Source organism: Acinetobacter sp. (genome assembly GCF_039596015.1).
In the GTDB taxonomy this organism is placed as follows: domain Bacteria; phylum Pseudomonadota; class Gammaproteobacteria; order Pseudomonadales; family Moraxellaceae; genus Acinetobacter.
Window position 1 is genome coordinate 1 of the sequence record NZ_JBCNKN010000014.1, and the last position, 57671, is coordinate 57671.

46 protein-coding genes, 4 tRNA genes, 2 pseudogenes and 1 riboswitch (1 of these 53 running past the window's edge) are annotated in these 57671 nt (G+C 40.9%); of the genes and pseudogenes, 18 read left to right on the forward strand and 34 right to left on the reverse strand.

Features of this window, described 5'->3' with window-relative positions:
• Nucleotides 1-1237: 1237 nt before the first annotated feature.
• From ABDV70_RS11550 to secA, 7 genes are all read right to left on the reverse strand, one after another.
• Nucleotides 1238-1314 (reverse strand) — tRNA-Pro (locus ABDV70_RS11550).
• A 4-nt stretch (nt 1315-1318) separates the two neighbouring features.
• Nucleotides 1319-1394, reverse strand: a tRNA-His gene (locus ABDV70_RS11555).
• A 35-nt stretch (nt 1395-1429) separates the two neighbouring features.
• Nucleotides 1430-1506, reverse strand: a tRNA-Arg gene (locus tag ABDV70_RS11560).
• 59 nt (nt 1507-1565) lie between these two features.
• Nucleotides 1566-1642: transfer RNA gene (locus tag ABDV70_RS11565), tRNA-Pro, on the reverse strand.
• A 255-nt stretch (nt 1643-1897) separates the two neighbouring features.
• Nucleotides 1898-3118, reverse strand: coding sequence for a bifunctional glutamate N-acetyltransferase/amino-acid acetyltransferase ArgJ (gene argJ / locus ABDV70_RS11570; protein WP_343597898.1), 1221 nt, complete (start codon nt 3116-3118; stop codon nt 1898-1900).
• Between the two features lie 333 nt (nt 3119-3451).
• Nucleotides 3452-3811, reverse strand: a complete 360-nt coding sequence (locus ABDV70_RS11575) for a hypothetical protein (protein WP_343597899.1) — start codon at nt 3809-3811, stop codon at nt 3452-3454.
• A 123-nt stretch (nt 3812-3934) separates the two neighbouring features.
• Nucleotides 3935-6667 (reverse strand): preprotein translocase subunit SecA, encoded by a 2733-nt coding sequence (gene secA, locus ABDV70_RS11580; RefSeq protein ID WP_343597901.1) that lies wholly within the window; start codon nt 6665-6667, stop codon nt 3935-3937.
• Between the two features lie 280 nt (nt 6668-6947).
• Between secA and ABDV70_RS11585 the strand changes: the two genes are divergently transcribed.
• Together ABDV70_RS11585 and ABDV70_RS11590 are read left to right on the forward strand one after the other, a co-directional pair.
• A complete protein-coding gene (locus ABDV70_RS11585) occupies nt 6948-7586 on the forward strand; it encodes a peroxiredoxin (protein WP_343597903.1) in 639 nt (212 codons plus the stop codon).
• Nucleotides 7587-7704: 118 nt separating this feature from the next.
• Complete coding sequence (locus ABDV70_RS11590) at nt 7705-8277, forward strand: dual specificity protein phosphatase family protein (protein ID WP_343597978.1); 573 nt, start codon at nt 7705-7707, stop codon at nt 8275-8277.
• A 9-nt stretch (nt 8278-8286) separates the two neighbouring features.
• On the opposite strand, the gene ABDV70_RS11595 is transcribed toward ABDV70_RS11590, so the two are convergent.
• The 6 genes from ABDV70_RS11595 to ABDV70_RS11620 form a co-directional block, all read right to left on the reverse strand.
• Entirely contained in the window at nt 8287-9360 is a 1074-nt protein-coding gene (locus ABDV70_RS11595) for an SPOR domain-containing protein (RefSeq protein ID WP_343597905.1), read from the reverse strand.
• Nucleotides 9360-10634, reverse strand: coding sequence for a bifunctional tetrahydrofolate synthase/dihydrofolate synthase (gene folC, locus ABDV70_RS11600; protein ID WP_343597907.1), 1275 nt, complete (start codon nt 10632-10634; stop codon nt 9360-9362). Before folC ends, ABDV70_RS11595 begins: the two co-directional genes overlap by 1 nt.
• Before the next feature lies 1 nt (nt 10635).
• A complete protein-coding gene (gene accD / locus ABDV70_RS11605) occupies nt 10636-11529 on the reverse strand; it encodes an acetyl-CoA carboxylase, carboxyltransferase subunit beta (protein ID WP_343597909.1) in 894 nt (297 codons plus the stop codon).
• Nucleotides 11530-11531: 2 nt separating this feature from the next.
• A complete protein-coding gene (gene trpA / locus ABDV70_RS11610; RefSeq protein WP_343597911.1) occupies nt 11532-12329 on the reverse strand; it encodes a tryptophan synthase subunit alpha in 798 nt (265 codons plus the stop codon).
• A gap of 464 nt (nt 12330-12793) precedes the next feature.
• On the reverse strand, nt 12794-14023 hold the full coding sequence (gene trpB, locus ABDV70_RS11615) for a tryptophan synthase subunit beta (protein WP_343597913.1): 1230 nt from the start codon (nt 14021-14023) through the stop codon (nt 12794-12796).
• On the reverse strand, nt 14007-14648 hold the full coding sequence (locus ABDV70_RS11620) for a phosphoribosylanthranilate isomerase (protein WP_343597915.1): 642 nt from the start codon (nt 14646-14648) through the stop codon (nt 14007-14009). Before ABDV70_RS11620 ends, trpB begins: the two co-directional genes overlap by 17 nt.
• 150 nt (nt 14649-14798) lie before the next feature.
• A riboswitch (cobalamin riboswitch) is annotated at nt 14799-14984 on the forward strand.
• A gap of 38 nt (nt 14985-15022) precedes the next feature.
• Here ABDV70_RS11620 and ABDV70_RS11625 point away from each other — a divergent pair.
• The 5 genes from ABDV70_RS11625 (at nt 15023) to ABDV70_RS11645 (ending at nt 20567) form a co-directional block, all read left to right on the forward strand.
• On the forward strand, nt 15023-16852 hold the full coding sequence (locus ABDV70_RS11625) for a TonB-dependent receptor (RefSeq protein ID WP_343597917.1): 1830 nt from the start codon (nt 15023-15025) through the stop codon (nt 16850-16852).
• 84 nt (nt 16853-16936) lie between these two features.
• Entirely contained in the window at nt 16937-17515 is a 579-nt protein-coding gene (locus ABDV70_RS11630; RefSeq protein WP_343597919.1) for a cob(I)yrinic acid a,c-diamide adenosyltransferase, read from the forward strand.
• 39 nt (nt 17516-17554) lie between these two features.
• Nucleotides 17555-18274, forward strand: a complete 720-nt coding sequence (locus ABDV70_RS11635; protein ID WP_343597921.1) for a glycerophosphodiester phosphodiesterase — start codon at nt 17555-17557, stop codon at nt 18272-18274.
• 172 nt (nt 18275-18446) lie between these two features.
• The gene (locus ABDV70_RS11640; RefSeq protein ID WP_343597923.1) at nt 18447-19607 is read left to right on the forward strand and encodes an acyl-CoA desaturase; all 1161 of its coding nucleotides are present in this window, start codon (nt 18447-18449) and stop codon (nt 19605-19607) included.
• A 339-nt stretch (nt 19608-19946) separates the two neighbouring features.
• A complete protein-coding gene (locus ABDV70_RS11645; RefSeq protein ID WP_343597925.1) occupies nt 19947-20567 on the forward strand; it encodes a LysE family translocator in 621 nt (206 codons plus the stop codon).
• 92 nt (nt 20568-20659) lie between these two features.
• Here ABDV70_RS11645 and ABDV70_RS11650 read toward each other — a convergent pair whose 3' ends face one another.
• From ABDV70_RS11650 to ABDV70_RS11670, 5 genes are all read right to left on the reverse strand, one after another.
• Nucleotides 20660-21064 (reverse strand): biopolymer transporter ExbD, encoded by a 405-nt coding sequence (locus ABDV70_RS11650; RefSeq protein WP_343597926.1) that lies wholly within the window; start codon nt 21062-21064, stop codon nt 20660-20662.
• A complete protein-coding gene (locus ABDV70_RS11655; RefSeq protein WP_343597928.1) occupies nt 21064-21687 on the reverse strand; it encodes a MotA/TolQ/ExbB proton channel family protein in 624 nt (207 codons plus the stop codon). Before ABDV70_RS11655 ends, ABDV70_RS11650 begins: the two co-directional genes overlap by 1 nt.
• 37 nt (nt 21688-21724) lie before the next feature.
• The gene (locus tag ABDV70_RS11660; RefSeq protein ID WP_343597930.1) at nt 21725-22504 is read right to left on the reverse strand and encodes a TonB family protein; all 780 of its coding nucleotides are present in this window, start codon (nt 22502-22504) and stop codon (nt 21725-21727) included.
• Nucleotides 22505-22868: 364 nt separating this feature from the next.
• A complete protein-coding gene (locus ABDV70_RS11665; RefSeq protein ID WP_343597932.1) occupies nt 22869-24134 on the reverse strand; it encodes a dicarboxylate/amino acid:cation symporter in 1266 nt (421 codons plus the stop codon).
• 76 nt (nt 24135-24210) lie between these two features.
• Nucleotides 24211-25086, reverse strand: a complete 876-nt coding sequence (locus ABDV70_RS11670; protein ID WP_343597933.1) for an acyl-CoA thioesterase II — start codon at nt 25084-25086, stop codon at nt 24211-24213.
• Between the two features lie 263 nt (nt 25087-25349).
• On the opposite strand from ABDV70_RS11670, the gene plsB reads away from it, so the two are divergent.
• Nucleotides 25350-27926, forward strand: a complete 2577-nt coding sequence (plsB, locus tag ABDV70_RS11675; RefSeq protein WP_343597935.1) for a glycerol-3-phosphate 1-O-acyltransferase PlsB — start codon at nt 25350-25352, stop codon at nt 27924-27926.
• A gap of 44 nt (nt 27927-27970) precedes the next feature.
• Here the strand turns inward: plsB and ABDV70_RS11680 are convergent, their stop codons facing one another.
• Nucleotides 27971-28786: an SDR family oxidoreductase gene (locus ABDV70_RS11680; RefSeq protein ID WP_343597937.1), complete on the reverse strand. Its 816-nt coding sequence runs from the start codon at nt 28784-28786 to the stop codon at nt 27971-27973.
• Nucleotides 28787-28810: 24 nt separating this feature from the next.
• On the opposite strand from ABDV70_RS11680, the gene recG reads away from it, so the two are divergent.
• Together recG and ABDV70_RS11690 are read left to right on the forward strand one after the other, a co-directional pair.
• A complete protein-coding gene (recG, locus tag ABDV70_RS11685; RefSeq protein WP_343597939.1) occupies nt 28811-30856 on the forward strand; it encodes an ATP-dependent DNA helicase RecG in 2046 nt (681 codons plus the stop codon).
• Nucleotides 30843-31481, forward strand: coding sequence for a phosphoribosyltransferase family protein (locus tag ABDV70_RS11690; RefSeq protein ID WP_343597941.1), 639 nt, complete (start codon nt 30843-30845; stop codon nt 31479-31481). The genes recG and ABDV70_RS11690 overlap by 14 nt, the downstream gene beginning before the upstream one ends.
• 28 nt (nt 31482-31509) lie before the next feature.
• Here ABDV70_RS11690 and ABDV70_RS11695 read toward each other — a convergent pair whose 3' ends face one another.
• The gene (locus ABDV70_RS11695; protein ID WP_343597943.1) at nt 31510-32091 is read right to left on the reverse strand and encodes a TIGR00730 family Rossman fold protein; all 582 of its coding nucleotides are present in this window, start codon (nt 32089-32091) and stop codon (nt 31510-31512) included.
• Between the two features lie 157 nt (nt 32092-32248).
• On the opposite strand from ABDV70_RS11695, the gene ABDV70_RS11700 reads away from it, so the two are divergent.
• On the forward strand, nt 32249-33262 hold the full coding sequence (locus ABDV70_RS11700; RefSeq protein WP_343597945.1) for a CorA family divalent cation transporter: 1014 nt from the start codon (nt 32249-32251) through the stop codon (nt 33260-33262).
• 76 nt (nt 33263-33338) lie between these two features.
• Here the strand turns inward: ABDV70_RS11700 and ABDV70_RS11705 are convergent, their stop codons facing one another.
• The 8 genes from ABDV70_RS11705 to dxs form a co-directional block, all read right to left on the reverse strand.
• Nucleotides 33339-33629 (reverse strand): STAS domain-containing protein, encoded by a 291-nt coding sequence (locus tag ABDV70_RS11705; protein WP_343597947.1) that lies wholly within the window; start codon nt 33627-33629, stop codon nt 33339-33341.
• A gap of 16 nt (nt 33630-33645) precedes the next feature.
• Nucleotides 33646-34275 carry an ABC transporter substrate-binding protein gene (locus ABDV70_RS11710; protein WP_343597948.1) on the reverse strand — a complete coding sequence of 210 codons (630 nt, stop codon included), beginning with the start codon at nt 34273-34275 and terminating at the stop codon, nt 33646-33648.
• A gap of 22 nt (nt 34276-34297) precedes the next feature.
• Nucleotides 34298-34972 (reverse strand): outer membrane lipid asymmetry maintenance protein MlaD, encoded by a 675-nt coding sequence (locus ABDV70_RS11715; protein WP_343597950.1) that lies wholly within the window; start codon nt 34970-34972, stop codon nt 34298-34300.
• Nucleotides 34972-35748 (reverse strand): lipid asymmetry maintenance ABC transporter permease subunit MlaE, encoded by a 777-nt coding sequence (gene mlaE, locus ABDV70_RS11720; protein ID WP_343597952.1) that lies wholly within the window; start codon nt 35746-35748, stop codon nt 34972-34974. Before mlaE ends, ABDV70_RS11715 begins: the two co-directional genes overlap by 1 nt.
• Nucleotides 35745-36566: an ABC transporter ATP-binding protein gene (locus ABDV70_RS11725; RefSeq protein WP_343597953.1), complete on the reverse strand. Its 822-nt coding sequence runs from the start codon at nt 36564-36566 to the stop codon at nt 35745-35747. The genes mlaE and ABDV70_RS11725 overlap by 4 nt, the downstream gene beginning before the upstream one ends.
• Nucleotides 36567-36993: 427 nt before the next feature.
• Nucleotides 36994-38862, reverse strand: a complete 1869-nt coding sequence (locus ABDV70_RS11730) for a DEAD/DEAH box helicase (protein ID WP_343597954.1) — start codon at nt 38860-38862, stop codon at nt 36994-36996.
• Between the two features lie 376 nt (nt 38863-39238).
• On the reverse strand, nt 39239-40069 hold the full coding sequence (locus ABDV70_RS11735; RefSeq protein WP_343597955.1) for an inositol monophosphatase family protein: 831 nt from the start codon (nt 40067-40069) through the stop codon (nt 39239-39241).
• A 153-nt stretch (nt 40070-40222) separates the two neighbouring features.
• Complete coding sequence (gene dxs, locus ABDV70_RS11740; RefSeq protein ID WP_343597956.1) at nt 40223-42142, reverse strand: 1-deoxy-D-xylulose-5-phosphate synthase; 1920 nt, start codon at nt 42140-42142, stop codon at nt 40223-40225.
• 299 nt (nt 42143-42441) lie between these two features.
• Between dxs and ribA the strand changes: the two genes are divergently transcribed.
• Complete coding sequence (gene ribA, locus ABDV70_RS11745; protein WP_343597957.1) at nt 42442-43044, forward strand: GTP cyclohydrolase II; 603 nt, start codon at nt 42442-42444, stop codon at nt 43042-43044.
• 76 nt (nt 43045-43120) lie between these two features.
• Here the strand turns inward: ribA and hemN are convergent, their stop codons facing one another.
• Nucleotides 43121-44485: an oxygen-independent coproporphyrinogen III oxidase gene (gene hemN / locus ABDV70_RS11750; protein ID WP_343597959.1), complete on the reverse strand. Its 1365-nt coding sequence runs from the start codon at nt 44483-44485 to the stop codon at nt 43121-43123.
• Between the two features lie 239 nt (nt 44486-44724).
• Here hemN and hemF point away from each other — a divergent pair, with 239 nt between their 5' ends.
• Nucleotides 44725-45663: an oxygen-dependent coproporphyrinogen oxidase gene (hemF, locus tag ABDV70_RS11755; RefSeq protein ID WP_343597961.1), complete on the forward strand. Its 939-nt coding sequence runs from the start codon at nt 44725-44727 to the stop codon at nt 45661-45663.
• Nucleotides 45664-45757: 94 nt separating this feature from the next.
• On the opposite strand, the gene ABDV70_RS11760 is transcribed toward hemF, so the two are convergent.
• Nucleotides 45758-47260 (reverse strand): OmpA family protein, encoded by a 1503-nt coding sequence (locus ABDV70_RS11760; RefSeq protein WP_343597963.1) that lies wholly within the window; start codon nt 47258-47260, stop codon nt 45758-45760.
• Between the two features lie 318 nt (nt 47261-47578).
• On the opposite strand from ABDV70_RS11760, the gene aroE reads away from it, so the two are divergent.
• A complete protein-coding gene (gene aroE, locus ABDV70_RS11765) occupies nt 47579-48385 on the forward strand; it encodes a shikimate dehydrogenase (RefSeq protein WP_343597965.1) in 807 nt (268 codons plus the stop codon).
• A 42-nt stretch (nt 48386-48427) separates the two neighbouring features.
• Here aroE and ABDV70_RS11770 read toward each other — a convergent pair whose 3' ends face one another.
• On the reverse strand, nt 48428-50626 hold the full coding sequence (locus ABDV70_RS11770) for a hypothetical protein (protein ID WP_343597967.1): 2199 nt from the start codon (nt 50624-50626) through the stop codon (nt 48428-48430).
• A 291-nt stretch (nt 50627-50917) separates the two neighbouring features.
• Here ABDV70_RS11770 and ABDV70_RS11775 point away from each other — a divergent pair, with 291 nt between their 5' ends.
• Together ABDV70_RS11775 and ABDV70_RS11780 are read left to right on the forward strand one after the other, a co-directional pair.
• The gene (locus tag ABDV70_RS11775) at nt 50918-52741 is read left to right on the forward strand and encodes an acyl-CoA dehydrogenase C-terminal domain-containing protein (protein ID WP_343597968.1); all 1824 of its coding nucleotides are present in this window, start codon (nt 50918-50920) and stop codon (nt 52739-52741) included.
• Nucleotides 52742-53112: 371 nt separating this feature from the next.
• The gene (locus ABDV70_RS11780; RefSeq protein ID WP_343597970.1) at nt 53113-53727 is read left to right on the forward strand and encodes a LysE family translocator; all 615 of its coding nucleotides are present in this window, start codon (nt 53113-53115) and stop codon (nt 53725-53727) included.
• Nucleotides 53728-53781: 54 nt separating this feature from the next.
• Here ABDV70_RS11780 and hemW read toward each other — a convergent pair whose 3' ends face one another.
• Nucleotides 53782-54936 (reverse strand): radical SAM family heme chaperone HemW, encoded by a 1155-nt coding sequence (gene hemW / locus ABDV70_RS11785; protein WP_343597972.1) that lies wholly within the window; start codon nt 54934-54936, stop codon nt 53782-53784.
• 129 nt (nt 54937-55065) lie between these two features.
• Here hemW and ABDV70_RS11790 point away from each other — a divergent pair.
• Nucleotides 55066-55510, forward strand: a pseudogene (locus ABDV70_RS11790) (DMT family transporter).
• Between the two features lie 20 nt (nt 55511-55530).
• Complete coding sequence (locus ABDV70_RS11795) at nt 55531-56886, forward strand: MATE family efflux transporter (protein WP_343597974.1); 1356 nt, start codon at nt 55531-55533, stop codon at nt 56884-56886.
• Here the strand turns inward: ABDV70_RS11795 and ABDV70_RS11800 are convergent.
• Both ABDV70_RS11800 and ABDV70_RS11805 read right to left on the reverse strand, forming a co-directional pair.
• Complete coding sequence (locus ABDV70_RS11800) at nt 56883-57317, reverse strand: NAD-binding protein (protein ID WP_343597980.1); 435 nt, start codon at nt 57315-57317, stop codon at nt 56883-56885. The genes ABDV70_RS11795 and ABDV70_RS11800 overlap by 4 nt on opposite strands.
• Nucleotides 57300-57671: pseudogene (locus ABDV70_RS11805) on the reverse strand (NAD(P)-binding domain-containing protein) (its annotated part continues 102 nt past the right edge of the window); the annotation flags it as partial. The pseudogene ABDV70_RS11805 and the gene ABDV70_RS11800, both read right to left, overlap by 18 nt.

The window sequence follows — 57671 nt, forward strand, 5'->3', positions numbered from 1 at the left end:
AATTCTTACCATTCAATCAATGAAATTTCTTTCGATAAATTGTCAGTAAAAATCCACACAAGTTGTTCTTATCAATTCTTTAATGATCTTCTCACCAGTTCGTCACCAGCAAGCTAGGTCGGCTATACTACTCTTAATCTCTTAAAAGTCAACAGGTAATTTCGATATTTTTTAAAACTCATCCAATCAATCTAAAAATTTAACTACCAAGCTAAATCCTTGTTAATCAACAAGTTTTTATCTGCATCACCGCCGATGGATGTGCATTCTACAGTATTCCCATTCCAATACAACCCCTTTTTTTAGTTTTATTATTTAAGAGAACGTTTTTTGAGCTATTTCGCTAGTTTTTTATGTGTTTTCCCTTCGTACATGCATATTCTGCTATGTTTTGGTTAATCCTTAAGCGCCTATCTTCGTTCGTTTCTTGCCATGATTATTTTTTTCATCAAATTAAAGCAGCTAAAAATTTATTCATAAAACAAAACTTATATAAGTATAGAAATTCCTTGGGGTTCAAAAATTATCAAAGTCTATCAACATCAATAGATTCCCCTATACAGATACCACCAAAGCGACAGCACTTTGATCATTTCTTTCAAGATTGCTATATCAGACAATAATTTCTGGGATTAGCCACACAAAAAACATATCCACCTAGATATCTCATTTCACAAAATATTCACTATGCCACTTCTTCATTTAGATTAAATATTTAACTTTCCTCAAATACAGCTTTCAACAAAGCAGATCACATGTCGGTAACAAGGTAATTTTTTAAAGTTGCTTTGCCTTGCTTCCAAATCAAAAAGAATGTTTTTTATTTTTTTTAATGGACATGGTTATGCCAGCTCAAGATAAAGTAGCTACCACAATACCGAATTGAGCAAAGCGAACTTTTAAGACCAAAGGTTTTAGTTTAGAAATCACTCATAGATAGATGTAAATTAAAAAAAGAGCAGCTATACCAAAAAGTTAAACACTACACAAAATATAAAGACTAAAGTTATGACTGTAGTGCAATAACTACTATTGATTGTGCTTGTCTTTTTTCTTCCCAAATCAACTTTTTCACTATTTGAATTAATTAGAATCTGTAACTTGCTCTAAAACAACTTATTCATGAAGCATGGCCACACAAACCTCTTTATTATTTTAACTATTTGATTTTTAATAAATATAGATAAATCTTATTTTTCAGACATAAAAAAACCGCAATTAAGCGGTTTTTTTAAATTGGTCGGAGCAGTAGGATTCGAACCTACGACCCCCTGGTCCCAAACCAGGTGCACTACCAGGCTGTGCTATGCTCCGTCTGTGGGGTGAATGATGGGGCTCGAACCCACGACAACCGGAATCACAATCCGGGGCTCTACCAACTGAGCTACATCCACCATAACGCAAGTTCTATATATCAGACAACCATGAATGGCGCGCCTGACAGGATTCGAACCTGTGACCATCCGCTTAGAAGGCGGATGCTCTATCCAACTGAGCTACAGGCGCATGACCGATGATAAAACTTATCACGCGATACTTCCGCCGAACTTAAAACTTAATTTAAGTGGTCGGAGCAGTAGGATTCGAACCTACGACCCCCTGGTCCCAAACCAGGTGCACTACCAGGCTGTGCTATGCTCCGATTATCTCAGCTTTTTCTGTATCGCACATCGTGCGGTACGGTGTGCATTCTAGGCGGGACGATTGGTTTGGTCAATACCCTATTTAAAAAAAAATCGCTTTTATTGCATTAAAAGACTATTTATTCAGCAGATTAGGATAACTTTTCATAAAAAAGCTATTTTTTATACATTTTTCTTTGTTATCAATATGATATTTTTGTGCAAATAAAATAGCCCATCAAGAATGACGGGCTATTTTGTATCCAGAATAAAGTTTAAGAACGATAGTCTGCATTGATTTTGACGTAGTCATAAGACAAATCACAAGTATAGACAGTGTCTTTTGCATCACCTCGACCTAAATTGACACGAATTGTCATTTCAGTTTGTTGCATCACTTGTGCTCCAGCTTCTTCTGTATAGTCCGCTGCCGCGCCACCATCTTTACAAATTTGGACTTCATCAAGCCATACTTGTACTTTTTCGACATCTAGGTTTTGAATTTTTGCATAACCAATGGCACATAAAATTCGTCCCCAGTTTGGATCTGAAGCGAAGATTGCCGTTTTAACCAATGGAGAATGCGCAATGCTGTATGCAACTTCGCAACATTCTTCTGTGTTTTGTCCGCCTTCAACGGTAACTGTAATAAATTTGGTTGCACCCTCACCGTCACGGACAATAAGTTGTGCCAGTCGTTTCATGATGCGACTTAGCACTTCAAGAACAGTGCTATAACGTGCATCTTGCTCCGAGCTGATTTCTACGCCCCCAGCCTGACCTGTTGCAGCAAATATGCAAGAATCGTTTGTCGAAGTGTCGCCATCAATGGTGATTCGGTTGAATGATTGATCTACCGATGTTTTTAATAGTTTTTGCACCAGATTTTTTGCAATTGGTGCATCGGTTGCCACAAAAGACAACATTGTTGCCATATTTGGGCGAATCATGCCTGCGCCTTTGCTAATTCCGGTCATGGTATAGATCACACCATCAAGTTCAAATTGCTCTGAAGCACCTTTAGGTGTGGTATCTGTGGTCATAATGCCTTTTGCAGCAGCATCCCAATGAGCTTCTGACAGGTCAGAAATCGCAGGTTCTAGTCCTGCTAGAATGCGAGGCATTGGTAATTGTTCGCCAATTACACCTGTAGAGAATGGTAAAATTTGCGTAGCAGTTACGCCTGCAATATCTGCCAATGCCTGACATGTTTGTTGTGCATTTTTCAAGCCCAACGCCCCTGTGCCTGCATTGGCATTTCCTGTATTAATCACAAGATAACGAGGATCTGTTTCTAGAAGATGTGCTTTTGAAACTTGAACGGGTGCAGCACAAAAAGCATTTTGGGTAAATACACCTGCAACTTTTGTGTTTTCAGCAAATTGAAAAATTACTAAATCTCGTCGATTTGGATAACGTACATGCGCTTCTGTAGAACCAATTTTGACACCTTTAACCACATGCATATGTGGCATTGACACGTCACCAACAGCCATCTTGAATGATCCACTTCAATGAATAATAAAGAAGCTTTAGCTTATTAGATATAAGGTAAAAAATCGAGTTAAGCTTTGATGTTTACAACTAGAATTTTTAAAAACTGACCAGAGTTTTGACTTTAACTAGCAATCGATAGAATAAAGTTACCTTAATCATATTCAAATATGCCCATACAAAAAGGCTTCATGCCGTTTTGAACCTCGATTAAGTCCAAATTGGTATGAAGCCTTAAGTATCTGCTGAATCTATTCACAATGATCTATAATGAATAGGTCCCTTCAAATTAGATGCTAGGTGTCTAATTTAAATGTGGTTTTAAAGCATTGCTTTTATTGTTGCGGTGCTGATGGCATTGCTAAAAGTGCCTGCTCTGCCATTTGTTGGCTTTCGCTTGATAATGCAGGATTCGTTGCAACGATACGCTGAACATTTGCAGTCGTTGCTGGTGCAATTGCAGCGGTTTGAATGGTGATTGGACGACCGTTGGTTTCACCCAAAGTATAACGAATGCCTGTGCGTGGGCTGATCACTGTTGTTGATCCACCTTTGACTACAGCCTCTGCTGAGGTTGTTCCTTTTGCAACCAATACATTTTTCACACTTGTTGTAAAAGGTTGTGCTTCATTTGCAAAAGCCAAAGCAGGTAGAAGCAATACAGACAATAATGTAGGTTTTATTATATTCATCATAATTTGACCATGACTCGTGTTGAATTATCAAATGCGGTTTAGTTTACTTGAATTTAATCTGCAAACCCATGTTCCATGAAATAAAAAAGCAGAACTCTTGTTCTGCTTTTGTAAAATGGGCGTTTAGATTTTTCCGTGACACTGTTTGTATTTTAAACCAGATCCGCATGGGCATGGCGCATTACGGCTTGCAGGTGGTTCAAATGCCAATTCTGAAGAATCTGATCCTAAATTATGATCTTCTGCCGCATTATTCCCTACAGAAATAGCACCTGTTAAGCCATCAACTTCATCATGTTCGAATGTCAATCGCATTGAGTCCGCTTGCTGTTGTTGATACTCTTCAAGTTGGGCTATTTCTTCTGGCGAAGGAATATGAACTAGAGATAAATCATTAACAACATCTGACTTCACAATGCCCAACATATTTACAAATAAGTTAAAGGCTTCTTTTTTGTATTCCTGCTCAGGGTTTTTCTGTGCATAACCACGTAAATGAATCCCTTGGCGTAAATAATCCATTGCCGCCAAATGATCTTTCCAGTGGCGATCTAGTGAATTCAGCAAGAAATGACGTTCAAGCATTGGAGCTGATTCTTCGCCCATTTGCTCACGGCGCGAACGGTAACGTGCTACCACTTCGTCAGTAATGCGTTCAACCAGACCTTCTTCATCTAAACGACGGTCTTCATCTAACCATTGTTGAATTGGCAATTGAATATTGAGTTCTTTTTCCAATGCCGCTTCGAGGCCTTCAATATCCCATTGATCATGAATAGATTCTGGTGGGATAAAATTAGCAATAAACCCTTTCATCACTGATTGATGCATTTCTTCGATGTAATCTTGCAATGTATTTTCTGCAAGAATTTCATCACGCTGTCTGTAGATAATTTTACGTTGTTCGTTATTTACGTCATCGTATTTAAGCAAGTTTTTACGAATATCGAAGTTACGTGCTTCAACTTTACGTTGTGCATTTTCAATTGAACGACTCACCATTTTATGTTCAATGGCTTCGTCTTCTTTCAATCCCATGGCACGCATCATACCGACTACACGATCACCCGCAAAAATACGCATCAAGTCATCTTCTAGAGACAAATAGAAACGTGATACCCCAGGGTCACCCTGACGACCAGCACGTCCACGTAACTGGTTGTCGATACGGCGTGATTCATGACGTTCTGAACCAATGATGTGCAAACCACCTGCATTGAGTACAGTTTCATGATCTCGTTGCCATTCTTCTTTTAGGCGAGCCTCATCTTCTGGTGTTGAATTTTCGATTTTTGCAAGTTTGGCTTTCCAGTTACCACCAAGCAAAATGTCCGTACCACGACCTGCCATGTTGGTTGCAATGGTCACAGAACCTGGACTGCCCGCTTGCGCAATAATGTCTGCTTCGCGTTCGTGTTGTTTGGCATTCAAGACTTCATGTTTGATGCCCGCAGCAGTCAATTTTTGAGATACAGCTTCACTGGCTTCAATGGTTGCAGTACCCACCAAAATTGGTGCTTGAGTTTCTTGAATCCGTTTAATTTCTGCCACAATCGCGTTGTATTTGCCATCGCGGTTTAAATAAATTAAATCGTTATGGTCTTGACGAACCATTGGACGGTGGGTTGGAATAAGAACCACATCCAGACTATAAATTTCTTTCATTTCCGCGGCTTCGGTATCTGCTGTCCCTGTCATACCTGACAGTTTTTTGTATAAACGGAAATAGTTTTGAAATGTTGTTGTTGCAAGTGTCTGGTTTTCAGGTTGAATTTCCAAACCTTCTTTTGCTTCGACCGCCTGATGCAAGCCTTCAGACCAACGACGCCCTGGCATGGTACGTCCAGTATGTTCATCGACAATTACGACTTCACCATTGTTAACGATATAATGTACATCACGTTGGAAAAGGAAATGCGCACGAATCGCAGCTGAAACGTGGTGAACCAGATTTAGATTGGTTGCTGAATATAAGCTTTCACCTTCTTCAAGCAAGCCCATTTTAATGAGTTCTTGCTCAACTGTTTCATAACCGATTTCAGTCATTTCAACAGAGCGTTGCTTTTCATCAATCCAGAAATGTCCGCCATCAACCACTTTTTCTTCTTTTTGCGGATGCAATTTTGGCGCAATCGTATTGATTGCTGCATAAAGCTGAGATGAGTCTTCACTTTGACCTGAAATAATCAACGGTGTGCGGGCTTCATCAATTAAGATAGAATCGACTTCATCAATGATGGCATAGCTTAAGCCGCGTTGTTTTTTCTCGGCTAATGAGAACACCATGTTGTCACGAAGGTAGTCAAAACCGAATTCGTTATTGGTACCATAGGTAATATCGGCACGATACGCTTGCGCTTTTTCTTCAGGCGCTTGCATAGAGTAAATTGTCCCTACGCTTAACCCCAAAAACTCAAATAATGGACGGTTTAATTCAGCATCACGTTGTGCCAAATAGTCGTTGACCGTAATGACATGCACCCCTTCTGAGCTTAAAGCATTGAGGTAACACGCCAGCGTTGCCATTAAGGTTTTACCTTCACCAGTACGCATTTCAGCAATTTTACCTTCGTGTAAGGTAATACCACCAATCAACTGTACGTCATAGTGACGCATCCCCATGACACGCTTACCTGCTTCACGACAAACGGCAAACGCTTCTGGTAATAAGTCGTCCAAACTTGTCCCAGACTGGTAACGATCTTTAAATTCTTGAGTTTTTGCAGATAAGTCTGCATCGCTAAGCGCGACTATCGTCGGTTCGAGCGCATTGATCTTTTCGACAATTTTACGCATCCGTTTAAGTTCACGCTCATTTTTTGTACCGAAGATACCTCCGATCAGACTTGCCAACATGAATAAACTCTCTAAATTTTGGTAATCAAAAATAAATTAATAATTTGTCTCTATTATGGAGTTAGTTTTTTGAAGTACAAGTTTTTTGCGTAAAAACCGCTACTTTTTTTATTCATCAAAGAAATATCCTTTTCCTTCACCCATATTTTGACCTGCCTGATTCCTGCTCCTTTAGCACTTTTATAGATATCAAAATGCAAAAACAATATTTTTAATGCTTAAAAAACAGGCGCAACATGATTTATCTCTAAAAACAAAAGACCCACCGAGGTAAATTATCATGTCTTTACGTCTAGGCGATATCGCTCCAAATTTTCAGCAGCAGTCAAGTACTGGTGAAATTGATTTTTATAACTTTTTAGGTGATCACTGGGGAATTTTATTTTCACATCCTGCTGACTATACCCCTGTGTGTACGACAGAATTAGGGTTTACAGCAAAACTCAAAGATGAATTTGAAAAACGCGATGTCAAAGCCATTGCCCTTTCTGTGGATGATGTGGAGTCTCATCAAGGTTGGATCAAAGATATTAATCATACGCAAAATACGACTGTTAACTTTCCAATTATTGCTGATCAGGATCGCAAGGTATCTGAGTTATATGGTTTTTTACACCCAAATGCGAGTGAAACAGCCACCGTTCGTTCTTTGGTGATTATTGATCCGAATAAAAAAGTACGTTTGATTATTACTTATCCTGCATCGACAGGGCGTAATTTTAATGAAGTTTTACGTGTCATCGATTCATTGCAACTCACGGATCATTACAAAGTTGCAACGCCAGCAAACTGGCAGCAAGGTGAAGATGTTGTAATTGTGCCATCTATCAAAGATGAACAAGAGTTAAAACAACGCTTTCCGAAAGGCTATAAGGCTGTTACGCCATATTTACGTTTTACACCACAACCCAATAAATAAAAGATATTTTCTGTTCAACCAACTGCATGTGTTTGAATAGTTTTTTGCATGTTTTTACGCATAAAAGCATGCTATAAATGGTCGTTATAGAGATATTCATGATTGACCAATGTTCAGTATCAAAAAAAGTCTTATCTTCGGTAGTGTGGGTTTGGTTTTAGGGCTTCAAGCTTGTACTTCACCCACCGCCACTATACGTCCCACAACATGGGCAAGCCCGATTAATGCTCACTATAATTTTTATCAGGTCAGCCCTTGGGTTTTTCGGAGTCAGCATCCAACGACTCAGTTGATTCCAATGCTTCAACAACATCAAATTGACCTGATCATTAACTTAAGAACAACCAATACCGATTTAGTTTTATTGAAAAACAATAACATCCATCTGCAAAATATCCCGATCCATACGTGGCGGATGCAGCGTGAAGATTTACTCAAAGTCATGCAAGCATTACAGCAGGCTCAGCAACAGCATCAGCGTGTTTTAATTCATTGTTATCACGGTTCTGACCGTACAGGTGCAGCTATTGCAATGTATCGAATTATATTTGAACATTGGTCCAGACAAGATGCGCTGGCTGAAATGAAATATGGCGGCTATGGGTTTCATCCCATCTGGAAGAATATTGAGCAGCTATTTACTCCAGAAAATATCCAGTGGATTCAGCAACAGCTCAATCCACCTCTTTAAGAGTAAAACTTAACGCTGGTCGAGTGGAACCCAATCAATGACCCAAGCAGATTTCATTCCTAAACTACTGTCCGCCTGAATTTTTTTACGTGAATTATCAGCAGTATCACGGTCTTTTGCAGGACCCACCATAATTCGAATTCCTTTTGATGTCGGGCTAGTCACCACTTTATAGCCTTTGGCTCGCAGCTTCGCCACAATGGAGTCGGCATTGGCTTGGTTACCTGCCAGAGCAACCTGAACCATCCATTTTTTATGCTCATCACCATCCATTAATTTTCGCGCTTTTTCGGCTTCAGCTTTTTTCTTTTCTGCTGCCTTTTTTGCTTCTTTTGCGTCTAACTCTTCTTGCTTTTTCTCTTCAGCTCTTTTCTTGGCTTTTAACTCAGCCTGTTCCTGCTTTTTGTCTTCTTCCGCTTGTCGTTTCGCTTCGGCACGTTTTTTTGCTTCTAAATCAGCTTTATGCTGTGCTTCTTCATCGGCTTTCTTTTTTGCAGCCAAATCTGCTTTACGTTGTGCGGCATCTTCATCCGCTTTTTTCTTTAGTGCTAAATCTGCCTTATGCTTTGCATCATCGGCTGATTTTTTCGTATCAGCATCATTTTGTGTTGTCGTAGACTTGGCCACTTTTGTCTTTGCAGCAGTTTCCGCATTTAATTTACTTTTTCCCCCACCTATCTCAGGTGGGATATTGTCAGAGCTGTCTTGTTCTTTAATTCGACGTTTATTAATTTCAGCATATTCTTCAGCGGCTTTACTCGCTGCATTTGCCTCAGCCTGTTGTTGCTGTGCCAAATATTGTTGTGTACGGGCTTCTTGCTCAGCTACTGCGCGTTCACGTGCACGTCGCTGTTCTTCAAGCAGACGTTTTTCTGTTTCAACATCTACAGTCAATGGTTGTAAGGATTGCATTTCCCCCGGCTTTGCAGCAGTTTTTGCAGGAGCCGTTGTTGGCTGCGCCACAGTAGCAACATCTTTATGTTGTAACTCCTGTGAGCCTTTAAAGAGTAATGCTGCCAATAAGACGCCACCACCTAATAAAACAACGCCACCCATCCAGCGTTGTTTGCTATTCATTGACATTATCCGATGTACTCCCAAACCGCTTCCAAAGTATGAAACGAACCACAAACCAAAATAAGCTGATGTGACTGCACTTGTTCAAGGGCAATCTGAAATGCTTCAGCAACATTCGTCAATTGTTGTGTATGTGTTCCTTGTAGTGCTTCTTGCAACTGCGTTAGTTTAGCAGCACGAGGAACGGTCATCTCAGCTATTTTCCATTCAGAAACAACAGGTTTCAATAACTGTACAACCGAATGAATATCTTTATCGGCCAACATGGAAAAAACTGCCACAACATCTGTGTACTGTTTATTGCATTGCATGAATTTCTGCAATTGCTTTAACAAAAATTCAACACCATGCGGATTATGTCCTGCATCAAAAACGACCGTTTTTCCTTGGATTTCCCGAACTTCAAAACGACCTGCAATTTTTGCTTTCGCAACACCCTCTCGGATATGCTGATCAGATACGTTTAAACCACTCAGAAGTACCGCTGCGACGGCGGTCGACAGGTTTTCCAAAGCCAAATTACCACGAGGAAGTTTGATGGTCATTGCAGGAGATGCAAAGCTCCAGCTACCATCTTCATGGTCTTGGTAGAAGTAATCACGGTTAACAACATAAAGCGGGGCTTGTTCTTGTTGTGCCTTGGTTTGAATCGCTTGGGGTAAATCTTGATTGCCAGCAAAGATAACAGGAATCTGTGGGCGGATAATCCCTGCCTTTTCAAAGGCAATTTTTTCGATGGTATCCCCTAACCAATCCACATGATCCAAACCAATATTGGTAATCACGGCAAGATCAGGGTCAATCACATTGACAACATCCAGACGCCCACCAAGTCCAACTTCAAGCACCCAAACATCGCATTGTTGTTGCTCAAAAATCTGGAAAGCCGCCAATGTAGTCGCCTCAAAGAAAGACAGGCTCAAACCGCATTCGCGTCGAGCCTGATCTACCTGAACAAAAGCATCAATCAAGGTTTGATCTTCTGCTTCTTTTCCAGAGACTTTGACTCGTTCGTTAAAATGGTAAATATGTGGGGATTGATACAAGCCAACTTTATAGCCTGCTTGCTGCAAAATAGCTGCGATTGTTGTTGTCGTTGAGCCTTTACCATTGGTTCCTGCAACAGTAATGACCTTCGCTTTTGGGCGAGTAACTTTTAATTTTTCAGCAACAGGAATGACACGTTCGAGTCCTAGGTCGATTCCTGTTACATGCACATGACCCCAATAGTTGAGCCATGTGAGTAGATCATCAGATTGTAAAGGGGTACTGATATTCAATTTAGATGTTCATCAATTTACTTACGATTCTGTATACAGTATCACGTAATGCATGACGATGAACAATTTGATCGACCACACCATGATCAAGCAAATATTCCGCACGTTGGAACGGTTCTTCAAGTTTTTCACGTACAGTTTGCTCAATTACACGTTTACCCGCGAAACCAATCATTGCTTTTGGTTCTGCAATGTGAACATCGCCAAGCATTGCCAATGACGCAGTTACACCACCATATACAGGGTGTGTTAAGACCACGATATACGGTAGGCCTGCCGCTTTGACTTTTTCAATTGCAGCCGCAGTACGAGCCATTTGCATAAGAGACAACATACCTTCTTGCATACGTGCACCGCCTGATGCAGCAAAACAGATGAATGCTTGTTTTTTTGCAATCGCACTTTCAGCAGCCTGAACAAAACGGTCACCAACGACAGTTCCCATTGAACCGCCCATGAAATCAAATTCAAAGGCACATGCAGTCATTGGTACATTTTTAAGCGTGCCTTGCATGACAACCAAAGCTTCAGATTCACCTGTTTTCTTTTGTGCTTCTTGCATACGTACTGGGTACGGTTTGCTGTCAACAAAATGAAGTGGATCTTTTGCTACAAATTCCTGACCTAATTCAGTCGTCACCTGATCAAAGAACCAAGTTAAACGGTCACGTGCTTTCATGCGCAAATGTTCGTCACATTGTGGACACACATGCGCATTAAATGCCATTGCTGTCAGTGTCGTTAATGAATGACATTCTGGACACTCAACCGTTGGCTCACTAAAAGAAGCTTTTAACGTTTCTTGCGCATCTGGCACATGAATTCCTGGAACAGGACGTTCAGTCCAAGGCGTCGATGGATTCAGAACTTTGCCTGCTTTAACTTCTTGATTCATACTTACTCATCGAGCGCAGCTCGAAGCTCCTTGATTTTATTAACCGTTTGATCTGCGGCTTGTTCTGGTGGCAATGTTGAAAAAGGCTTAACCAAAGCACTTCCAACAATCACAGCATCTGCGACAGCGCCCATGGCTTTCGCTGATTGTGCATCGCTAATTCCAAAACCCGCACCAACAGGAATAGAGGTTTGTGTTTTGATTTTTGCAATGCGGGCTGCTGCTTCAGCTGTATCTAAGGTCGCTGCACCAGTGACCCCTTTTAGTGAAACGTAGTAAATAAAACCACTTGCTTGCTGAATAACATGTTGAATACGTTCATCGGTTGAAGTTGGCGCCAAAAGGAAAATCTGATCTAAACCGTGACGTTTTAATACCTGATTAAATTCACCCGCTTCTTCAGGAGGTAAATCAACCAGTAAAATGCCATCGACACCGCTTTCAGCTGCTTGTGCAATGAATTTTTCATAGCCAATCACTTCAGCAGGGTTTAAATAGCCCATTAGAACCACAGGTGTTTCCTGATCTTTTTGACGAAAGGTTTTCACCATCGCCAATGCATCAAGTGTATTTGTACCACCTGCCAATGCACGTTCTGCTGCAAGTGCAATCACTGGGCCATCTGCCATTGGGTCAGAAAAAGGTAATCCCAGTTCAATTACATCTACCCCAGCCTCAACCATACGGTGTAATAATGGAACCGTAACTTCAGGATGAGGGTCACCCGCCATAACATAAGAAACCAAAGCTTTTCGCTGTTGAGATTGAAGCTGATTAAAACGTGTGGCTAGACGTGACATAGGGTTTACTTTCCTTGCATACAAAAAAATAAAGTTGTGCTGTGTGTTCGACACGACACCGCATTGTAACGCTATTTTTTATGCATTGCACAGCGCCAATATTCGCCCGATTGTATTCAACATTTTTGGAACAATCCGCAAGGTACATTAATCAATATTTAATAGTTTTTCTCAATGATCAAAGATACCTAATTTCGGGAAATTCCATAATTCAGATTTATGCCTATTTTATTGGCTTTTTTAACAAAAAAATTTATAAAAACATCAATATAGATTAAAAAATCTTGTCTTTTTTTAATAGCAAAAGCTATTGTCAGATATTCCAGTTTTCTATTTTTAGGATTTTTCTTCACACCGACATCCCAAAAAATACGATTGCATCCGATCTTGCATATTTTATCAGGCCCGATTTTATCCAAATAAAAAAGCCTCAAAACTGAGACTTTTTTATACTGAATTTAGACTTACATATCTACAATTGGAATACCATCCAAACGTGCAACCGTCATCAAATCTTTATCGCCACGACCCGAAACCGTTGCAATAATGATTTGATCTCTTGACATGGTCGGTGCAAGTTTTGTCACATATGCCATCGCATGTGAACTTTCTAACGCTGGAATAATACCCTCAATGTGAGTCAAATCACGGAAGCCTTGTAAAGCTTCTTCATCATTGATTGGGACATACTGCACACGGTTCATATCTTTCAAGAAACTATGTTCAGGGCCAACACCCGGGTAGTCCAAACCTGCCGAGATACTGTGCGTTTCAATAATTTGACCTTGTTCATCACTCATCAAATAGGTACGGTTACCGTGTAAAACACCGACATGACCTGCATTTAAAGGTGCTGAATGTTTTCCTGTTTCGATACCTAAACCTGCCGCTTCAACACCATACATTTTTACGTCTTGGTCATTGAGGAATGGATAGAATAGGCCCATTGCATTCGAACCACCACCCACGCATGCCACCAAAGCATCTGGTAAGCGACCTGCTTGCTCTAAAATTTGCTGACGCGCTTCACGACCAATAACCGACTGGAAATCACGTACCAATTGCGGATATGGATGCGGCCCTGCCACGGTACCAATCACGTAATAAGTACTATCGACATTGCTCACCCAGTCACGCATCGCTTCATTCAGCGCATCTTTTAGGGTTTTTGAACCACTTTCTACAGGCACTACAGTTGCACCGAGCAAACGCATACGATAAACATTCATCGCTTGACGCTTAACGTCTTCTGCGCCCATGTAAACCACGCATTCAAGCCCTAACCGTGCGGCAATCGTTGCTGTTGCAACACCATGCTGCCCTGCACCCGTTTCAGCAATAATACGTTTTTTACCTGACAGTTTTGCTAATAATGCCTGACCAATCGTGTTATTCACTTTATGTGAACCCGTATGGTTTAAGTCTTCACGTTTTAAATAAATTTGCGCACCGCCAAGGTGCTTCGACCATCGTTCAGCATGATAAAGTGGACTTGGACGGCCAACATAGTAGGCCAAATCACGGTCAAATTCTGCCAGAAATGCTGCATCATTTTTCATTCTGTTATACAGATTTTCTAAATCTTCTAGTGCAGCCATCAATGTTTCTGACACAAATCGTCCGCCATGAATACCAAAGTGACCTTTGGCATCTGGATATTGTGTGTAGTCAATCACTTCATTTTGCTGATCCACAATGGACTCCTTGCATAAATCTTTCGATAAGTTGTTGGTCTTTTATTCCTTTTGCTGACTCCACCCCTCCACTCACATCAACAGCAAATGGTTGTGTGGTCTGTATCGCTTCTTGAATATTTTCAGGAGTCAAACCGCCCGCCAATATCAAGGGGATATCTAATTTTGGAAATTTTGACCAATCAAACTGTACACCTGTACCACCCTTTAAATCAGGATGCCAAGCATCCAGTAAGATAGCACTTGCGCCTGCCTGTTGGTAGCGCTGAATTTCATTTATTAGATCAAGATCAGGTTTTACCTGAATCGCTTTATACCAACGCCGTTTGCTCTGTCTGGCAATTTCGATGCATTGCTCTGGTGTTTCATCGCCATGTAACTGTAAAACATCCAAAGGGACATCAGCTAAAAGATCTGTGATTTCCTGCGCAGTTGCATTAACAAATAACCCCACAACCTGAACATATGCAGGTATTTTTTTAATCAGTTGTTGTGCCTGCACAGAGGTTACAGCACGAGGGCTCGGTGGATAAAATACAAATCCAATCGCATCCGCACCTGCATCAACAGCGCTTTGTACGTCTTGACTGCGGGTAATCCCACAAATTTTAGCTCTGGTTCTCATCGAATTTTCTTTATCCAGACATTCATTTATTCGCTCTGCATTAAAGCGGAATTTGACTGTAAAAATCTAGTTTAAATTTGAATTTACAAGCGATTGCGTGCTAATTGATTGTTTCGGTCATGTAAACTCCGTATACTGCATAACAATTTATCAATATTTTATACATCAAGTTTAGGGAAGTTGGTGAAAGTCCAGCGCTGCCCCCGCAACGGTTATCAATACTTGCATATTTAGCACCATGCTAACGCCACTGTTCATTGAGAATGGGAAGGCGCTATATGCAAAAATTTATTTATATTGTAAGTCCGGAGACCTGCTTGTTGTTTACTTCTATCAAACATTTACGGGGAGTGAATGTATGGAGCAAACATCTCATGTCTATTTTTAAGCCAACTATTTTAGTTACGGCTATAGCTTCTGCTATGGGTTTAACAACCGTGGCACATGCTCAAGATTCGAATACAGATCAATCAAGCGTTCAACTTGATCCAATTGTGGTAACTGCCTCTAAAACAGAACAAAAAGCGAGTCAAGTTCCTGCACGTATTACTGTCATTACGAAGAATGATATTGAAAAAAATCCTGCATTAAATTTGTCTGATATCTTAAAACAAGATGCCGCTTTAAATATCGTGCAATCGGGCGGTATTGGTCAAACCTCTTCTATTTTTACCCGAGGCACAAATTCTAACCATACGTTGATACTCAAAGATGGCGCATCCTTGGCTGAAGGAATTAATGGTAAAAATAATTCTGAATTACTAGACTTATCTGATGTCAACCAAATTGAAGTATTAAAAGGCCCAGCTTCGGTACAGTATGGATCCGATGCAATTGGTGGTGTCATTCAATTACGCACAGAAAATCCGACAAAAAATGCTGCTTTTATTACTGGCCTCTATGGCGAAGACAATACCTACAAAACCATTGCTGGCGCAGACTTAGCTCAAAATGGCTTCTTTGCGCAAATCCGTGGACAACGCATGGAAAGTGACGGGACACCTGTATTAAACACCCAAGACAACAGTGATAAAGGTGGATATAACCAAAAAGGTTATAGTGCGAAAGTCGGTTATCAACAAAGTGATTTCAGTACGAGCCTTGCTATTAGTGAAAATAAAGGCGTAAATAATTATTTGGATTATAGTACTGGTACAAATACTGCAAAACGTGATTTTAAAAACCAGCTAATTAACTGGCTAGGCCAATATCAATTTAATGATGCATTGACTTTAAATACACGCTATTCAAATTATAAAGATCAGGCAACCTATGTCGAGACATATTCTTATGCTTATAAGAGTGAGCGTAATGAAGGTGATGTCAACTTAAACTGGAAATTTACCCCTCAACAAAATATGTTGATTGGTGCATCAACTCAAGATACGGATGTTACTTACGACTATTTATCTGGCAAAAAAAATCTAAGCTCTACAGACTATTATTTACAACACCAATATAATAATGCTGCTGTACATACACAAGCTGGAATTCGTTTAGAAGATAATGATCAATTTGGTACACATACTGTTGGTCAATTAGCAGGCCGTCTACAAATTACGCCATTAACCAGTATTTATGCCAATATTGGTACTGCATTTAAAGCACCAACCGCTTATCAACTATATGCAGACTATTATGGAAACCAAAACCTTAAGCCAGAAGAGAGTATTTCTTATGAATTAGGCTTAGATCAACAATTCAATTATGGTTTAAGTGCCAATGCTTCGGTTTATTATACAAAAGTAAAAAATCTAATTGGATCAAATTCTAATTATCAATATATCAATGTTGATAAAGCCAATATGACTGGTGGTGAGCTTGGTTTAAAATGGAAACAAGATCAACTATTTGCATCGACTGAATATGCATATGTTAAAACTGAAGATGAATCAACCAAACAAGAACTTATCCGTCGCCCTCGCCAAACTTTAACCGTTACAGCAGGTTATGATGACGGTGTTTATGGCGTGAATGCTTCTTTAGTTTCCCATTCTCATGCTAAAGCCAATACGACTGTAAAAGTACCAGGTTATGCAACAGTCGATTTAAATGCCTTCTGGAATGTAAATTCAAACATCAAACTCTTCACCAATATTCAGAATATTGGCGATATAAAATATAAAGCAGTTTACTCAAGTGCAGATACATGGTACATCAATGGTGGTCGCCTTGCATCTGTAGGTGTAACGCTTCGCTACTAATCACAGTTAATAAAAAAATAGCCGAAACAGCGCTTTTTTAGGATAATGGCCTCCAAAACATTATCCTTTTTTTATGGAATTTTTATGGGACATCGTTTAAGCAAAATTTATACACGTACAGGTGACACAGGAACAACAGGTTTAGGAGATGGTTCTCGTGTTGCAAAAGATGACTTACGTATTCAGGCACTTGGCGATATCGATGAATTAAATGCGATCATTGGCGTACTCCGCGCTCAAATTAAACAAAGTGAAACGCCTCATCAGCCAGAATGGGAAAAAAGTTTAAGCCTGATTCAACACTGGTTGTTTGATTTAGGTGGCGAAGTTTGCATTCCAAATTATAATTTACTCCAACCCGTATGTATTGAATTTCTTGAACAAGAAATTGACCGTATGAATGAACAGCTTCCTATGCTTAAAGAGTTTATTTTACCATCAGGCTCTTTATCTTGTAGTTATGCACATCAAGCTCGTGCTGTTTGTCGTCGCGCCGAACGGAGCTTGTTCTCTGTCCAGCAACGTGATCAAAATATTCAAGCCATTGCATTACAACTTTTAAACCGTTTATCGGATTGGCTATTTGTGGCCTCACGTACCTTGCAAAGACTCGAAGGTGGTAGCGAAGTCCTTTGGCAAAAAAATATTAATGACATCATTTAGACCTATACTTTTGACACAACATATCAAAAGGCTGACATCATGCAAATTATTGGACATCGCGGTGCAAGAGGTGAAGCACCCGAAAATACGCTAGGTGGATTTCAATATTTACGCCAGCTGGGTATTCGTGCTGTCGAGTTTGATGTCAGACAACTCAAAGATTTGTCTTTGGTGGTGATTCATGATGATAATTTTCAGCGCACCGCCAATATCAATAAAAACATTTATGAATGTAATAATGTATCTGAACTGACCCAGTTTGACCAACGTGCCCAATGGCCTGAGTGGCCACAACCCGAATATGCCCCCACCCTTGCTCAGGTTTTAGCGGAAATTGCCAATTTTGAGCATATCGAAGTCGAAATTAAGGCTGTAGCGCATCAAGATGCAGCCTATCAACTGATCGAAACACTCATCCCTCATTTAGCTGGTTTTGAATCTCAAGCCACCATCACCAGTTTTGACCATAAAATTTTAACAGCGTTACAACAACAAAATAGCTCGTTCAAACGAGGACTATTGGTCGAGTCACATCCTGACACGGCGGTTGAAACAGCCACCCGTCTAGGTTGTCAGCGTATTGGCTGGATGAATCAACTGGCAACAAAACAACGTATTCAAGATACTTATGCTGCACAATTAAACACGAGTGTCTGGACAGTCAATGATGTTCATCGTGCAAGAGAATTACGTGAACTAGGTGTACAAGGTTTGATTACAGATCTACCCAAAATAATGCTTCAAGAATTACAACAATAGCGTAATATGAAAGTAGAATATAAAAGCCTGTATTTTCTGTTTCGCTTTTAAAATACAAGTGTATAATATTAACTCAGGTCGATTTCGCATCAGCACGAAATATACCTCGAATATTACCTTTAATGTATGTTCTGAAGGTTATCCTATTTACATTTTAGGAGTGTCGCTACACATGACTCCCCTGCCCAAAGCCCCAATAAACTGGACTGCTGCCATTACTTTATTGGGTACGCCTGTTGCGGCCTTAATTGCTATACCGTTGTACGCCTATCATCATGATTTCACTTTAGGCGCATGGTTAAGCTTGTTTTTCTTATTAGCTGTCAGTAGCTTAAGTATTACTGCGGGTTATCATCGTTTATGGGCGCATCGTGCCTATGAAGCGTCGCTCCCGCTCAAAATCATCTTAATGCTTGGTGGTACCTTCGCTGTTCAAAACAGTATTTTGTATTGGGCATCAGGTCATCGTACACATCACCGCCATGTCGATGATGTAGAACAAGATCCATATTCTATTAATAATGGTTTTTGGTATGCACATTTGGGTTGGATGATTCGAGATTATCCCGCTGCCGCACCAAACTACAAAAATGCACCCGATTTACTCAATGACAAAGTCGTGATGTTCCAAGATAAATACTACGTGCCTCTCGTCATTGCAGTCCACGTGGTGATCTTAGGTGTTGTGGGTTGGGCCGTAGGTGACTTTTGGGGTGTGGTGCTGTTGGGCGGATTATTACGTCTGATTCTCAGCCATCATGTCACCTTCTTTATTAACTCGCTTTGTCATATGTTTGGTAAACGTCCGTATACCGATGAAAACACAGCACGTGATAACTTTTGGTTAGCCATTGCAACATGGGGCGAGGGTTATCATAACTATCACCATATCTTCCAATACGACTACCGTAATGGTGTGAAATGGTGGCAATATGACCCAACCAAGTGGTTGATCTGGAGCTGCTCTAAACTTGGATTAGCTAAAAATCTGCGTCGTATTCCAAGCTTCAATATTAAAAAAGCCGAATTAGCAATGAAATTTAAATATGCCGAACAAGATTTAGCAGTCTATGGACATGACATCAATGAAGATCTTTTGTCTTTAAAATTAAAGATTTCACAAGAATCGGAAGCGTTTGCTCACACTTTAAATGACTGGAGCAAGCTAAAAGAACAAGAAATTCAAACCAAAAAAGCAGCAATGACTGAAAAAATCCATCAAATGGATCACAAGCTAAAACTTGAGTTTCAGTTGATTGAACAGCGTTTACAGCATCACCGCGATCGTCTTGAAGTGATGATTAAAAACGTCAGAAAACTGCCTTCTCGCTAAAATATTTCTGTCTCGCAAAGCCCGTTCTTTTGAATGGGCTTTTTTATATTCTTGCATCAACAGCCCTCATAAAACTGTGATTTTAACACTCAAAAATAGGCCTTTTTATCTTGGCAGAGTTCAAATATAAAAATTATCTTCTCTCCATCTTCACAATCAGATAGACTACAAATCATTCAATTCAGCAGAGGTACTTTTCATAAAAAATAATATTCTAAGAACCTGAAGTTGAATGAAAAATTGCGAGATAGATTTATACATAAGGTCTATTGATTGACAGGCAATTTCGTTTCTTCTTGCTATAAATTTATTGAAAATGATGATATAGGATGGAACCACGTGAGTAGTTTTTTAGTCTTCGTTACAATTGCCTTTCTAACATTATTAAGCCCCGGCCCAGGCGTATTATTCACCATTACGAACTCCATCAATTATGGAATACGTACTGCCCTATTTGGTATTACCGGGCTAATTGTCGGCATGTTTATTATTGCTATGATTTCTGCCAGTGGTGTGGGTTTAATTATTACCAGTAATCCAACTATTTTCACCATTTTAAAATATATTGGTGCACTCTATTTAATGTTTCTTGGTTATAAAAATTTTATAAAGAAAATACCTTTACAAACACAGGTCACTAAAGACAATCAAATAAAATCCAAAATCAGTAAGGGATATTTATTTTATCAGGGACTTTTTGCGTCATTGCTCAACCCTAAAACCATTGTTTTCTTTATTGCCTTGTTTCCTCAATTTATTGATGTTCATCAAACAATTGTGCATCAGTTCTTAATTTTGTCGCTTACATTTTGCTTTATTGGTTTAATTATTCATCTAATTTACGCAAATTTTTCTGCTTTATTTAAAGATAGGCTACTGTCAGGTAAAAACTTTTCTCGGCTCAATCAAGCAAGTGGTTGTATTTTCTTTTTATTGGCCGCGTTGCTCATTGCACACTAACACCTAAAATCACCCAAAAGTAAATGCCGATAAAAAACCGATGATGTTAAATGACATCATCGGTTTTCAGTAAAGCAAATTGTATTTAAAGCTTAGTTTTCACTTACAAATGCAATATCGCTTAACCCTGCTTGACTTGCACGGGACATGACCTGAGCAACAGTGTCGTATTTAGACTCTTTATCTGCCCGAAGCTGAATGGTTGGTTTCTGAGCCGCTTTACCTTCTTCTTGGAAACGATGTGCCAACTCATCTAATGTCACAACCTGATCATTCCAAGCCACTTCACCTTTGGCATTAATACTGACCGTAATCGCTTTTGGTGGCGGAGTTGTAATTTCCGCTGTCGTTTTGGGTAAAGTCAGCGGAATTGATGGATTTGCAACAGTTGCTGTTACCAAGAAAATAATCATCAAAACCAGCATGATATCAATCAAGGGAATGAGGTTCATCTCATTCATGCCAGTGTCGTGATCTTCACCCAATTGAAAAGCCATTACGCCTGACCTCCCGCATAACTCTGTTCAGCTGCTTTGCCTTCTGTTTGAGCGGTTACAGTTTCTTGCTGCAACATCGTATCAATTAAAAGACTGTGCGCTTTGTCCTGCAAAGCATGTGACAAGGCACGGTTAGCACGTAAGCAGATGTTATATGCCAATACGGCTGGAATTGCGACTGAAAGACCTAGACCTGTCATGATCAAAGCCTCACCTACAGGTGTTGCAACCTGTGCCAAACCCGCTTGCCCACTGCGTCCAACGGCAACCAAGGCATGGAAAATTCCCCACACGGTACCGAATAAACCAACAAATGGTGCGATAGAAGCAATCGTTCCCAACACAGATACGCCTTTTTCTGCTGATGTTTTTTCTTCAGAAATTTGACGAAGTAAAGCTTGCTCTGCAACAGCTTTACGCTGCTCAAAAGACAACGGTTGTAATTTTGCCTTGAGCTGACTCAATGCACGTTCCAATTGAGCATATGCCTGCTGCTTCAACTGTCGAGTACCCATTAAGCGTAAAATGAAAATTGTCCATGTCGCAATCGACATTGCAATTAATACAAAATACAGGGTTTTACTAACGGCATCTGCATTTTGCCAATAGACTGAAAAGTTCATGTACTCGAACTCCTAATTGAGTTAACCGTTAAATCGATTAAGTAAGATCAAATGGTTGGTTTGCCCGAATCGGATACGCCACACCATTTTCTTTATAAGGTTTAAATTTTGCGCTACGTACAGCCTTCTTAATTTTTTCATCAAGGTCTGGAAGTCCGCTACTTTTTACAATTCGTACAGAGGTAATCACCCCTTTTTCATTTGCTTCAATGGCAACCACCACCGAACGTGCTTCACCCTTTAAGTCACTCTGGTCATAAGAAGGTCTTGGACTACGACTCCATTGAACCCCAGCCCCACCAATAGAAACACTTTTAGGTGATTTATCCTCTGGCGGTGTAACAGGTTGTTCTTTAGCAACGGGAGCTGGTTCTGGCTTTACCACAGGTGCAGGTGCTTTCACCACTGCTTTGGTTTCTGAAACGGTGGTACTCACCACTGGACTCGGTTTGGTCACTGGCGGTTGAATCGTCTGTTTATGTGTTTCAGCTTTTACTTGCTGCACCTTTTCCACTTTTTTCGGTGGCGGTGGCAATTGCTGTTTTACAATCTTAACTTCTTTAACTTCCTTCGGTTTCTCTTTTGGCTTTGGCTGCTCTTTTGGCTGAGGAGGAAGAATCTTTGCAGGCTGCTGGATTTTGACAAAACGTACTTTTAAGGGATCTTTATGAATCGGCTTAATTTCTTGAACCTTCATTTGACCCAATGCCCAAAGTACCCCCAGATGTCCAACAACCACTACAGCTAAAGCAGTGATTACTTTTTTCTTCATACCACTATCGGGCTGATTTTCGTTAAATACGGTAGAGTGACTCATAGCACCATATGACCTGTGGCACATGCTTTGTATTTTTTAAGATTAGATCATCCAAAATACAAATCATATTTATCGGATTGGACAATTAAGTTGCACTATAATAAATGAGAAGTGTTTTCATTTGCAACTTATTTTTCATTTTTACATTGCACACTGTTCAAGTTTAAGCATTGATCTTAATTGCTCGTCGGCCATGTTATAATATAACAATTTTGTTTCGCAATGATTTTCTAAGAATAATTTGTTACTTGGCAGGATATGTAGCCATTCCTTTTTAGGATGCACCGATATTGTAAAATGATGTGAATTACAGCGCTTACGCCATAATTCACCCGATCACATGTTCAAACGAGAAAGAATAACGCTACCCTTCTTGCTTACTGATTTGAAGTGGTGCATCGTCATCTGTACGGGTATAACGGTCTACGACCACGCTCACCATCATATCGCCCTGTACATTAACCACTGTGCGCACGGTGTCCAGAATACGGTCTATCGGCAGTAAAATTGCAATCGCCTCGGCAGGCAATCCAACCGATTGCAACACCATAATCATGGTCACCATGCCCGCACTTGGAATCCCTGGTGCACCCAATGATGCAATCATAGCTGTCAGGCAAACAATGATTTGCTGTCCGAGATGTAAATCTAGGCCCATCAAATTCGCCACAAAAAGTGCAGCAGCGGCTTCATACAATGCCGTACCATCCATGTTTAAATGTGAACCTAACGGAATCACAAAGCCTGAGATTTGTGGACGTACACCTAAATTTTCCTGCGTACATTTCAGGCTTAAAGGCATGGTAGCTGAGCTTGAACTGGTCGCAAAGGCAGTAATGAGTGCCAGACGTGTACCTTTAAAAAAGGTCAACGGCGACATTTTCCCAAAAATCCATAACAACAATGGCAAGACCACCAAACCATGAAAAATGGTGGTTCCCGTGACCACTGCGGCAAACTCTGCAACCCGGCTTAAAATAGATAAATCTTCTTTGGCAATGAGTTTTGCCAATAACGCAAAAATCCCAATTGGTGCGAGCTTCATCACCCAACTCACCAAAAGCATCACCAAATCAAAAAATTCTTGGCTCACTTTGCGAATGGATTGAAAGCGTTCTCCGCCATAGACTAGTGCCAAACCCATCAACATAGCAAAAATCACAACCGACAGGACGTTGCCATCACTAAATGCCTTAAATGGGTTAATCAGTGTATTTTGAACAAAGTTCATTAAAAAAGAAGATGCGTCCAACGACTGAACCGCAGGTTGATGTTGCTGCATGGCGCTCTGGAACATGGCGACATCTAAGCCCTTGCCAACTTCAAAAATATGCGCACACGCCAAACCTAAAAACAGCGATAGGCTCATGGTGGTAAAACTACACAGTAAGGTGATTTTCCACACTTTACCGAGCTGATGTCCTGACTCCAGACTGGCAACACCAATCACAATCGAAGAAAAAACCAAAGGCACCAATAGCATTTTTAAAAAGCCAATAAAAATGCCACTAATAATGGTGAGGATGTAAACGCTTTGATCAAAAAATGCTGCATCTGGATAAAAGCGAAGTAGTAATCCAAAGAAAATACCGATCAATGCGGCAATAAAGATTTGCGTGTTTAAGCTCATGCCAATCCATTTTGTCGTGTAATTATGTTTAATATGGCATGAGCTGAATGGAGAATCGAGTCTTTACTTAGAACTTTTATTGCGTTTCTATTTCACGTAAACGAATCAGTCCTTCTTGTACCGTACTACACACCAGTTCACCGTTTTGCCACATACGACCAAAATTAAGCCCTCGTGAGTTCGCGGTTACCGTTGCTTCCATGTCATAAAGCATCCAGTCATCTGCCCGTAATGCACGATGAAAATAGATAGCATGGTCGATACTGGCACACTGCAAACTTGGAGACAGATAATTCAGTCCGTGTGGACGTAGTGCTGTCGTCATCAACGTAAAGTCAGAATAAAAAGCCACGATGGCTTGGTGTAGTGCAATCTGATCTTGATCCGCAGGAATCCTTTCATGAGTACGGACATAATGCGCATATTGTGGTGGTTCTGGCTGTGGATGGAAGAAATTACTCACATCATAGATTGGACGTAATTCAACATGACGCTCTCGCATAAAACTTGCGCGTACATTTTCAGGTACAAATTTTAGTAATCCTTGTTTCAGTTCTTGCTCATTTTTCAGTTCTTCAGGTTTTGGATAATCAGGCATGTGTTGCTGATATTCCAACCCTTCCTCTGGCGGTGCAAATGAAATCATGGCAGTAAAAATGAGTCGCCCATGCTGAATCGCACGTACCTGACGGCTGACAAAACTTTTGCCTTCTCTTAAACGATCCACCTCATAAATAATCGGTGCATTAATATCACCACCAAATAAAAAGTAAGCGTGCATCGAATGTGCAGGTCGATCCGTTGTATAGGATGCAGCTCGGAGTGCTTGCCCCAAGACTTGTCCACCAAACACACGTTTTCCGACTAAATTTCGGCTTTGTCCACGATAAATATTGTCTTCAATTTTTTCTAGACTGAGTAGATCAATCAATTCTTGCGTTAGGTTTGTCATGTTCCTGCCTGTGTCGTTCGAGCACATCTTAAAGGTCTATCTGGGTTATTGTGCCATAGTCTTTCCAAGGGTAAAGCACATTTTCCATTCATCGATAATGTGAAATTCCCTAAGAAAAATACGTTTTTTCAACCAAATTTATGCGCAACCCCAAGGATTTTGGTTAAAATGGTCGGCTAAAGTAAATTTACCAGAATGGTCTTTTTGACCTTTCCATGTGGTTTTTCATCACGGCTTTACATCAAGTTGAAGTAGGAGTTCTTATGTCCAAGAATAGCTTTGGTCAAATCTATCGCAGACTATCAAGCAAAATTCTTGATCTTGTGGTCACCCCACACCTTCTTGGAGATGTTCCACCCACTTCAGCTGAAGCTACATCCGTTGAAGCTCAGGCAGAAAATAAACCAGCTCAGCTCACTGTATACGTTTTACAGAATTATTCTCGGAGTAATGCGCTTGTTGTCGACAGTGAAACACGACGGTTAAATTTACCTGCGGCTTTAGAGCCTTTAAATATCACAGGGCATCAGGAAAAATCATCTGTTTTCTTTTTACAAAAATCAGATTTTTCAGTCTTTAATGCCAATAGCCCGACATTACCTCCACGCTTGCTTCGCCTCATTGATTTGATTGAGCAAAATCCTGAACTGGACATTCAGCTCGTGCCTGTCACGATTTTGTGGGGACGTTCACCAGATAAAGAAGATTCTCTATTTAAATTATTATTTACTGACACTTGGGCGACACCAAGCACCTTAAAACAACTGATTAATATTGGTATGCATGGTCGTCAGTCATTTTTAGAATTTCATCCGCACCAATCTTTACGTGAATTGGTTCAGGTGGCACAAAAAGAACATCCAAATCTGTCACCTGCCACTTATATTGTCAATCATCTCAACCAATATTTAGACCGTCAGCGTGAAGCGATACTTGGCCCCGACTTGTCTGACCGTCGTAACGTAATGCAATCACTGATCAAATCGTCCGATGTTCAAGAAGCGATTCGCCGTGAAAGCATTCGTGGCAAAGTCAGCCTGTTTGAAGCAGAACGTCGTGCCATTGGTTACGTCAACGAAATTGTATCGGACTATTCATATTCGACAGTACGTTTTGCCGATATGGCACTGACCCGTTTATGGACACAACTTTACGATGGTGTTGAAGTACATAACTTTAATATTGTACGTGAACTGGCCAAAGACTATGAGGTGATTTACACCCCTTGTCACCGCAGCCACATCGACTATTTATTGTTGTCTTATGTGATTCACCGTCGTGGGTTAATGGTGCCATATATTGCCGCTGGCGATAATTTGAATCTGCCATTTGTCGGTCAGATTTTACGTGGCGGTGGTGCATTCTTTATCCGTCGTTCTTTCCGTGGCAATGGACTTTATACCTCGGTTTTCAAAGAATATTTGTACAGTATTTTGTCTCGAAACACACCTTTGGAATACTTCATCGAAGGCGGGCGTTCTCGTACAGGTCGTTTGCTGCCGCCAAAAACAGGCATGCTTGCCATGACGGTACACAGTCATTTGCGTAGTCGCAGCAATAAACCGATTGTGTTTATTCCAACTTATATTGGTTATGAACGCCTCATGGAAGGTTCGACGTATATTGGCGAAATGCAAGGCAAACCGAAAGAAACCGAATCTTTACTTGGCATTGCCAAAACTTTGCGCAAAATCGAACGGATTTTTGGTAAGGTGCATTTAAACTTTGGCGAGCCTGTATTTCTGGATGATGTTCTTAAAGCGCATAATGCAGAAAATATTCGTATTGTTAAAAATGACGATCCAATCCCAGCCCCAGTGTCTGATGCGGTAACCAGTTCAGCATATGAAATTTTGAAAAAAATTAATAATGCCGTGGTCATCAATCCAGTCTCACTGCTTGCATTAACCCTGCTTTCGACAGACAAACATACTTTAGACGAAGCAGTTTTCATCAAACAACTTGAAACCTATCGCAATATTGCGACACAAGTGCCTTACGACCAACGTACAGAAGTTACCCCTCTGTCTGGTAAGGAAATGATTCGTTACGGTCTAAAACTAAAACTGATTAAACGTGTCCAACATGCTTTAGGCGATATTATTGCCATTGAAGACAATCAAGCCGTTCTTTTAACCTATTTCCGTAACAACATTGTGCATGCCTTTGTGTTGCCATCCCTGATTGCATCATTGGTTGAACGCAATGGTAAAATTAACCGTGATGAACTATCAAATGTGATTTGCACACTTTACCCATTCCTCAAAGCAGAATTGTTTATGAAATGGGATGTGGCTGAACTTCAAGCACCAATCCAACAATATATGGATATGTTGATTGATGCTGAACTCATCACCCAAGATGCGCATGGTGTGTTACATAGTCCGACACCAAACTCAGAAGCACATCAACAACTGGTATTGATGGCGGCCCCTGTAAAACAAAGTCTGGAACGCTATTTCATGACTGTTGCACTGATTACACAACGTGGTTCAGGCAATATTTCTGCAAAACAAGTGGAAGATTTAAGTCATCTTTTAGGACAGCGCTTATCGGCTTTATATGAATTTAATTCGCCAGAGTTTTTTGATAAAGCCTTGTTCCAAGGCTTCTTAAAAGTGCTTACGCAACAAGAATATATTCAAACCAATGACCAAGGTTTCCTTGAATATAACGAAAAATTCAGCCAAGTGGCACAACATGCCAACCTGATTTTAGATGATGCAACCTTGCACATGCTCAAACAAATCACCCAGTTTAGTGATGAAGAATTACAGCAAGCTTTAGATGCCGTTGCCGCACAAAATGCCAAACGTCGTCTTAAACGTAAAAGCAAATAATAGGCCAAACAAGACCACGCCTCGGCGTGGTTTTGTTATCGTCATCAGCTAGATGCTGCCATTAACGACTGATACACGTCAAAACAGTTTCGGTACTGCAACTGAAAACCACTACAGCATAGCCGTGTCGCATATATGCGTTTCCCTGTTTGCTTGTTCACATCCGTAACACTTAAAGTTGGCTGGCCTGCTTGCTGCTGAAACCATTGTAAAATTTCATGCATCAGCACAGGTCTAGAATCACTCACAATATAACTGTGCTGTAATTGTTGTTCAGGAATTTGAGTCAAATACGCCAGAAAACCTGCCAAATCATCCAGATGGATACGATTTGTCCAATGTCTATGCGGATATGTGGTTGCCTGTGCCATTTTTTGCATACGGGCAACATGACTTCCGTAAATACCACTCGGACGAATCACAATCACCTGCTCAGGGTATGCCTGTTGCCACAATTGTTCCGTCTGCTGGAGTAATCGCCCAAGTGAGTCGCTTGGATTTGCTGGACTTTCATCATCTATTGCCTGCCCTTCATCTTCACCATAAACACGGGTCGATGACACCACCACAATACGTTGTACTGGATGATGTTTTAAAGCCTGAGCAATGGGTTGAACTGTTTTGACATAGGTTTCATGATATGCCTCAGCATTACTTTCATCAGGGCTGAGCAGTACATAAACCCAATCTAACGGCGGATAGGCTGTCAGATCTAAATGATGAACATCCTGAATGGCATGTTGTGCAAAAGTGTCTGTTTTTGCACTTCGACTCATGGTATAAATCTGGTGACCATCTGCAAATAGCTGTTTTGCAACACGTTGAGATGTTTTACCATAGCCGATAAATAAGATATTCATAACAACTTATCCTGCTGGAGGGACATGACTTCAATTCAGACCCTGCAAGGTATTGGTCAGGCTACTGCATCCTTGCTTGAAAAACTGCACATTTTCACAACCGAAGATTTATTGTTTCATCTTCCCCGTGATTATGAAGATCGTAGCACGATTATTCCCATGAACCAATTGAGTGTGGGACGCAGTTATCTGCTTGAAGGTGTGGTGCAATCTGTCGACTTCCCGCCAGGCAAACGAAAGTCTATGGCTGTGGGCTTACAAGATGATACGGCAAAAGTTACCTTACGTTTTTATCATATTTATAAAAATTTAACTGACCGCCTACAAATCGGCAATCGTGTTCGGGTATTTGGCGAAGTACGTGTGGGCGCACGTGGCCTAGAACTTTATCACCCTGAAATTCAGAGTGTTACCCCGCATACTGCACTCCCTAAAACCCAACTCACTGCCATTTATCCCAGTACCGAAGGTTTAACTCAACCCAAATTACGTGAATATATTAAGCAAGCACTACAACAGCACAGTGACCATCTACCTGAGTTGATTCCTGCACAATTTCACAATGGTTATGCCTTACAACAAGCACTGTTATATATCCATGAACCGCCAATTAGTGCCAATATGCAGCAACTCAGTCAAGCGGCTCATCCTGCACAACAACGTCTGATTTTTGAAGAATTAGTAGCACATCAAATCAGTTTATTGACACGTCGGGCTTATATTCGTCAAATTCAATCACCTGTGATTGCGACCAGCCAGACCTTGGCAAAACAACTTTTAGCACAGCTTCCATTTAGTCTGACTGCGGCACAAAAACGAGTCTCCAAAGAAATTGCCCATGATCTAAAACAAGATAAAGCCATGTTACGCTTGGTACAAGGCGATGTCGGTGCAGGAAAAACATTGGTTGCCGCCATTGCAGCCTGTCACGCACTAGAGTCAGGTTGGCAAGTTGCCCTGATGGCACCTACAGAAATTTTGGCCGAACAACATTTCTTAAATTTTAGTCGCTGGTTTGAACCTTTAGGTATTCAAGTCGCTTGGTTGTCGGGTAAACAAAAAGGCAAAGCACGGGCACAAGCAGAACAGGATATTGCATCAGGTTCAGCACAATTGGTTGTTGGAACACATGCCCTATTTCAAGACAATATCAGCTTTGCCAAACTTGGACTGGCAATTATTGATGAACAGCATCGCTTTGGGGTCGATCAACGCCTTGCGTTACGCAACAAAGGCGAAAAAGGCACCACGCCACATCAATTGGTGATGACAGCAACCCCAATTCCCCGAACACTGGCCATGAGTGCTTATGGTGACTTGGACACTTCTGTTATTGATGAACTCCCTCCCGGACGAACACCAATCCAGACGGTTACTATTCCCCTCGAACGGCGTGAACAGGTCTTACAAAGAATTGCCAATAACTGCCGCGAAGGAAAACAAGCCTATTGGGTGTGCACCTTGGTTGAACAGTCCGAAACCCTCGATGCACAGGCTGCCGAGGCAACGTATTTAGAAATAAAAGAACGCTTTCCTGACCTCAAAATTGGCCTGGTACATGGCAAAATGAAAGCCGATGAAAAACAATCCGTCATGCAGGCATTTAAACAAAATGAACTTCAATTACTGATTGCCACAACGGTCATTGAAGTCGGTGTCGATGTGCCAAACGCCAGCATTATGATCATTGAAAATGCCGAACGCTTAGGACTTTCACAACTGCACCAGTTACGTGGGCGGGTTGGACGTGGTGCGCTTGCCAGTTTTTGTGCCCTACTTTATAAAACACCCCTTTCTCAAAATGGTTACGAACGACTGGCCATTTTAAGAGAAAGTAACGATGGTTTTGTGATTGCTGAAAAAGACCTTGAACTTCGTGGCCCAGGAGAGCTACTTGGCACAAAACAGACAGGTGATATGGGGTTCCGTGTTGCCCAACTCGAACGGGATAATCACCTTTTGGCACAAGCGCATCATGTTGCCGAGCAAATTTTAAAACAATACCCTGAACTGGTTGAACCCTTGCTGAAACGCTGGTTACCCGAAGCCCCTCGTTATGCGTATATTTAAATTATTCCAACACATACAGCAGGTCTTGCACATTCAACTGCCCTGTAAACTGTGCAAAAGTGACCATGCTCCTCTTGGTCATACGATCTGCAAAGACTGCTGGCAAAACCTGCCGTGGTTAAAACAAGTGGTTGAATATCCAAATTTAAATGTACAAGTTGCCTGTTCATATCAATACCCGCTCAATCGGATGATTCAGCAATTTAAATACGAACAACAGCTCCATTATCTACCACTCTTTACCCAACTCTTGCTCAGCTTAAAGTTACCCAAAGTTCAAGCAATCGTCGCCATGCCTATTTCTGAACAACGCTTGGCAGAGCGTGGCTATAATCAGGCATTTATTTTGGCAAAACAACTTTCCAAACAATTGAACGTCCCGATTTGGCAACCCGTTTCAAGAAAAAAGGAACATGCTCAAAAAGGACTATCACGTGTCGAACGCTTGCAAAATATCGAACAACAATTTTATGTTTCCCAAAGACCCAAATTACGCTTTAGACGTGTACTGATTGTAGACGATGTCGTGACAACAGGAAGTTCACTAGATGCCTTGGCACGTCAGCTTAAGCATCTAGGTTGTCGGGAAATTCATGCCGTATGTTTGGCTATGCCACCCATCTAATTCAAATGAATTTTTATGATTCAACGAATCAAGGCGTCACGTCACTCACACCCCATTTCGGTTCAGGTGAATGATAAAGTTCAAATTTTTCGACAAGTCCTTCAATCTGATCCGACACCTGTAACGCATCTGCAAAACGTGATTGCGTAAATCCTGTATCCACCGTACGTTGTATCATTTGAAGTAATGGATCATAAAAACCATTCACATTTAAGAAACCACAAGGTTTAGCATGAATTCCTAACTGCGCCCATGTCCATTGCTCAAAAATCTCTTCCAAAGTCCCCGCCCCACCCGGTAACGCAATAAACCCATCAGCCAGCTCAGACATTTTGGTTTTGCGCTCATGCATATTTCGAACAACATGCAGCTCGGTCAGGTTTGGATGTGCCAATTCCTTATCGACCAGTGCCGTAGGGATCACCCCAATCACACGGCCACCTGCCTGCAATGCACTATCAGCAACTGTTCCCATCAGCCCTGAACGACCACCACCATAAACGAGGGTTATGCCTTTTTTAGCCAAAACCTGTCCAACACATTGGGCAGTATGTATAAAAATAGCTTGGTTGCCTGCTTTAGAACCACAGAAAATAGCAATTGATTTCATAAAAATTAACCTGTTATGCAACTGTCATGTATTAAAAATAAACTAAAGCATCTTTTTTTTAGCAAAATAACAAAGTGGACAGTGTTTTTAATGTATTCCTTGTCTAAAATACACGCATCGTTTTACCCCCCAACCTGCGTAAGGGAGAAAGACACCGATGCTTGAAGCTTTTTACGCCACAGAGCGTGGTAGTCTCGAAGATGCAGCCATCAATGGTGGATTTGATTTATATCCAGAATTGGTATGGCTTGACCTGATTGCTCCATCACAAGAGGAGCAACAATGGGTCATTGATGCTTATGAACAGAATTTACCAACATTAAACTCTTTGGAAGATATTTCATCTTCTGCCCGCTTTTACCGTGATGATGATGGCATTCTTCACATCAGTACTTATTTTTTAACAAAAAATAAGAATTATCAAGCTGATGATGGAAATGATGAAGCTGGAAACATGTTGGCCATGGTGCAAACTGTTGCGTTCATTTTAACAAAAGAACGTCTAATTACCTTACGCGGTGAAAAACTGGTTGCCTTTCGCGCCTTTCGTGCGCGTGCTCGTCGTAATGATTATGATATTGATTATAAAGATCCTATCTGGATTTTACTTGGCTTACTTGAAGCCAAACTTGATGAACTAGCAGACATCCTTGAAGACATTCATAAAGATCTAGAAAAGTATTCAACCGAAGTGCTCAACAACCATCATCGGGAACAAATGCTTGATCTTGACGACATGATTACTCGCTTAGCACAACAAGAAGATACCTTAGGTAAAGCACAACTTTGTCTGATTGATTTACGCCGCGTTTTAACTTTTTTATCTCGTCCACGTGCGCTCGGTAGTCATATTTATGATGGAGAGATTCGGGAAATGAGTGAAGATGTCCGTTCACTGGTTGAACATGATGCGTTCTTGTTCCAAAAAGTACGTTTCTTACTTGATACCACATCAGGGTTTATTAACACTGAGCAAAATGACACGATCCGTCGATTCTCTATTTTACCTAGTATGCTTACACCACCCATGCTGGTCACCAGCTTATATGGTATGAATACCACGGTTTTACCCTTTGCACATGGGGATTTCAGCTTTACTGCTGTTTCGATCATTATTGTAGGATCTTTCTTTGCGCCACTCATTTATTTCCGTTGGAAAAAGTGGATTTAAAGAAAATACACTGTATATGGCAGCTTTCCCTTTTTAACTGGACATCAAGCCCAATTAAAAAGGGTGCTTTGGGCATTTAAGCAATCAATTTTAAGTCATCTTGCAAATGACAAGCTTGAATAATTTTAAGCATTTTCTCCGAGACTGCCTTGAACTGGAGCCCCTGAGCCTGTGGTGTTTGACGCAACCATTGCACCAACACCGCCAACGCCAATGTATTTCCTTGCTCAAGGCCAGACAAATCAACAGTTAAAGGAAAACTTTTCTGTTGATGAATAATTTCTAGCCCTTGTGTATATAACTGTGCTGCATTATTAAAATCTACATGCCCAGATAAAATCAATTGCTGCGACTTAAATTCAATCACCTTACACCTATTTCACTTATTTTTTTGCTGCGTTATCAGCATTCGGTTTAAAGGTTGCAATCGCTTTATCCAGATTACCACCATTACGTTTTACCGTATCCGCAAACTGATTACGGAACTGTAGACCTAAATCAATCCCCGCTACATTAATATTGCGCACTTTCCACTGGCTGCCCGCATCAGTTAACTGGAATGATACAGGGGTCTTTTGTCCCTGATTATTAAAGTCGATGGTTACAACAGGATATGCACTGCTGGTTTGTTTGTACGGACGAAGACTATAGGTTTGATTGCTATATTTCGCTAAAGCAGCACCATAGTTCTGAACTAGACTTTGACGCAAGTTACGTTCAAATGTTGCACGTTGCTGAGCTGTACTATTTTGTGCTGAAGCATAAGTACCCATCACAATACGGGTAAATGCTTGTGCATCTACGTTTGGCTCAAGGGTTTGTTTTACAATCGCATTTACCGCAGAAGGATTGTTCTGTAACTTTGCATGATCTGCTTTTAAATGACCAATCAAACTATCAGCAATACGTTTTACAAATGCAGGTGGCGCTTCAGCAGGTGCTGCCATTGCTGTTCCTGCAATCATTGTTGATAAAATACTTGCTGTTAATGTTTGCTTCATTAATGTATTCAAAATTATTACTCCTCTAACCTGCTTATTCAGCAAATGATGTTTGTGCATCCGTATGTTGTGCTGTTTCTGAAGCAGCCTTATCGCCAGAATCACCTGATGATTTTCCAGACATTCCAGTAATAAACTTACCGATCAAATCTTCCAGATCCATAGTGCCTTGTGTGTTGCTAATCACGCCGCCACGTTTGATATAGTTCAACCCACCACCAGGAACAATTTTCAAATATTTTTCACCGAGTAAACCATTGGTTGCCACCATAATATAAGCATCTTCATCGATGTTAGTGATGGAATTCATGTTACTCAACAGTTGCTGTTCCATTGCTTTTTGTTTAGCGGCATCCGCTTGTTGATAGCTATCGCTATAACGCAGCTCATCTAATGCATTTTTTTCAACTGTCTTTAGTTGGTCAGCATTAAATGATGTCAATTTGCCATCTAAATCAAAAGTAACTTTCGCCAATCGGGAAATAGGATCGAGAGTAATCGACTCAACCCGTCCGACAGTTACACCACTCATGGTCACCTTGGCACGAGGTTTTAAACCATTTACATTGTCAAACTGTGCGGTCATGGTGTAGCTGTCACCCAGATTATTTCCTGTTAAACCGCTTACTTTCATTGCCAAGAAAAATAATGCCAAACCAAACAGGATGACAAATACACCTACGGCCAGTTCACTCTTACGTGATTTCATTACACTCCTCCAAACATGACCGCAGTCAACACAAAATCACAACCTAAAACGCATAAAGATGAATACACAACAGTCCGTGTTGTGGCTGTCGAGATTCCTTCCGATGTCGGTTCGCAACAATAACCTTGATAAACTGCAATCCATGTACAGATCACAGCAAAAACAATACTTTTAATAATCCCATTGACGACGTCGTGCTGAAACTGCACAGAACTTTGCATTCCACTCCAGAATGAGCCTTCATCGACCCCAAGAAAATCAACACCCACCATTTTCCCGCCAAAAATACCAATCGCAGAGAAAATGACAGTCAGCATAGGTAAACTAATTGTTCCCGCCCAAAGTCGCGGAGAAACAATCCGTTTTAATGGATCAACACCGATCATTTCCATACTAGAAAGCTGTTCGGTTGCTTTCATTAAACCAATTTCTGCTGTTAATGCTGAACCTGCCCGACCCGCAAATAATAATGCAGCCACAACTGGTGCTAATTCTCTCAATAAAGTGAGGGCAACCATTGTACCCAACATGCTTTCACTACCAACATTGACTAAAATGCTATAGCCTTGCAAGCCAATCACGAGACCGATAAATAAACCCGATACGGCAATAATCAGTAAGGACATCACCCCAACACGGTACATCTGGTACACAAACAAACGTACCCCAAGCCATGTTGGAATTGAGAAAATGATTTGCAACAACATCATCGTTGCCACACCAATTCCACGAACACGTTCAATCACACGTCTACCTAAATAGGCAATAGCATTCATGAACTCACCTCTTGGCTTAAATAAGCCTGATGACTAAATTGAAAATCGACTGGACCTTCCGCCTGTCCATTTAAAAATTGTTGTACAAAAGCAGATGGATGTTGTCTGAGATTTTCTGGCGTACCTTCGCCCTGAATTTGACCTTCCGCAACAATATAGATGTAATCTGCAATCGACATGGTTTCATCAACATCATGTGAAACAATAATGGTGGTCAGATCAAGCGCTTCACGTAAAGAACGAATCAAACGGGTCAAAACCCCCATCACAATCGGATCTTGTCCTGCAAACGGCTCATCATACATAATCAAATCTGGATCAAGTGCTATCGCACGTGCCAATGCAACACGACGGTTCATCCCACCAGAAAGTTCAGAAGGCATCAGTTTTTCAGTGCCACGCAAACCAACCGACTCTAATTTTAGAGCAACCAATTCTGCAATCAAATTTTCGGGTAATTGGGTATGCGCTCGAATCGGAAATGCAACATTTTCATAAACCGACATATCGGTAAATAGCGCACCACTCTGGAACAACATCCCCATTCTCGCACGCGCTGCAAATAAGTCATGCCGAGTCATTTTCGACAGATCTTGACCATCGAGCAACACTTGCCCCGCATCGGGAGTCAACTGCCCTCCAATCAGGCGCAGTAATGTGGTCTTCCCTGTTCCTGATGGCCCCATAATGGCAGTAATTTGCCCACGGCGAATATTAAGGTTTACATTGTCATAAATAACACGCTCGCCCCGTTTAAAGCTCAGATTTTTGACCTCAATCAAGGTCTGAGCTGGCGAAGTCGCTGTCTTTTCTGTCATAGACTAATCCCTGCTTATCATCACGGCCGTCAGTTTCATCTGCATGAGATGTTGAAAATCTCTCATATATTCATTTTTTAATCAAAAAAAACACAAGGATTTCTTTGAGTTAAAATCTCAATTTTCATTAAAAAGTACAATATAGGGAGTCAAGCCTAACATATTGTAAAAGATTACATATAGGCTTTCTGAAACATAGCTTACTATTTTAGCAACAAGAAAATTTTAGATTTTTTCCACACAAACAAAGCCAGTGCTTTACCCGAATACTTTTACATCACATTTATTTTAAATGTTTTATCTTTTATGAAAAATTAACTTTATGTTTTCATAAGATGTAAATCTTATCATACTTTAGATTTATTTTGTTGTATAAAAAAGAAACCAGTCATGACGACTGGTTTCTTTCAATTTCAGACTTTAAATCTTAGTCTGAGAATTTACGACGACGGTCTGTACTACCTTCACGGCGTGGACGGTCTGATTTATTAAATTCACGACGTGGACGATCTTCGCCACCAAACGCTGGACGATCACCATTAGCACGGAAAGTACGTGGTTTATAATCTGCGCGGTTACCACGATTATCATCATTTGAATCAAAACGAGGCTTATCACCAAAACGGCTTTCGCGACGTGGACGATCTTCACCACCAAATGGACGTTGTTGTGGACGGTCACCATTAAACTCACGACGTGGACGGTCTGAGTTAAATTCGCGACGTGGACGATCTTCACCACCGAATGAACGCTGTGGACGGTCGCCATTGAACTCACGACGTGGACGATCTTCGCCACCAAATGAGCGTTGTGGACGGTCACCATTGAATTCACGACGTGGACGATCTTCGCCACCAAATGAACGTTGTGGACGGTCGCCATTAAACTCACGACGTGGACGGTCAGAGTTAAATTCACGACGTGGACGATCTTCACCACCAAATGATGGACGGTCACCACGTGGTTTATCATCGAAGCTACGACGCGGACGATCATCACGACCACCTTCACGACGTTTGAAGTTACCTTCACCTTCGAAACGACGACCACCGCCGTTACTGCGACCACGGCCACCGCCATTGTTGCGACCACGACCACCACCATCACCACGACCACTACGTGCAGGAGGTGGAGATGGCTCAAGACCTTCAATTTCAGAAACGTCTAAACGTGTTTCTAAATAGTCTTCTAATGCACGGATTTTACCGCGTTCACGATAAGTCGCTAAAGTAATTGCCTTACCTGTACGACCCGCACGACCTGTACGACCAATACGGTGTACATAGTCTTCGTGTTTCATTGGAAGACCAAAGTTAATTACGTGTGAAATTGTTGGTACGTCTAGACCACGTGCTGCAACGTCAGTTGCAACTAAAATCTTTGCACGACCTTCACGGATACTGCGTAAACGACGATTACGTACTGTTTGAGGCATTGCACCATGAAGTGCAACAACCGAATGACCAGCTTCAGAAAGTTCTTCAGCAAGCATGTCTGTATCTTCTTGAGTAGAAGCGAATACAACGGCTTGATCTAAATCTTCTTCACTTAACCAGTGGGTAAGCAATTTTTTCTTATGCTCAAAACCATCAGTCCAGTGTAAAGTCTGGCTAATATCTGTATTCGTAGAATGACCTGTTTCAATTGCAATACGTTCAGGATCGTTCATCATGCGTTCAGCAAGATTAATGATACGTGGTGCAAATGTTGCAGAGAACATTAAAGTTTGATTACGGCTTGAAGCCAAGTCGCTAATTGCTTCTAGGTCTTCAGAGAAACCTAAATCAAGCATACGGTCAGCTTCGTCGACAATTAAAGATTCAACTTTATCAAGTTTGATTTGACGACGGTTTACCAAGTCAAGTAAACGGCCTGGAGTTGCAACAACAACTTGAGCGCCTTTTAATTGTTGGATTTGTTTACCAAAAGGCATACCACCCATGATTGCAGCAACACGAACGCCTTTCATATGACGAACAAATGCAATTGCGTCTTGGCATACTTGTTGTGCAAGTTCACGTGTTGGAGAAATAACCAAAATACTTGGTTGAGTAATCGCTTTCATACGTTCTTTAAACGGTACTAATGTTTCTTGACCAGCTAAAGCGTTTAACGTAGGAAGTAAGAATGCAGCAGTTTTACCAGAACCCGTCTGGCTAGATACTAGAAGGTCTTTCCCTTCTAAAGCAGCAGGAATCGATTGTTCTTGCACAGGAGTAGGCGCAGTAAAGCCAAGAGTCTCAAGTGCTTTTTGTAGCGACTCGTCTAATGAAAAATCAGCAAAAGTTTTGCTCATAGAGATATTCACCCTGATCTGGGTGCTCCAAGATAATTAAAGTCTATTGGACATCGGCAAAAAGCGGCACAGCAGTAAACGCTGAAAATATAGAATCAGCGGCGATCCGAGAACGACGATGCGTATGACGCACACATGATTACAGCCGCAACCTGAAAGAATCGCTTAAGCGATTGGGTGGGGCGCGAAATATCGTCCTCTCTTTGGACCGGACGCGCATACACAATGATAGAAGAGAAATGTTCAGGTAATGAACGGAATTTAAGTGCGTTGGACGATTATAGCAGCTTTTAATTTGTTGTCACGTACTTTGTTGCAATCTGCAATAAAAAAGCCAGTGATTGGTCATCACTGGCTTTTGAATCATACATCAATTTTATTTTGCTGCATCTGCCCATGCAGGAACAACAGCTTGCATTAATGGCTTTAACATTTTCATTGAACTTGCGATGACTTGTCCATTTTCCATAGACTCATTACCACCACGTGCATCAACCACTGTACCGCCTGCTTCTTTGACAATTAACTCGCCTGCTGCGATGTCCCAAGGTTTTAAACCTAATTCAAAGAAACCGTCAAAGCGGCCAGCCGCAACATAAGCCAAATCCAGTGCAGCTGAACCTGTACGACGGAATTGTGCGCCTGCTTCAGTTACTGCTAAAACAGCATCAAAATGTTGTTTTGCATAAGAAATGACTTGACCGTTACGTTTAGCACGATAAGCGTGACCAACAGAAAGGAAAGTATTATCCAAGCTATCCCGTGTGTTTACACGGATACGGCGTTGATTTAAAACTGCACCACGACCACGACTTGCAGAGAAAAGTTCGTCACGTACAGGGTCATAAATGACACCGTGTTGCGTTACGCCTTTGTGTTGAACTGCGATAGAAATACAAAAATGTGGAACACCATTAATAAAGTTTAATGTGCCATCTAGAGGGTCGATGATCCAGCACCAGTCTGCATCATGGCCTTTGCCTTCTTGCATACCAAATTCTTCACCGAGGAAGCTATGGTTTTTATAACTTTTGCGAAGGGTATCGATTGTTAATTGTTCTACATAACGATCCACACGTGTAACAGGACCATCAATGCCTTTTTCTTCAACTTGCAAGTCGAGTTTATGACGATTTTGATGCGCTTTTAAAAGCTCTAGACCAACTGTTTGAGCCGCACGCGCAGCCATCACCACCATAGGTTCCATTGAACACCCACTTAAAACAAATTAAAGATTTTGACAAAGAATAATGCATAAAAGCACAAATATTCTAACAAATATCTGTGCTTTTTGCTAAGAAATATTTTCTAAATGTTTAAGAGCCGTTTCTCAAACAGCCATCGTGACAACGATGAGAGCCTAAACAACCTGTATCGTTTTTTTCCATGCCTGAAGAATACTGGTTTCAATTCCTTCAGCATCCAGACCGCAATCATGTAGCATTTGCCCATGATCTGCCTGATGTAAAAATTCGTCAGGGAGTCCTAAGTTCAGTACAGGTTTGGTCACTTGCATTTTCGCCAGTGCTTCATTGACTGCACTACCTGCTCCCGCCATCACGGCATGTTCTTCAACGGTCACAAATAATGATGTCCGCTCACTCAAATCAGCAATCATTTGTTCATCAAGCGGTTTTACAAAACGCATGTTCACAACGGTCACGCCAACTTCAAGCTGTTCTGCCAGTTGTTTTGCAACTTGTACAGCAGGCGCAACACGACTACCAAAAGCTAAAATGGTAATTTGTTCATCATGCTGTGATTGAATTTCCTGAACAATTTCAGCGCGTCCAATTTCAAGCATTGTCCATTGAATTTCAATATCAACACCAACACCTGCGCCACGTGGATAGCGTACTGCGGCTGGACCGTTATATTGATATGCGGTATGCAACATTTGACGACATTCATTTTCATCTTTTGGCGCCATAATCACCAAATTTGGAATGGTTCGCATGTACGCATAGTCATATGCACCTGCATGTGTTGGACCATCTTCACCCACCAGTCCTGCACGGTCGATTCCAAATGTCACATCCAGATTTTGCAGTGCAACATCATGAATTAATTGGTCATAGCCACGTTGTAAAAATGTCGAGTAAATCGCAACAACAGGTTTTAAACCTTCACATGCCATGCCCGCTGCAAGCGTGACCGCATGTTGTTCTGCAATTGCTACATCAAAATAACGCTCTGGATAGGTTTGTGCAAATTGAACCATCCCCGACCCTTCACACATTGCTGGGGTAATCGCCAATAAACGCGAGTCTTGCGCGGCTTCATCACAGAGCCATTGTCCAAACACATCTGAATATTTCGGTGGTGCTTTCTTTTTAACGCCAGTGCTTTGTGATGCTGTGACTTTTTTTGCAATGGCATGATAGCCAATCGGGTCAGCCTCGGCAGGTAAAAAGCCTTTACCTTTTTTGGTATAGATATGAACTAAACGTGGGCCTTTACGCTTTTTCAATGCATCAAAGACATGAACCAGCTGCTCAACATCATGACCATCAAATGGGCCAAAATATTCAAATCCAATTGCTTTAAATAAATTATCTGCTTCTTGGGTTGCCGCCTGATGCAAACGAGAGGTGTAATCCCATTCAGGATGAGGTTCAACAAATGCTGCACCTTCGGCATCGATATTAATCAGATGTCCTTTTTCCCAAATTGCGGCTAAATGCTTGGCAAAACCACCTGTGCTTTGGGAAATCGACATATCGTTGTCATTTAGAACAACCAGTAAATCGGCTTGATGGGCAACTGCATCGTTCATGGCTTCAAATGCCATGCCTGCTGTCATTGCACCATCCCCTACGATACATACCACTTCGCAAGGATTTTTTTGGTAACGTCGTGCCAGTGCCATCCCTAAACCCGCAGAAATAGCGGTTGATGAATGTCCAACACCAAAATGGTCAAATTCAGATTCTTCTCGGGCAGGGAATGCCGCCAAACCATTTTTAGAGCGAATGGTGGTGAGCTGCTCACGGCGTCCAGTTAAAACTTTATGTGGGTATGCCTGATGTCCCACATCCCAAATGAGGCGATCATTCGGTGTGTTAAAACAATAATGTAATGCAACTGTCAGTTCAATCACGCCAAGATTGGCACCGAAATGTCCGCCACTTTTCCCAGCAGCATACAAGATGTATTGACGTAACTCATCTGCCACCTGTTCTAGCTGACTTTGATCTAGTTGACGTAATTGTTGTGGATGATCAATTGCATCCAACAATGGCGTAACAGGACGTTGAGTTGGGATTTCTGTATACAACATATGTGGCGAAGCCTTCTAAAGCCTGGCAATTTCCTAAGCTAGGGGATTGACGTAAACCGATAATTTTAACTCATCGGGCGTTGTTTTCAATGTGCCACATTTCTTTTTCGATATTGCGCATTGCTTTTGTCATAGACAAGGATGCTGATTATCCTGAAAAATGATGCCAATGTTCAACTATTATTAATTAGTTTGCATAAAAAAAGAAAATAATTGGCTTAATTTCTATATATGTAATCTAGGAATATCTCTATTTGCGCTATACTTCTGTCGATTACCGATGACCAAAGAGCTTTATTGTGCCTATTGCTTTTGTTGCAACATCTAAACTTCCAACTGCATTTGGAGATTTCAAAATCAGTGTTTTTCAAGATCCTGAAACAGGTGAAGAACACGTGGCTTTGTTTAAAGGACTTGATATGCCTGCTACAGAGCCTGTTTTGGTTCGTATTCATTCCGAATGCCTAACAGGTGATGCATTCTCATCTTTAAAATGTGATTGTGGTCCACAGCTTAAAGCCACACAAAAAATGATTAATGATGCAGGTCAAGGTATCATCTTATATTTACGTCAGGAAGGTCGCGGTATTGGTTTAACCAATAAAATTCGTGCTTATGCCTTGCAAGATCAGGGACATGACACTGTTGATGCCAATTTAATGCTCAACCTCCCTGCCGATGCACGTGAATACGATATGTGTAAAATCATGCTAGATCATTTACAGGTTAAACAAGTGAAATTAATCACCAATAACCCGTTAAAGATCGATGCTCTTAAAGCATTGGGAATTGATGTAGTAGAACGTGTGCTACTGACTGTAGGCTTAAATCCATTCAACGAACAATATTTAAAAACCAAGTTGGAACGAATGTCGCATATGTATAATAAGGATGATTTTTAATTCATTACAAATATATCCTATTCATAAAAAACCCAAGGCTGCTGTCATGTATTCTTGGGTTTTAATGTTTAAAAGATTAAATTGTCATTGAAAAAATACGGGTATTCGGTAATTTACGTTTTAGCCTTAAATCAAATGCCATACAAATATTACGAATAAACGGCTTCCCCTGTTCAAGAATATGTATTTGCTTATCGTTAATTTCGAGCAATCTATCTTGCTGCATTTCAACCAACTGCGCTAAAACCTCTGGCAGTTCAGGAAATGTCATGGCTGGATTTTCCCATGATGTGGTAAATGTACACATCAAATTAAGAATATGCCTACGCATGACCAAATCCTCTTGTGTCAGTGCATGCCCCCTAAACACAGGCAACTCATTTGCCTCTAGACGTGCATAATATTCTTCTAGATTTTTCTCATTTTGCGCAAAGCTGTACCAACTATCGCTAATTGAAGAGATCCCCAAACCAATCATCACCTGCGTTTTAGATGAGGTATAGCCCATAAAATTACGATGCAATGTTCCTTCATGAAAAGACTGATACATATTGTCATGGCTGAGTGCAAAGTGATCCATACCAATCTCATGGTAGCCATGTGCTAGAAGTTTTTTCTTACCCTCTTCGTACAATGTACGCTTCACATCATCCTGAGGGACATCCTGATCCTTAAAACCACGCTGTCCATTGCCCTTAATCCACGGAACATGCGCATAACTATAAAATGCCAGACGGTCTGGATTTAAATTGTTGGTTTGTTCAATGGTATATAAAACATCTTCTAAACGCTGAAAAGGAAGTCCGAATACCAAGTCATGTGAAATCGAGCTATACCCGATTTCTCGTGCCCATTGTGTCGCTTGCGCAACGTGTTCAAAGGGCTGAATACGATGAATGGCTTTTTGGACATTCAAGTTATAGTCCTGAACCCCATAACTGACACGGCGAAAACCCAAATCATATAAGGCTTGTAAGTGTTCTCGACTCGTGCTGTTTGGATGTCCCTCAAAACTGAATTCATGCCCATCCGCAACATCTGCCTTTGCCAAAATTCCTTGAATCAATTGGGTCAAATGTTCGGGTGAGAAAAAGGTAGGCGTGCCCCCGCCTAAGTGGATTTCTTTAATTTGTGGACGGTCTTTTAATAACTGGCAATATAAATCCCACTCTTTTAATACCGCTTGAATGTACGGTTGTTCAACTTCATGACGTTTGGTCACGCGTTTATGACAACCGCAAAAGGTACATAAACTTTCACAAAAAGGCAGATGAATATAGAGGCTAATTCCTTCACTACGATTAGATTCATCAAAAGATTTGTTAAGCGTTTTTTGCCAGATATCTACAGAAAAAGAAGACTCTTCCCAATATGGCACAGTCGGATAACTGGTATAGCGTGGTCCAGGAACATTATATTTTTGAATTAAAGAACACCCCATCACAACATCCACTTAAAAGACCGATTTAAAACCATAATAAAATTATGTGTATAAAATGCAACTGTATTTTGTGCGTTCCATCATATTCATTGGATAGCTCGCACATAAATCTCATCAGAGTTAGATGTATCCGTCACGAAATGAATCAAAACTGCCGAGATTTTGCATAGAAAAACCTTAAAATTTAGCGCTTTTTATGTTTTGATGTCAGCTGTCATTTCAGTTCTTTGAGAATGTGCATGCAACATCAAATTTCAGCCGATATTCAACGCGTTCGTGAATTTCTTCTCGATTTACAGGCGCGGATCTGCGAACAACTTGAACAACAAGAACATGCAGCGGGTGGTACGGCGCATTTCATCATTGATGATTGGGAACGTGCCGAAGGTGGCGGTGGGCGCTCACGTGTTCTGCAAAATGGTGAAGTGATTGAAAAAGGTGGGGTGATGTTTTCCCACATTCAAATTAAACACCTTCCTGCCTCGGCCACGACACGTCATCCTGAAATTGCAGGTGCGAAGGCGCAGGCGCTTGGCGTTTCACTGGTGATTCATCCTAAAAATCCGCACATTCCAACCTCACATGCCAATATTCGTTTGTTTATTGCACAGCCCGAAGGGAAAGACCCAATCTGGTGGTTTGGTGGTGGCTACGACCTCACCCCTTTCTACCCCGATGATGCAGATATTAAAGCATGGCACCAAAATGCTTACGACCTATGTCGCCCTTTTGGTGAACAAGTCTATGCCGAACACAAACAATGGTGTGATGATTATTTCTATTTAAAACATCGTGATGAACAACGTGGTGTTGGTGGTTTATTTTTTGATGATTTAAATTGTTGGGACTTTGAAACCTGTTTCAAATATATTCAGGCTGTCGGTAACGGTTATCTCAACGCGATTATTCCTATTTTTGAAAAACATCGTGACCAGCCGTATACCCCCGAACAACGTGAATTTCAGCTTTACCGTCGTGGACGTTATGTTGAATTTAATCTAGTGTATGACCGTGGCACACTGTTCGGTTTACAGACTGGAGGGCGAATTGAATCCATTTTAGTGAGTCTGCCAAATTTGGTGGCTTGGTCATATCGACCTGAATGGGATGAGGATTCACCTGAAAAGCGTTTAACAGACTATTATCTAAAACCACATGACTGGCTCAACGAGCTATAAATTTTAATGTGAATTACACAGCAAAATTTGTTCCTAACCCAAATAAAAGCAGCCTAATTCAAGACTGCTTTTATGTGATGCTACCTCAACTAACTTAACTTGTTTTTTGAACGGTTGAGGCTTGTGCATGATCTTCATCGACAATGGCGGTTTTACCACTTTCGGTATTAGTCACTTTAAATTCAATTCGGCGGTTACGGAATTTACCTTGATCGGTCACATTGTCTGCAACAGGGTTTTCAGCGCCAAAACCGACAGCTTTAAATTTACCCGCATCTACACCTTTTGACACAAAGTAATCCACCACAGCCTGAGCACGTTGTTGGGAAAGTGTTTTGTTATGTGCCGCATGACCTGTTGAATCTGTATAGCCTTCTACAGTTAACACAACATTTGGGGTTTGTTTAATTAAGGCTACCGCTTGGTCTAATACGTCTTTATTTTGCTGCGGGATTTTTGCTGAGTTACTTGCAAAGTTAATAATCTGGATATTTAAAGCACGTGCAATATCTTCAGGACGAGCCGATGTTCCCAAGCCTGAAAGAACCGATTTACTTTGATCAATACTATTTTTTACAGATTGTTCAGCATTTAAAGGCGCTGCTGCAATCACATTTAATTGTGGAACAATCGCTTTGATTTTACTAACCAATGCATTGATTGCATCGGCATTCGAGGCATTCACCGTGATTTTATCGCCTTGCCAGTCAATGCTTGCATTGGGTACGGCTTTCACGACATTGAGAATGTCTTCAATTTTGTCTTGAGCAGGTAACGTTGTTGCATAAGCCTGATCTGTCGTGACATTACATTTTGCATGAGTTCCAAATACTTTGGTCAAGGCTGTTTGAATGAGTGACGCCAACGTACTATTTCCGACATTGCCATGACATGCCTGAATTTGATTTCCAACACCCGACGTTAGAGCCAGCCCCGCCACAGACGATGCTGTTGAAATGGCTGCATCACTACTTTGTGTTCCAGATGCCGTACCCACTGTCGTCATATCTTCTTTTTTATGCTGACATGATTTCCAGAAAAATAATAATAAAGCAGCCAAAATAATTAAGAAAATCCATGGCAGTAATTTACCAAAAGCACCACCTTCTTTGGGTTTTTCTTTACTATAGACCTGTTGAGATTCAGGCTGTTTCCCAAAAATCCCTGCTAGCCCTAACGCAGATAATAACCCTGCTGCCCATGCAGGAAAATAACGGGCAATTTCCCCCGTATATTGATCTAAATATGTACTGATATTGCTATCGCCCGCTTCATATTTTAGAACCTGAGCACTCAGTGGAATGGCCTGATTAAACAGTGATGCAATCGTATTTTCAGGCAGGCTATGATGTGTTGCGAACCCTTTCAATAACTGATTCAGCGTGTCGGATTGCCCTGCAAATAATTGAACTAACCCATCATTTGAATTGGCACTCGTATCAAGCCTGTCTGGAAACTTATGAAAAATAGCCAATAAGATTGGGTAAAACTGGGCAAGAAGTGATGATTTTTTATCCTCATCAATTTCTAACTGTTGATGATCGACAATAAAAGGCGTTACCTTTTCCTTGAGTAACTCGATTGGGTTTATAGACATTTTATTATTCTCCTGATTTTAACCTTATTCTATTGTTTAAACATTGGAATAAGCTCATCTGAACATGCTTAAATGCGATAAACATCACACATTAGTTAGTTTTTTGCTAAATATATCTAATATTTAACATGGACTTACACTATAGATATGAGCATTATTCATACAAATAAAATAGTTTAAATTTACAGCAATCATGTAATTCAATTTTAAAATTCATCATTTTCTTCTGTATGAAAATAAAATGATAAATTTCGATTTGCTGGCTTTTTTGACGTATAGTTTCAGGTCAGTTTATTTTTATCAGGGTAGATTCATCACATGAATAAGGTTTTTGCAGTTGTTGGTCATCCAATTGAACATTCTCGCTCTCCTGAACTGCATCATGCTTTTGCTGAAAAACTTGCAATTCCATTAACCTACAGCAAACACCTTGTTCCTCTTGATGGATTCACTCAACATGTCAAAGCGTTCTTTCAAACAGGCGGTCATGGGCTCAACATTACCGTTCCATTTAAAGAACAAGCTTTTGCCTTATGTGATGTTCTAACTGAGCGAGCCAAAATTGCCAAAGCAGTCAATACACTATGGATGCAAAATGGAACCTTGCATGGGGATAACACCGATGGTCAGGGCTTGGTTGAAGCTATTCAAAGCTTAGGTTGGTCACTTCAAAACAGTAAAATTTTAATTCTTGGGGCTGGTGGCGCAACGCGCGGTGTCATTTATCCATTGGCAGCGGCAGGTGCAACGGAAATTGTAGTTGCAAACCGTACACTTGAACGAGCAGAACAACTGGTACAAGACTTGGAACAACACGTCCCTCATACACGTTTACGTGCAGTTTCGTTGAATGCGCTAGAAGGCGAATTTGATCTAATCATCAATGCAACATCTGCAAGCCTTTCGGGTGAAGCCTTACAATTACCAGCACAACTCACTTTTCATCATGCTTACGAAATGGCATATGGCAAACCATCGAGTTTTCTTGAACAGGCACAACAACGCCACGTGCCACATAGTGATGGTTTCGGTATGTTGATTGGTCAGGCCATCGAGTCTTTTTACATCTGGAACGGGGTGAAACCCAAACTTGCCGATTTTCTCTATTTAGCGCCAAAGGCCTAAGTTAACCACCTGTGACAACAACACAGGTGGTTAAATTTATATTTATTTAGACGTTTCCAAAACTTTCATATAGACCGATTTAAACAGCGTATAGTCTAAATATTCGTAATCCTCGTCAGTTAAGCCTGCAAACAAAATTGGACTCATGGTTTGCAGGCGTGACGCTTCATAAAACTGCCCCAATCGCTCTGCAACACGTTTCAAATGCTGATTTGGTTTTTCTCCTGTATTTTCAACAAGGTATTGTGCTTCATACCATTTTGCAAACCGCTGCGCAGAAGACGGATAGTGCTGCTGAATTTGTTGCCACTGGCGCTGTTGTTGTCCATTTGATTGCGCTTTTAACACAATTTCACGTGTTTCACGTTGCAATAACTGGCTACGACCAACCTGATACTGTTGCTCTAACTGTTGTCGCTGTCTCTGCTCTTGTTGGGTCAAATTCGTTGTGCTGTCTTCATCCGCCAAAGAACGATATGCCATCAACGTTGCCAAATTTTGAATATCCTGAGCAGTATATTTTTTCACTGCTTGCGGATAATCCCGAGCAAAGAGCAAACCATACACCAACTGATAAGTCTTCACATACGACTGGGTACGTACATACCGTTGTTCAGCAAACTGTTGAACTTGGGTATTAAAATCTTGCTTATTGGTTTTTTGCTCAATTTTATCCATCAAGCCTTTTAACATACTGTCCTGACGAACATCGCCCAAAGGTTTTGCCTGACGCATCGCTGCACGATTAATTGCCTGTGGATGTCCATAATTTTTATATTGAGTTTTTGCTAAAATATGAATCGGTTGCTGATCGGCATTCTTTTTCAGCAATGCCAGATCATAATGCGTTTCCATCAAACGCCCCTGCTTGTCTAGGGTTAAATCAATCACCAGTGGGCGACGCTGCACTTGCGCAGGTAAAATCTTTTCAATTTCTTCATGTTTCTGCTGCCACAATGACTTGAACTGATCCACCGTAACCAAATGCTGTGCATTGTCTGGTGTAAATAAGGTCGATAACTGTACAAACTGCGTCACTGAAGATTCAAAATCTGTGTTTGAAGCAGATGATGGCGCGAATAAATTGATCCGATATTCATCGGCACAATACGCATAAACCCCTAAAGGAATGTTCGACTTGGCAGAATAGGCCTGACATTGTTGTTTTGTTAATCCTTCATCATGTATAGCTTCAGCTTGATCTTCCGTTTGGGCTGCTTTTTCGGCAGCTTGAGCCGCAGCTTCCCCAGCCTGTGCAGCTTCAGATAATTCCGCTTCAGTTGCTGTCATTTCTTTGAGTCGATCTGTCGCCCATGTCGCTTGCTGTTCAGGCGTCATTTGCTTGAAATCTTGTGTTTCAGTTTTATCTGCTGCTGGTGTTTTATCCGCTAACTGAAAGACTTTTTGAGATAAATAATCTTGATTGACACGAGTATATGCCAACATCTGCGCTGTCATTTCTTCGACACTGCTATTCAAACGGATTTTTTCTACTGCACCTGCTTTAGTCTCGGCATTCGATAAAGCAATACGTTGGAGCTGCCCAGAAGATGCCAACAAATAAGGTAAGCTACTGGTTTCTTTTAAATAATTTACCAACGCAGTCAAATCTACTTTTTCAATTTGCGCACGATATTGAGAAAAATCAATATAACTTAACTGACCACGATATTCGGGACTGACTAAAAAAGGCAGCAAGGAAAAATAATCGCTATATAGTTTGGTTTCCTTAAAATCGACAATCATCGGATATTTGGCTTGTACCAACAGACCATTGGTGTCATAACGTGCCATTAAGTTGAGTGCGACAATTTTTTGGTGGAAATCCATCCCTCCATCATACGACACGGTTAAATCCTGCAAAAAATTGGTCGCAATTTCACTGCCACGCTGACGCCAGTTTGCATACCCTTCAGTCGTTTGTGCCTGCTGTAAAGCCTTTTCCCACGTAACTGATTCAGAACGGTTCAGGGTAATGCCTTGTTGTGCCATATAGTTTTTCAAATGCTGATTCAATTCAGCATCGCTGACTGTTTTACCTGACTTTTTTGCTTTTTCTGAAGGAGGAATCGCAAATACCATCTGACCATGATAGTCAAAACCCGAGGTACTATAGAGTGAGTGAACGGCTGTAACGGAACGCTGTTCAAGTGAAGCCGTATCCGTTGGTTTAACAAAATGTTGACCACAACCTGACAGACCTAGTGCAAATAAACAACAAACTAAATAACGAGGTTTCATTAAAATTTCTCATCCTGTTTTTATAATTCAGACACTAAAATCTAAATATTTTAGTTGACTTAACCACTTTATTTTCGAGCGATTTTTAGTCATTATATTCTATAATAATTAAAGCTGATTCGCACTTTATAAAAACTGAAGATAACAGATACTCTAGACTCAATTTATTCACAAACCATTTCACAATTTGCCCAATTGACACCAAATTCCTTTTATCACATCAATGTTTTTCTGCTTAAATTGGTCAATAATGAACAATATAAAAATGGAAAACAAACTAGGATAGCCACTATGACAACATACAAAGCGCCACTTCGTGATATTCACTTCCTCATCAATGAAGTCCTTCATTATCCAGAACATTATAAAACCTTAAGCAATGGCGAAAATGCGGATGCAGAAACCATCGATATGATTCTGGAAAGTGCTGCTGAGTATTGTGAAAATGTGCTTTCACCGTTATATCACACAGGTGATGCCGAAGGCTGCCACTTTAAAGATGGTGAAGTGACAACGCCAAAAGGGTTTAAAGAAGCGTATGATCAGTTTGTCCTGAACGGATGGCAAGGCTTATCTTATCCTGAAGAATTTGGTGGGCAAAACCTGCCAATGTCATTAAACATCATCAAGTCCGAAATGATGGGCACAGCCAACTGGGCATTTACCATGTACCCCGGTTTAAGCATGGGATGTATGAATACCATTTTGCAATACGGGACTGAACAACAAAAAAATCTTTATATGCCCCCTCTTGTTGCAGGCACATGGGGCGGAACAATGTGCTTAACTGAACCACAATGTGGGACAGATTTAGGACAAGTAAAAAGTAAGGCAGAACCCAAAGAAGATGGCACTTATGCCATTACGGGTACAAAAATCTTTATTTCTGCGGGTGAACATGACCTGACGGAAAATATTGTCCATATCGTTTTGGCTCGACTTCCAAATGCGCCTCAGGGGACTAAAGGGATTTCTCTTTTTATTGTTCCCAAAATTTTAGCCCATGAAGATGGTTCTTTAGGTGAACGTAACAAGGTAACTTGCGGCTCCATTGAACATAAAATGGGGATTCGAGCTTCGGCTACTGCTGTTTTAAACTTTGATCAGGCAACAGGTTTTCTTATTGGCGAGCCGAACAAAGGGTTACATGCCATGTTCACCTTTATGAATACCGCACGTTTAGGAACCGCAGTTCAAGGCATCGCACATGCCGAATTATCTTATCAGGGTGCGTTACCTTATGCCAAAACACGTATGTCGATGCGTGCCCTTTCAGGTAAAAAAGACCCCGATCAGGTTGCAGATGCTATCATTCACCATGCCGATGTTCGTCGCATGCTTTTAACACAAAAAGCGATTGCTGAAGGTGGTCGTGCCATGATTTATTATGTCGCACAAATTGCCGATAAAATGAATGATGCAGCAAAACGGGGTGATCAGGCTGAGTATGAAACCTACGATGACAAACTAGGCTTTTTTACCCCAATTTTAAAAGGTTTCTTAACCGAACTTGGTTTTGAGGCAGCCAACCAAGGCGTTCAAGTTTTTGGTGGTCATGGTTATATTCAAGAATCGGGTATGGAACAAATTGTTCGGGATGCTCGTATTGCAACACTTTATGAAGGAACAACAGGCGTTCAGGCGCTAGACCTTATTGGACGTAAAGTTTTACTTGCATCAAAAGGTCGTGTCATTCGCGACTATACAGCGGAAATTTTAAGATTCTGTGGTCGTCATGCACGGAACAAATATTTACGTCGTTTTGTGTGGGACTTAACCAAACTTTGTGCCCAATGGAACGCGATGACTGTGCGTATTTTTCTGGCTGCACGTAAAGATCGTGATGTGGTTTCTTCTGCTTCTTTTGATTTTCTGATGTTCTCTGGCTATGTCGTCATGGCCTATTTCTGGGCACAACAAGCAGCGATTGCCTCAGACAAAATTGAACAAGGCAATGGAGCCGAAACAATCGAGTTCTATAAAGCAAAAATTAAAGTGGCAGATTTTTACTTTGACAGATTATTACCACGTGCCCAAAGTCATGCCGAATCCGCAGTCACACCATCTAAAGCATTGATAGGACTACCAATTGATCACTTTAGTTTTGATTACTAACCATCGTTTATCCCTGTAAAAATAAAAAGAGTGCCCATTGAGCTGCACTCTTTTTATTGACATTATTCATTTTTATTGACACTTAAAAAACAACCGTTATTTTTAATATTTCAAAACCAAAATAAAGATATTAAACTCTTCTAAATCCATCATTGTTTAAGAAAAAAAATCCCAGAAAGCAGCCGAGTTGCAGAGAATTATGGCTAAAAATTACCTATACTTGGTTATGAAATTTAACCATGCTGAATTTCAAACCTTGTTTAAATTGTTTAGTCAGCAACCTAAATTATAGATGGAAAATCAAGATAATCGTTTTCTATCTTGCAAGTGTAGTACCAGCCCATGTTTTAATCATCAAAAGGATATTTGTTGTGGCAAGTTTATTCATTCCTTACCTTCTTGCAATCACCCTCCTCACCATTACACCCGGATTAGATACAACACTCATCTTAAGAACATCCGCATTAGAAGGCCGCAACAAAGCGATTCAAGCGGCACTAGGGGTGAACCTAGGCTGTTTAATTTGGGGAGTTCTTATTGCATGTGGTTTAGGAACCTTGCTCAGCCAATCTTTGATGGCTTTCACCGTTTTAAAATGGGCGGGGGCACTTTACCTTACATGGTTAGGTATCCAAATGATCATCCGCCCTCGAAAACAGTTAAGTACTGGAGACAATACCGAAACAAGCCAACAAAACTGGTTCTTAAAAGGCTGCCTAGGTAATCTGCTCAACCCTAAAGTCGGTATATTTTATATTTCGTTCTTACCGCAATTTATTCCAAATTCGCAAGCAGCAACTTCTTGGATTTTATTTCTGGTTATGATCCATGTCGTGATTGGTCTCATCTGGTCTATGCTGCTCATTCGCAGTACACAATCTCTGGCGAAATATTTTAAACGCCCTCGTGTCATACAAAATATTGACCGACTCAGTGGCGGGATTTTTCTGTTATTTGCGCTAAAACTTGCACTCACAAAACGCTAATTTATCTATTATGTGGAGGTCTATAATCGATCTCCATCATGAATTTCTTATATCTTATAAAAACTTTTCCAGAACAGAATTTAAATATAAATGCCCCTGTTCTGTACATGCCAACCGATCAATATCATCTACCAATAATTGTTGTTGACGCAGTTTGGACACCACTGTATCAATCTGCTGTAAGCCTTGCCCTGTACGCTGCACATAATATTCAGTGGGCACACCCTGATTTAATCGCAACGCATTCATCATAAATTCAAACGGTAAATCAGCCACTTCGATTTGCTGCCAATTCACCATTGGGGCAGGTGTTTTGGCCAAATAATCTTTGGGTAACCGGGTCTTTTGGAAACGATAAATTCCATCCTGTAGGGTGACTTTACCATGTGCCCCTGCACCAATCGCCAGATAATCACCAAATTGCCAATAATTCAAATTATGTTGCGATGGCTGTTCTTTGCGCCAAGCAGAAACTTCATAATTTTGAAACCCTTGCTCACGTAAATACTGCTCACCTTGCAACTGAATCTGCTCCAACACATTTTCGTCGGGTAAAGTTGGTTGTGTACGGAAGAAAACCGTATTGGGTTCTATGGTTAATTGATACCATGAAATATGGGTTGCACCATTTTCAACTGCAAAACGCAAATCATATAAAGCCTGCTCAACCGACTGCTCTGGCAACCCATGCATCAGATCGACATTGACACGGTTAAACCCAGCCTGTCTTGCCTGACGAATTGCATTTTCTGCATTTGCCGCACTGTGGATTCGCCCAAGTCGTTGCAAATGTGCTTCATCAAATGTCTGTACACCCAAAGATAAACGGTTAATCCCTGCACGAAGATAATCTGCAAAAGGTTGATGCTCTAGAGTTCCGGGGTTCGCTTCTAATGTAATTTCACAGTGTTCTTCAAAGTCCAAGCATTGTTTAAGCTGTTCAAAAAGCCACTGATAACCCTCTGCTGAAATTAACGATGGTGTTCCTCCACCAATAAAAACACTATGGATTTTACGACCTTGTGCATAATCAAGTTGCGTTTCAAAATCTGCCACCAATGCCTGCAAATACTGCTGTTCTAAATCAATAGACAGTTGCCCGTCAGGTACAGCATGCGAATTAAAATCACAATAAGGACATTTACGCACACACCAAGGCATGTGAATATATAAAGACAAAGGAATAAGTTGCAGATCAAACTGGCTCAAGAATATGGCTCGTCTAGTACATCAAAATCGTTTGCTATTTTAGCATGAGTCGCTCATGGGTACGGTATGGATGTAACCGTTTTAACGCATAAACTTTTAAGAGACCGCATTAAAGTGATAAAAATCTCAATGCCCCTGATTGGATTATGCCTCCTCACTTTAGGCATAGGCATCGCGATGATATTTCAAACGGCCATATAGCCAGTTACGCACCCATCTTCCTTCTACCCTCCATGCATCCCTCATCTCCTTTACGATTGGAACCTTTATTTTAAGCATTTTAGTTTTCACGCTTCAAAAAGACCCCTTTCACTGGCAATCACTTCTTCATCTTCCTTGGTATCTTGCTTTAAGTGGCATGTTAGGGGTTTATGCGATTAGCATGAGCATTTATACTGCACCACAATTAGGTTTTTTAACCTTTTCAGGTTTAGTACTCTTTGGTCAAATTTCTATTTCAATGCTCCTTGATCATTTCGGATTACTGAACACTGAAAAAATACCGATTACATGGACACGCTTTTGTGGCGCTTTGGCTATTTTATTGGGCGTTTTCCTGACGTTACAGCGCTAAATTTTTAATTTCGAGATCTTATGCCACATCCAATATCAAAAAAGTATGAACTCAAACGACTATTAGCCTTGATGCTGCCCATCCTGATTACTCAATTTTCACAAGCAGGATTAGGCCTAATCGACACCATCATGGCAGGTCATTTATCGGCTACAGATTTGGCTGCAATTGCTGTTGGTGTGGGAATCTGGATGCCCATCATGCTTTTCTTTGTAGGAATTATCCTTGCGACAACACCACTTGTTGCCGAGGCTGTTGGCGCAAAAGACCATGCACAAATTCCCCATATCGTACGCCAGTCGATGTGGATGTCGGCTTTACTCGGAATCGTGGCCTTAATCTTATTACAATTTATGCCATTACTACTGTCGCTGTTCGATGTTCCCGTCGATCTACGTCCTAAAGCCAGTTTATTCCTACATGCGATTGGCTTTGGAATGCCCGCAGTCACACTCTATACCAGTCTACGTTGTTACTCTGAAGCCATAGGGCATCCTCACCCTGTGACTGCTATTAGCCTCATCGCCTTAGTCGTTTTGATTCCATTAGACTATCTATTTATGTACGGTGTAGGCCCCTTACCTACCTTAGGTAGCGCAGGTTGTGGCTTTGCGACTGCAATTTTACAATGGCTTATGCTTGCAACTTTAGTGATTTATATTCATAAAGCAAAAGCCTACCAACAGCACAAAATCTTTCATGCTAAAGAAAAACTTCACTTGGCATTTGCAAAACGCTTACTTGCACTGGGAATTCCAATTGGGCTGGCAGTATTTTTTGAAGTCAGTATTTTTTCAACGGCTGCGATTATTCTTAGCCCATTAGGCGATACCATCATTGCTGCACATCAAATTGCAATTTCAATCACATCACAATTGTTTATGCTTCCAATGTCGCTTGCAATTGCCCTCACAATTCGTGTTGGGACATATTATGGCGAGAAAAACTGGCTCGCAATGCGTAAAGTTCAATGGGTCGGATTAATGACCGCAACGACAATGGCATGTATAACAATGCTATTGATTGCATTAGGAAAAACACAAATTACGCAACTTTATACCCGTGATCCGCATGTTGCAGAAGTCGCCCTCTTCTTACTTCAATTTTGTATTGCCTATCAAATTATAGATGCTTGGCAAGTCAGTGCTGCGGGCTGTTTAAGAGGAATGCAAGATACTCAAGCGCCTATGTGGATTACACTGATTGCCTACTGGTTTATTGCTCTTCCCCTCAGCATTTACTGGATTCGTTATCAGCATATGGGACCACAAGGTATTTGGATAAGTTTAATTATCGGTTTAAGTATCGCTTGTATCCTACTCCTCTGGCGATTATATAAAAATAATCAACGATTAATATTTCAGACTCGAACCTAACCGTTATGCTTAGCTGCTCTACGGGCATATGTTTGTGACAATGCTGCCCAATCTAAGTCACCATCTCCATGTGCCAGACTTTCAACATGTAAATCATGTGTCACATGTGACAATGGCGTTGAAACATTTGCCTGTTCTGCTGCAGCCAATGCCAAACGAACATCCTTTAAGCCCAAATGTAATTTAAACCCTGCTGGTTCAAAAGTTTCTGTCGCAATTGCAGAACCATAGCCTTTAAACACAGGGGCTGAAAAAACAGTTGAAGTAATTAAATCTAAAAATAGAGATTTATCAACATCATAACCCGCTGCCAAAATTGCTGATTCGCTCATACTGGCAATCGCATGAGCAATCATTGCATTCACGGCCAATTTCACTGCATTTGCCTGCTCTGGCTTTTCACCCAAATACCATGTTTTTTGGCCTAACACTTCAAATATCGGTGTTAATTGAGCCACAATTTCAGCATTTCCTGCTGCTAAGATATTAAGCTGCCCCGCCTCTGCTACATTCACTCGCCCCAATATCGGCGCAGAAACAAAATGAACCTGATGCTGCCGAAAAACCTGCTGCAATTCCTGTGCAAGTGCAACAGAAATTGTGGTCATATTGACCACAATACTTTTCGGTTTCAATTGCTGTAGAAATACTGAATCCATTAATACAGAACGAGTTGCAACATCATCTGAAAAAATCGCCATAATGATGTCTGTATTTTCAATAGCTTGCTGTGGAGAATTTAGAATTTGTGCACCAAGTTCCTTTAGTGCTTGTGCCTTATCTAA

Excerpts from the sequence above, each read along its gene's own strand:
- argJ (WP_343597898.1), bottom strand. The coding sequence starts at position 3,118 with ATGGCTGTTGGTGACGTGTCAATGCCACATATGCATGTGGTTAAAGGT.
- ABDV70_RS11575 (WP_343597899.1), bottom strand. The coding sequence starts at position 3,811 with ATGATGAATATAATAAAACCTACATTATTGTCTGTATTGCTTCTACCT.
- secA (WP_343597901.1), bottom strand. The coding sequence starts at position 6,667 with ATGTTGGCAAGTCTGATCGGAGGTATCTTCGGTACAAAAAATGAGCGT.
- ABDV70_RS11585 (WP_343597903.1), top strand. The coding sequence starts at position 6,948 with ATGTCTTTACGTCTAGGCGATATCGCTCCAAATTTTCAGCAGCAGTCA.
- ABDV70_RS11595 (WP_343597905.1), bottom strand. The coding sequence starts at position 9,360 with ATGTCAATGAATAGCAAACAACGCTGGATGGGTGGCGTTGTTTTATTA.
- accD (WP_343597909.1), bottom strand. The coding sequence starts at position 11,529 with ATGAATCAAGAAGTTAAAGCAGGCAAAGTTCTGAATCCATCGACGCCT.
- trpA (WP_343597911.1), bottom strand. The coding sequence starts at position 12,329 with ATGTCACGTCTAGCCACACGTTTTAATCAGCTTCAATCTCAACAGCGA.
- ABDV70_RS11620 (WP_343597915.1), bottom strand. The coding sequence starts at position 14,648 with ATGAGAACCAGAGCTAAAATTTGTGGGATTACCCGCAGTCAAGACGTA.
- ABDV70_RS11625 (WP_343597917.1), top strand. The coding sequence starts at position 15,023 with ATGTCTATTTTTAAGCCAACTATTTTAGTTACGGCTATAGCTTCTGCT.
- ABDV70_RS11630 (WP_343597919.1), top strand. The coding sequence starts at position 16,937 with ATGGGACATCGTTTAAGCAAAATTTATACACGTACAGGTGACACAGGA.
- ABDV70_RS11635 (WP_343597921.1), top strand. The coding sequence starts at position 17,555 with ATGCAAATTATTGGACATCGCGGTGCAAGAGGTGAAGCACCCGAAAAT.
- ABDV70_RS11640 (WP_343597923.1), top strand. The coding sequence starts at position 18,447 with ATGACTCCCCTGCCCAAAGCCCCAATAAACTGGACTGCTGCCATTACT.
- ABDV70_RS11650 (WP_343597926.1), bottom strand. The coding sequence starts at position 21,064 with ATGGCTTTTCAATTGGGTGAAGATCACGACACTGGCATGAATGAGATG.
- ABDV70_RS11655 (WP_343597928.1), bottom strand. The coding sequence starts at position 21,687 with ATGAACTTTTCAGTCTATTGGCAAAATGCAGATGCCGTTAGTAAAACC.
- ABDV70_RS11660 (WP_343597930.1), bottom strand. The coding sequence starts at position 22,504 with ATGAGTCACTCTACCGTATTTAACGAAAATCAGCCCGATAGTGGTATG.
- ABDV70_RS11665 (WP_343597932.1), bottom strand. The coding sequence starts at position 24,134 with ATGAGCTTAAACACGCAAATCTTTATTGCCGCATTGATCGGTATTTTC.
- ABDV70_RS11670 (WP_343597933.1), bottom strand. The coding sequence starts at position 25,086 with ATGACAAACCTAACGCAAGAATTGATTGATCTACTCAGTCTAGAAAAA.
- plsB (WP_343597935.1), top strand. The coding sequence starts at position 25,350 with ATGTCCAAGAATAGCTTTGGTCAAATCTATCGCAGACTATCAAGCAAA.
- ABDV70_RS11680 (WP_343597937.1), bottom strand. The coding sequence starts at position 28,786 with ATGAATATCTTATTTATCGGCTATGGTAAAACATCTCAACGTGTTGCA.
- recG (WP_343597939.1), top strand. The coding sequence starts at position 28,811 with ATGACTTCAATTCAGACCCTGCAAGGTATTGGTCAGGCTACTGCATCC.
- ABDV70_RS11690 (WP_343597941.1), top strand. The coding sequence starts at position 30,843 with ATGCGTATATTTAAATTATTCCAACACATACAGCAGGTCTTGCACATT.
- ABDV70_RS11695 (WP_343597943.1), bottom strand. The coding sequence starts at position 32,091 with ATGAAATCAATTGCTATTTTCTGTGGTTCTAAAGCAGGCAACCAAGCT.
- ABDV70_RS11700 (WP_343597945.1), top strand. The coding sequence starts at position 32,249 with ATGCTTGAAGCTTTTTACGCCACAGAGCGTGGTAGTCTCGAAGATGCA.
- ABDV70_RS11715 (WP_343597950.1), bottom strand. The coding sequence starts at position 34,972 with ATGAAATCACGTAAGAGTGAACTGGCCGTAGGTGTATTTGTCATCCTG.
- mlaE (WP_343597952.1), bottom strand. The coding sequence starts at position 35,748 with ATGAATGCTATTGCCTATTTAGGTAGACGTGTGATTGAACGTGTTCGT.
- ABDV70_RS11725 (WP_343597953.1), bottom strand. The coding sequence starts at position 36,566 with ATGACAGAAAAGACAGCGACTTCGCCAGCTCAGACCTTGATTGAGGTC.
- ABDV70_RS11730 (WP_343597954.1), bottom strand. The coding sequence starts at position 38,862 with ATGAGCAAAACTTTTGCTGATTTTTCATTAGACGAGTCGCTACAAAAA.
- ABDV70_RS11735 (WP_343597955.1), bottom strand. The coding sequence starts at position 40,069 with ATGGAACCTATGGTGGTGATGGCTGCGCGTGCGGCTCAAACAGTTGGT.
- dxs (WP_343597956.1), bottom strand. The coding sequence starts at position 42,142 with ATGTTGTATACAGAAATCCCAACTCAACGTCCTGTTACGCCATTGTTG.
- hemN (WP_343597959.1), bottom strand. The coding sequence starts at position 44,485 with ATGGGGTGTTCTTTAATTCAAAAATATAATGTTCCTGGACCACGCTAT.
- hemF (WP_343597961.1), top strand. The coding sequence starts at position 44,725 with ATGCAACATCAAATTTCAGCCGATATTCAACGCGTTCGTGAATTTCTT.
- ABDV70_RS11760 (WP_343597963.1), bottom strand. The coding sequence starts at position 47,260 with ATGTCTATAAACCCAATCGAGTTACTCAAGGAAAAGGTAACGCCTTTT.
- aroE (WP_343597965.1), top strand. The coding sequence starts at position 47,579 with ATGAATAAGGTTTTTGCAGTTGTTGGTCATCCAATTGAACATTCTCGC.
- ABDV70_RS11770 (WP_343597967.1), bottom strand. The coding sequence starts at position 50,626 with ATGAAACCTCGTTATTTAGTTTGTTGTTTATTTGCACTAGGTCTGTCA.
- ABDV70_RS11775 (WP_343597968.1), top strand. The coding sequence starts at position 50,918 with ATGACAACATACAAAGCGCCACTTCGTGATATTCACTTCCTCATCAAT.
- ABDV70_RS11795 (WP_343597974.1), top strand. The coding sequence starts at position 55,531 with ATGCCACATCCAATATCAAAAAAGTATGAACTCAAACGACTATTAGCC.